The following is a 56,250-nucleotide window of genomic DNA, read 5'->3' as shown; positions in this document are numbered from 1 at the left end:
CCTGAACCCGGGGGCGATAATGCCGCCGATGAGCTCTTCCAAACTGCTGTTCGGCTTCCACGCCGTGACGGTGCGCCTGAAGACGGCGCCCCAGTCCATCACCGAGATCCACATCGACGCCACGCGGCGCGACGCCCGCATGCGCCAGTTCGTCGAGCGCGCCAAGGAGGCGGGCGCGAAGCTGATCGACAGCGACGACGAGCGCCTGTCCAAGCTCAGCGGCACGCACCGGCACCAGGGCGTGGTGGCGCGGGTGCAGGCGCTGGCGCAGCAGCACTCGCTGGACGACGTGCTGGACGAGGTGGAAGGCCCGCCGCTGCTGCTGGTGCTCGACGGCGTGACCGACCCGCACAACCTGGGCGCCTGCCTGCGCGTGGCCGACGGTGCCGGGGCGCACGCCGTGGTCGCCCCCAAGGACCATGCCGTGGGCCTGAACGCCACGGTCGCCAAGGTCGCCAGCGGCGCCGCCGAGACGGTGCCGTACCTGATGGTGACGAACCTGGCGCGCACGCTCAACGAGCTCAAGGAGCGCAACGTCTGGGTGGTCGGCACGGCCGAGGACGCCGAGAAGTCGCTCTATGACATGGACTTCAAGGGCCCGGTGGCCCTGGTGCTGGGCGCCGAAGGGCCCGGCATGCGTCAGCTCACGCGCAAGACCTGCGACGAGCTGGTGCGCATCCCGATGCAGGGGGCCGTTGAAAGCCTGAACGTGTCCGTGGCGGCGGCCGTGTGCCTGTACGAGGCGCGGCGCCAGCGCGGGGTGTGAGCCCACTTTTTGCCCACCAGTGAAGTTTCCCGTTCGTCCTGAGGTATCGAAGGATGAACGGCCCCGGCTGTGCGGCAAGCCGCAAGAGCTTCACGAATCCGAATGAGCCTCATGGACCCCACCACCGCCCGCGACATCGAGGACCTGCGCGAGCGGCTGCGCGCCGCCAGGAAGCTCTGTGTGCTCACCGGCGCGGGCATGTCGGCCGAGAGCGGCATTCCCACCTTCCGCGACGCGCAGACCGGCTACTGGTCGCACCTGGACCCGATGCAGCTGGCCAGCGAGGCCGGTTTCCGCGCCGATCCGCGGCTGGTGTGGGACTGGTACGCCGAGCGCCGCAAGGGTGTGCGCGAGGCGCTACCCAATGCCGGCCACCGGGCGCTGGCCGGCTACGCCCGCCGCCATCCGCGCCGGTTGACGCTGGTGACGCAGAACGTGGACGACCTGCACCAGCGCGCCGGCAACCGCGACACGCTGCGCCTGCACGGCGACCTCCTGCTGGACCGCTGGCTGGAGCGTTGCGCGCACCAGCCCGTGCTCACCGACACGGCCGGCGCCGTGCCGGGCCGTCCGCCGAAGTGCCCGTCCTGCGGCAACCTGGTGCGCCCGGGCGTGGTGTGGTTCGGCGAGATGCTGCCCGAGGGCGTGCTGCAAGCCGCCGAGCGCGCCGCCTTCGAGTGCGACGTGCTGCTGGTCATCGGCACCTCGGGCGCCGTCTGGCCCGCCGCCGGGCTGGCGCAGGTGGCGCGCGAGGCGGGCGGGCACGTGGCCATCCTCAATCCCCAGCCCAGCGCCATCGACGACCAGGCGCATTTGTGCCTGCGGGGGACGGCGGCGGGGGTGTTGCCTGGGGTGTTGGAGGGGGTTTGAGGGGAGGGTGGTTTGTCTCGAAAAATACCCTTGAATCACCGCGTTGATGTGCTGCTGAAATAGCAGTGTGCGCTATCAATCAGGCTGCTTCGAAATGGCCTGTGTCGCTGTGATGGCCGTTTAGGTGTTGAGGTTCAATGCCTTTGCATTTCGAGATTCAATGGCTGTCCGTTTTCCTTCAGGTAGCTTGTCGTATAAGCTTCGAATAGCTTTTGGCTGGGTGATAATTTGCTGGCACACCAAATTGACCAACTCACATAGTTGAATGGCAATATTTTGATCATCTCGAATATCTAAAGTCCCTGGGTGCACTGCTTCATTACCTATGACACGGACAATGTCTAGGGCCTGTTGCACTAAGGGGTCAAGGCCTTTGCCAACTAAACTGGCAATGTCTTCGTCTATGTTTTTGCCGCGCTCTCCCAAATGTGCGCATAGCTTCTGAACGGCAAGTCGAAGTAATGCTGCAGCTCCCCTAGGGGAGACATTGACGATGCTTCTGGCCTCCTCGTAGTCGCGAAGGATGTCTGTTGGTAAATCCACGTTGGGCTTAGGCCCCATTCTTGTCTCTGGGTACACCATTGACTTATGAACCCAAACTGCAATTTTTTTGCAGTTATAGCATTCGCTAATATTAAGATTTTCGACCGTATTCCGAACATTGTCCCACTTGCCAATGTCTTCAAAAAACGGAGAACCAGATAGTATTTTGTCGCACCATTCCAAGAGTTTGGGTTTTACTTCTTGAGGTATATCTGATGCCTCCAAAAAGTGCTTGCGCCTATCTTCGTCAGGTATGTTTGGGGTGCGAGCATCGTCATTGTTTTGTCTGGCGTACAAGTGAAACCAGTGCTGGCTCGTGTAGGCGCCACAATGCGGACATGCGAATGCCGTTGATTCCGTTGAGGGTGTGGAATTGGTGGTAATCACAGTGTTCTCTAAAGTGATTTTTAGACGCAGTGCATTGCTTGCTTAGCACTGTGGAATGCAAGTTCGCTTGATTAGTTGAATGGCTTGATTAATTCTGCTGAACCGGATAGACCAGTAATTGCCATTCGATTGGGCCATTAGCAGGATTGTGTTGGCGATGATTCTGAGGAGGCAGCGTGTGTCCGCCTGCAATTGCAATTTCATCTCCACAAGATGTGCAGCGATAGATCCCGGGGTAAGGAGCTTGCGTGCCAGGGGTATGCGTTGCGTCAAAGGCTCCGTGCTGCGACTGTGTGAGACGATTGCCATACTTGTATAAAGCCATTTAGAACTCTCCAGTGTTGATTGGCAGAAATGGCGTCGATTAGGTCTATCGACGTCAATTGCTCGATACGGCCCAATTTCTACGTCACTATCATCGCCGACCTACGTTTTCTCCGCAAGAAGCAGGTTCGCGGACCCATCTCGAATGTCAGGTCGCTGTATTAGGCCAACCGGGAGGCAGGCGGACGATCAATGCCGACAGCATGAGTAGCGGTTCCGACTCTGAATAATCGTGAGAAAATACACAAAGTTTGGAAATAAATTCCGCTGCCTACTTGTCATGTACGCTCACGTGTGAAGTATGCACGCTTTTTTAGAAGGACTGCGCCCGCAGCAGCATGGTCTGATTTTGAAGGCGCTCAACTCCATGTGCGAGGCTGCTAGCTTGCTTTGGCACGCTAAGCACTCGCGGTGTGGCCCGACTCTCAAATGCGCCGAACGCTGCAGCACAGTTAAGTTCGTAGCCTGTGCATCAAATTTATGCGGTCAAGCTCTGAATTTACTGGAATTATTGTTTGAAATAAAATCCACAATGCTGTTTTAAACACCAAAGATATCAAGAAAACCAATGTACCGCATCCACCGCCAAACCAATCGAATCACAGCCCTGAGCCAAGTCACTTTCTCGGAACTGGGCTTCACCGAACGCGCCCACCTGCAAGAATGGCTGGCAAACCAACCCGATGCACTGGGCGAGGAACTGTTGATCATCCAGAAGGAATTCGACGGCTTCGACGATACGAAGGAGCGCTTGGATTTGCTGGCCATAGACAAGTCCGGCGCCTTGGTCATCATCGAAAATAAGCTGGATGACTCGGGACGTAATGTCGTCTGGCAGTCCCTGAAGTACGCGGCGTATTGCTCGGCGCTTTCGAAAACGCAAGTTGCCGAAATCTTTCAACGCTATCTGGATAAGCTGGGTCCGGGGTGTGACGCCAAGTCCATAATTTGTGAATTTCTCGGCAAAGAGGAATTCGAAGAGGTCACTCTTAACCACGGCACGAATCAGCGTTTGATCATGGTGGCAGCCGAATTCCGCAAGGAAGTAACCTCCGCTGTGCTATGGCTGCTGAAACACAATGTCCTTGTTAAGTGCTTCAGGGCCAAGCCATACCAGGATGGCGCAGACTTATTTTTGACAATTGAGCAGCTTATTCCATTGCCCGAAGCTGAAGAGTTGATGATCGGTGTTTCAGAGAAGGAAGTGGAAGAGCAGGCAGTTGAGCGTGGCGAGTTCACGAGGCATCAGTTGCGGCTAGAATTTTGGCAAAAAACGCTTGAAGCCCTGGAACAGGCTGGTGTCAAACGTTATGCCAACGTCACTCCCGGGCACGACCATTGGTTGAATGCAGGTTCCGGTTTAAGTGGTGTGCATTACTCCATGATATTTACTCGCCACGAGGTTAGAGTAAGTTTTGAGTTGGCCCGCACAAGCAAGGAGGAAAATAAAGGTCTTTTTGATGTTCTTCAGGCTCGGGCGTCTGAATTAGATGGGGCTTACGGCGCCCCTTTGTCATGGCGGCGTATGGGGGACAAAAAAGCATCCATCATTGAAATTGCGCGGGAATTCGATGGGCATAACCGGGATAACTGGCCTGACATGATTGATTGGCTGGTGGAACAGGTTCAGCGAATGGTGCGAGTATTCGAGCCTGAGATTTCTAAGCTTAGGGCAAAAATCAGGGATTGTTATACGCTTTGACAGCGCGTGCGCATCCAAGTTCGCGCCGGCGGGCGGCCTGCATCCAGTTTGCAAACATTGGATTCATGTTTTTGCAGGAATGACGACGCTTTTTCTTCGGCCCGCCGCGCGGCTGGGGCCGTTCATCCTTCGATACCTCAGGACGAACGGAATAGGAGTGTTATGAATTTTCGAGCTTTGTGTGAATTGCAATAGGCTGCCTCAAATCAACCCCTTCAACCTCAACAACCCAAACACCGCCATCGTCGTCCCATCCTGAATCACGCCCTCCCGCAGCATTCTTTCAAATTCAGCCAGGGGAAAGGGTTTGCAGATCATGCCCATTTCCTCGGCGTCGAGCTGCTGGGCGTGCTGGGTCAATTCGGTGGCGAAGAAGACGTTGCAGCGCTGCGTGCACAGGCCGTAAGCGATGAACAGTGAGCCGACCTGCTGCATCCGGCCGGCTGATAAACCCGTTTCCTCGCGCAATTCGCCCCGCGCCACTTCCTCCGGCGATTTTCCGGGGTCGTCCTCCCAGGCGCCCTGCGGCAATTCCCAATAGCGCCCGCCGACGGGATAGCGGAATTGCTCGACCAGGTAAATCTGCCCGGCTTCGACGGCTGCGATCACGGCGAAGTCGGATCGTTCGACCACGCTGTAGATGCCGGGCGTGCCATCAGCCCGGAGGATGGCGTCCTCCCTCAGCCTGATCCAGCGGTTCTCGTACACGAGCCTGGAGCCGGTGCAGGTGATTTCCGGCGCACCGGCATGCGTATTTGATTCGGCCATGCCGCGTCCTCCCATCGTTGATTTATTGCCGCATGGGGTCCGTGCACCCCATGCGGTCATCCGGGCTGGTTATAGCAGCGCATCCAAGGAAATCGGCAAATCCCGAATTCTTTTGCCGGTGGCATGCCACACCGCGTTGGCAATCGCCCCCGCGACGCCAGTGATGCCGATTTCTCCAATCCCTTTCGCCCCCAGCGGCCCGATATGAGGATCGTCCTCGGGCACGACGATCAACTCGATGTCCGGCACGTCGGCATTCACCGGCACGTGGTATTCGGCCAGATTGGCATTGGCGATGCGGCCATAGCGCGGGTCGCGCAGCGAGTGCTCGTGCAGCGCCATCGACAGGCCCCAGACGATGCCGCCCAGCAACTGGCTGCGCCCGGCCTTGGCGCTGAGCAGCCGGCCCACCGCGTAGGCCGCCACGATGCGCGGCACATGGATCACGCCCAGCTCCGCATCCACGCGCACTTCGGCGAACACGGCGCCGAAGGAGTGCTTCGAAAACTTCTCCGCGTCCGGCCCCGGCGTGGCCTTGACCTTCACCTGCAGCTCGTCCTCGCGGTGGCGCGCCGCCACCGTCGCCAGCGCCTCGCCGCGGCCGGGCTCGTTGCGGTGCCACAGCCCGCCGTTTCGGCACTCGACCCGCTCGTGCGGCACGCCGTGCAGCGGCGAGTCCTCGTCCGCCACCACCACGTCGATGAGCCGCGTGCGAAGCTCCTCGCAAGCTGAAAACACCGCCGCGCCGGCGCTGGCCGCGGTCATGGAGCCGCCGGAAACGGGCGCCATGGGCAGCGCGCTGTCGCCGATGCGCAGCGCGATGCGCGAGGGCGGCAGGTCCAGCGCGTCGGCCGCCACCTGCGTCAGCAGCGTCCACGTGCCGGTGCCCAGGTCGTGTGTGCCGCATTCCACCCGCACGCGCCCGTCCGGCAACAGCGCAGCCGTGGCCTCGGCCGGCATGCGCTTGGCGGGGTAGGTGGCCGTCGCCATGCCCCAGCCGATGAGCGCGTCGCCGTCGCGCATCGCGCCCGGCCGCGAATCACGGCGCGACCAATTGAAAGCTTCCGCGCCGCGCGCGTAGCACTCGCGCAGCGACTTGCTGGAGTAGGGCAGGCCGCGCTCGGCGTCGAAGTCCGAGTGGTTGCGCAGCCGGAACTCCAGCGGGTCGATGCCGGCGGCGTGGGCCAGCTCGTCCATGGCCGACTCCAGCGCGAAGGTGCCCGTGGCCTCGCCCGGCGCACGCTGGAAGGTGGGCACGCCCACGTTCAGCGGCACCAGCCGGTGCGAGGTCGCGACGTTGTCGCAGGCATAGAGAAAGCGCGACACCAGCGCCGAGGGCTCGATCCAGTCCTCGATGCGCGCCGTCTCGGCATGCACGTGGTGCTCCAGCGCCGTGAGCCGGCCCTCAGTGTCCGCCGCCAGCTTGAATTTCTGCTCGGTGAAGGGCCGGTTCCCCACCGGCCCGAACATTTGCGTGCGCTCCACCGCCAGCCGCACCGGCCGCTTCACCTCGCGCGCTGCCATCGCCGCCAGCACGACGTGCGACCACGCCGAGCCCTTGCTGCCGAAGGCGCCGCCGACGAAGGGGTTCACCACGCGCACCTGCTCCGGGGACAGCCCCAAGCGCTGCGCCACGGTCTGCCGCACGCCGTGCACGTACTGCGTGGAGTCCCAGAGCGTGAGCCGGTCGCCGTCCCACTGCGCCAGCGTGGCGTGCGGCTCCAGCGGGTTGTGGTGCTGCAGCGGCGTGGTGTAGGTGGCCTCATGCCGGTGCGCCGCCGCGCTCCAGCCGCCGGCCGGGTCGCCGCGCTGGCTGTCGGGCTCCTGGCCTTGCGCCTCCTCGGGCGGGTGCGCCTCGGCCTTGGCCGCCTCGAAGTCCAGCACGGGCGTTTCCTCCTCGACCTCGACCTTGAGCAGCCGCGCCCCCTGGCGCGAGGCCTCCAGCGTCTCGGCCACCACGACGGCAATGGGCTGGCCGTCGTAATGCACGCGGTCGTCCTGCAGCAGCGACAGCGTGCGTCCGGCCGGCGGCTTGATGCCCGCCTGGCCGCCCTCGGGCAGGCGCGGGGCGTTGAGGTGCGTCATGACGTGCAGCACGCCGGGGTGCGCCAGGGCGGCGGCCGTGTCGATGCGCTTCACCCGGCCGGCGGCGATGCGGCTCTGCAGCATCGTGGCGTGGGTCAATCCGGGGGCGTAGAAGTCACCGGTGTAGCGGGCCAGGCCGCACACCTTCAGCGGGCCATCGACGCGGTTCAGGCCGGTGCCGAGCTTGCCGCTCTCGTCGCTGCCGGCCGGGGCGCCCAGGGTGGGAGAGGAGTTGTCCATGGCGATGTCCTGGTGGCGCGGCGCTCAATGCGCCGGGCTGTGCGCGGCCCGCGCGATGGCGCGCAGCGTGGCCCGGCGCGCCAGCTCGATCTTGAAATCGTTGTCCCCATGGCCCCGGGCGCCGGCCAGCAACAGGTTCACGGCCTCGGCCGCCGCGTCGCGATCCGGCACGCGGCCCACCAGGGCCTGCTCCGCCGCCTCCACGCGCCAGGGCTTGTGGGCCACGCCGCCCAGCGCCAGGCCGGCGCGCTCGACGCGGCCGTCGTCGTCCACCTCCAGCGCCACCGCCACCGACACCAGCGCGAAGGCGTAGCTGGCGCGGTCGCGCAGCTTCAGGTAGCAGCTGTGCGTGCCGGCGGTGGAGTGCGGCAGATCCACCGCCGTGATCAGCTCGTCCGGCGCGATCTCGCTGTCGCGCTCCGGCGTGTCGCCGGGCAGGCGGTGGAACTCGGACAGCGGCAGCACGCGCTCGCCGCGCTGGCTGCGCAACACCACCCGCGCGCGCAGGGCGGCCAGTGCCACGGCCATGTCCGACGGGTGCGTGGCGATGCAGTGCTCGCTCGTGCCCAGGATGGCGTGCTGGCGGTTGAAGCCATTGAGCGCGTCGCAGCCGCTGCCCGGCTCGCGCTTGTTGCAGTGCCTGAAACCGTCGTCGTAGAAGTAGTGGCAGCGGGTGCGCTGCAGCAGGTTGCCGCCGACGGTCGCCATGTTGCGCAGCTGCTGCGTGGCGCCGGCCAGCAGCGCGCGCGACAGCAGCGGGTAGCGCACGCGCACCTCGGGATGGTCGGCGGCGTCGCTGTTGCGCACGCCCGCGCCCAGGCGCAGGCCGCCGTCAGGCAGCTCCTCGATGGCGCTCCAGGGCAGCCGGCTCACGTCGATGAGCTTGCAGGGGCGGGCGATGCCGCCCTTCATCAGGTCCAGCAGGTTGGAGCCGCCGGCGATAGCCGCCACGCCGGGCTCGGCCATCAGTGCCAGGGCCTCGTCGAGCGAGCCGGCACGCTGGTAAGTGAAATTGTCCATGGCGCGCTCAGCCCCGGTCCGAATCGAGCACCTGCCGCACCGCGCGCACGATGTTCGGGTAGGCGCCGCAGCGGCACAGGTTGCCGCTCATGCGCTCGCGGATCTCGGCGTCGCTCAGCGGGCCCTCGACGCGGCACAGGCCCGGCGTGACGGCGCTGGCGCAGCCGGCCTTGGCTTCATCGAGCAGCGCCACCGCCGAGCAGATCTGGCCGGGGGTGCAGTAGCCGCATTGAAAAGCGTCCTGTTCGATGAAGGCGGCCTGCACCGGGTGCAGCGCCTCCGGCGTGCCCAGGCCCTCGACGGTGGTGACCTGCGAGCCCTCGCACATCACCGCCAGCGTCAGGCAGCTGTTGATGCGGCGGCCGTCCACCAGCACGGTGCAGGCGCCGCACTGGCCGCGGTCGCAGCCCTTCTTGGTGCCGGTCAGTTTCAGCTGCTCGCGCAGCGCGTCGAGCAGCGTGACGCGGGCTTCGACATCGAGGGTCTGGGGCTGGCCGTTGAGCTCGAAGCTGAGGCGGCAATGGGGAGATATGGCCTCGGCGGCGGGGGCCGCGGCCGGGGAAACGGGCTGGTCCATGGCGGGCGGTGCGCGGCGGCGCGCATAGGCATGAAGCGGTCGCGGACAGCGGCAAGGGCTGTTCCCGGCTCAGCGGTTACCCTGAGTCCCTTACTCGCCAGAAGCCGCGCGCCGGCTTCGCGGCATGTCTCTTCGGGCAGAAAAAACATGGACTCCTCCTCTGAACGCCAAGGCCCCGGCCTGACCACCAATCTCGTTCACGGCGACCGCGCCGTGGGCGTGGAGCACGGCGGCATTCGCAAGCCGATCCACACCTCGGTGCAGTACGGCTTCGAGCGCGTGGAGGACCTGATCGGCGTGTTCCAGGGCACGCTCAAGGGCGCCTTCAACTACGCGCGCCAGGGCACGCCCACCACCGCCGCGCTGGAGGCCAAGCTGACGCGGCTGGAGCAGGGCGTCGGCACCATCTGCTTCTCCACCGGCATGGCGGCGATCACGGCCGTGTTCTTCACGCTGCTGCGCGCCGGCGACCACCTGGTGTCCAGCAAGTTCGTGTTCGGCAACACCAACAGCCTGTTCGGCACGCTGCGCCGGCTCGGCGTGGAGGTGACGACGGTGGATGCCTGCTCGGCGGACTCGGTGCGCGCCGCGCTGCGCCCGAACACCCGCATGGTCTTCGTCGAGACCATCGCCAACCCGGGCACGCAGGTGCCGGACCTGGAGGCCCTCGGCGCCCTGTGCCGCGAGCAGCGGCTGCTCTACGTGGTGGACAACACCATCACCTCACCGGCGCTGTTCCGCCCGCGCAGCGTGGGCGCGGGCCTGGTGGTGCAGTCGCTGACCAAGACCATCGCCGGCCACGGCATCGCGCTGGGCGGCTCCGTCACCGACACCGGGCTGTTCGACTGGCGCGACTGCCCGGCCATCTTCGAGGGCTACCGCGGTGCCGACCCGGCACAGTGGGGCCTGACGCAGTTGCGCAAGAAGGGCCTGCGCGACATGGGCGCGGCGCTGTCCTCGGAGCAGGCGCACCAGATCGCCGCCGGCGCCGAGACGCTGGCGCTGCGCGTGCAGCGCAGCAGCGACACGGCGCTGCGCCTGGCGGGCTTCCTGGAGGCGCACCCGGCCGTGGCGCGCGTGCTCTATCCCGGGCTGGCCTCGCATCCGCAGCACGAGCGGGTGCGGTGCTGGTTCAAGGGCGGCTCCTGGCTGCTGTCCTTCGAGCTGCGCGACGCCGCGCAAACGCTGCCGGTGCTCAACCGGCTGCAACTGCCCATCAAGGCCACCGGGCTGGGCGACACGCGCACGCTGGTCATCCCGGTGGCGCCGACCATCTTCTGGGAGGCCGGCCCGGAGGTGCGCGCCGACATGGGCATCGGCGACAGCATGGTGCGCGTCTCGGTCGGCATCGAGGAGGCCGAGGACCTGATCGCCGACTTCGCCCAGGCGCTGCAAGGCTGAGCGGGGCCTGCCGGACGGCATGGGAATCGGTATGCCATCACGGCAACGTACCGGGGCCAACCCTTAGACTTCTGTGCATGCCCATCATTGACGTCACTCACCCCCTGGTGAAGCACAAGATCGGTCTGCTTCGCGAGGCCGGCATCTCCACCAAGAAATTCCGCGAGCTCACCCACGAGCTCGCCCGGCTGCTGGCCTACGAGGCCACCGCCGACTTCCCGCTGGAGAAGACCACCATCGACTGCTGGAGCGGCCCGGTGGAGGTGGACCAGATCGCCGGCCTGAAGGTCACCGTGGTGCCGATCCTGCGCGCGGGCCTGGGCATGCTCGACGGCGTGCTGGACATGGTGCCCAACGCCAAGATCAGCGTGGTGGGCCTGTCGCGCAACCACGAGACGCTGCAGCCCGAGCACTACTTCGAGAAGTTCGTCGGCCACCTGGACCAGCGCACCGCGCTGATCGTGGACCCGATGCTGGCCACCGCCGGCTCGATGATCGCCACCATCGACCTGCTCAAGTCGCGCGGCTGCAAGGACATCCGCGCGCTGGTGCTGGTGGCGGCGCCCGAGGGCATCGCCGCGCTGGAGGCCGCGCACCCGGAGGTGCGCTGCTGGACCGCCGCGGTGGACTCGCACCTCAACGAGCTGGGCTACATCATCCCGGGCCTGGGCGACGCGGGCGACAAGATCTTCGGCACCAAGGACGAGGAGACGCGCTGAGCCAGAGCGCGTCTGCACGGGAGCTGGAGGATGAAGAGGCGGCCTTCGGGCCGCCTCTTTTCATTGGGACGTCATCTGCCGCGCCGCTTGGCCCGCTTGGCCGGCGCAGCCGCCGCGACCAGGGCCGGCAGCGCCGGTGACACCGCAATGCCGGACAGCCGCTTCGCATTGGCCGTCACGCGCCGGTGCACCGGCTTCAGCCCGGCCGCGGTCACGCCGGGCATGGCGCGCAGCCAGGGCCCCGTGTCGAACCAGGCCTGCGGCTTCCACCACGCGCCCATCAGCACCAGCGTGGCCGCCTGTTGGGCCTGCCACATCTGGAACATCACCGCGACGGCCGATTCGCCCATCGCCTCCAGCTTCTCCGCGCCCATGCGCTGGAACTCCTGCTGGTCGCGCGCCGAGGGCGAATGTCCCGCCAGCGCCATGCGCGCCGTGCGGTGCGCGATCACCTGTGGCGCCGACAGGGCGATGTCCCACACCGTCTGCGCGTTGCGCCACCAGTGCGTCCAGGTCTGAACCGAATTCGGCATGCGAAGCCTCTTGTGTTGGAGTTGGATAAGCGGTGAAAGCAAGCGGTACGCCCGTGTGAAGGCGGCGCACACCGGGGTGCGGACCGTGCCTCAGGCCAGCCCCAGCGCGCCCGCGGCGGCGCCCACGGCCACCAGCCACAGCGGGTTGATGCGCGTGCGCCAGGCCACGATGGCGCTGCCGATGAACAGCGCCAGCGTCCCCCGGTGCGCCTGGGCGGGCTCGCCCAGCAGCCAGCCGGTGGACAGCAGCAACGCCACCGTCAGCGGCGCCAGGCCGCTGATGAAGGCGCGCACCTCGCGGCTGTCGCGCTGGCGGCTGCTCCAGTGCCCCAGCGCCAGCGTCAGCACGGAGGAGGGCAGCAGGATGCCGGCCATGGTCGCCGCCGCGCCGGCGGCGCCGCCGATCTGCCAGCCCAGCACCGCCACGAACAGCACGTTGGGCCCGGGCGCGGCCTGCGCCAGCGCGACGGCCTGGCTGAAATCGGCACTGCCCAGGTAGCCGTGCTCGCGCACCAGGTAGCGGTGCATCTCCGGCGCCGTGGCGATGGCGCCGCCGATGGACAGCAGCGACAGCATCATGAAATGCAGGATTAGCGCGGCCCAGTCGGCCCAGCCCAGCGCGGCGGTCGGGCTCACTGGTGCACCCTCGCGCTGCGCGCGGTCCCGCCGAGCGGGACGGAGCGCCCCCTTCGGAGCGGCCGTGCGGGGGCGCTCATCGCAGCCGCCACCAGGCCAGCAGCACCGAGGCCACGCCCACGCTGGCGATCACGGCCACCAGCGGCCAGTGCAAGCCCAGGATCAGCCCCAGCGACAGCGCCGCCGCGCCCAGCGCCAGCGGCAGGCCCAGCGGGCTCTTCTTCAGCGAGGGCAGCAGCTTCAGCCCCATGGCCAGCACCAGCCCGGCGGCGACGGCGGCCATGCCGCGCAGCGCGCCGGCCACCGGCGCCAGCGCGCTGAAGCGGCCGTAGAGCGCCACCATCACCAGCACGATCAGCGTGGGCACCAGCGTCAGCCCGGCCAGCGCCGCGGCGGCGCCGCGCAGGCCGAAATGGCGGTGTCCGAACATCAGCGCCAGGTTGACGATGTTGGGCCCGGGCAGCACCTGCGCCAGCGCCAGCAGCTCCAGGAACTCCGCGCGCGTGAGCCAGCCGCGGCGCTCCACCAGCTCGTGCTGCGCCACGGGCAGCACGCCGCCGAAGCCCTGCAGCGCCAGCCGGTTGAAGGCCAGCGCCAGCGCCCACGCGCTGTGCGGCGCGGCGGGCGCCGGTTGTTCGCTCAACGGATCACCTTGAGCGCGTCCGGATTGACGATGTTGGTCGGTTGCTTGCGCATGTAGGCCAGCACGTTGTCGAACGCGGCGCCGAAGTAGAGCTCGTAGCTGTCCTGCTCGACGTAGCCGATGTGCGGCGTGCACACCGCGTTCTCCAGCCGCAGCAGCGGGTGGCCCTGCAGGGTAGGTTCGGACTCGAACACGTCCACCGCCGCCATGCCCGGGTGGCCCTTGTTGAGCGCCGACACCAGCGCGTTCTCCTCCAGCAGCTCGGCGCGCGAGGTGTTGACGAAGAGGGCGGTGGACTTCATGCGCGAGAGGTCCCCCAGCGTCACGATGCCGCGCGTCTCGTCGTTGAGCCGCAGATGCAGGCTCAGCACGTCGCAGCGCTCGAAGAAGTCGCGCTTGCTCTGCGCGGCCAGGTGGCCGTCGGCCTGGGCCTTGGCCAGCGAGGCCTCGCGGCCCCACACCAGCACCTGCATGCCGAAGGCGCGCGCGTAGCCGGCCACGATCTGGCCGATCTTGCCGTAGCCCCAGATGCCCAGCGTCTTGCCGCGCAGCACCATGCCGACGCCGAAGTTCGGCGGCATGGAGGCGGCCTTGAGGCCCGACTGCTGCCAGGCGCCATGCTTGAGGTTGGCGATGTATTGCGGCAGCCGCCGCATCGCCGCCATGATCAGCGCCCAGGTCAGCTCCGCCGGCGCCACCGGCGAGCCCACGCCCTCGGCCACGGCGATGCCCAGCCGGGTGCAGGTCTCGATGTCGATGTGCGGGCCGACGCGGCCGGTCTGCGCAATCAGCCGCAGCTTGGGCAGCTTCTCCAGCAGCGCGCGCGGAAAGTGGGTGCGCTCGCGGATGAGCACCAGCACCTCCGCATCGCGCAGCCGCACCGACAGCTGCCCGATGCCCTTGACGGTGTTGGTGAACACCTTGGCGTTGAGGTGTTCGAGCTTGCTGGCGCAGTGCAGCTTGCGTACCGCGTCCTGGTAGTCGTCGAGGATGATGATGTTCATGCCAGCGCGGATTCTGCCTGCGCTGGTGGACCCGCCTCTTTGACGAAGGCCGGCGAGGCCTCAGGGACGCCGTGCGGCGGCGGCGTTCAGCCGCCGGCTGGGGAAGTGGCGGTCCAGCGTGGCCATGCGGCGCTGCGCTTCGAGCTGGCTGCTGTGCCGCGCCACCAGCCCGAACACGGCCGAGCGCAGGTGCCACAGCTCCTGCAGCCCCGGGCTGCGGCGCACGCGGGTGCGCAGCATCTCGGCCTCGTCGCCCGGCAGGCCGCGCAGCGCCTCCTCGAAGGCCTGGCGCGCGCCTTCCGACGCTCCCTCGCCGTCCGGACGCAGCCAGCGCGTGAGCTGGCGCCAGCGGCTGTCGGCGCCAAAGCTGCTCGACGGCGGGCAGACCGCAGTGCGGCAACGGGGGGTACGGCGGAAGAACTTCATGGCGCGGTACGAGGAATGCGCCGGATTGTCGAAGCGCATCCCGTGCGCCAAAGCCGTGAAATAAGCCACTTGACTGTCTTATTTCAAGCTGTAACGGTCCTCAATTTGTCCGGGCCCGTGTCGCCTTCGGGCTGAGGCCGCGTGGCGTGGCCCGGGAATCGTCCTTCGGTGCCTGCGGCCCGCACCGCCCGTTACACCTCTTCCCGACAAAAGCGGCCCCGGAGGGCCGCGTGCGGGATGTGGGCGGGGACAGCCCGGGGCTTACATCAGCGCCGTGTTGCGGATCAGGCCCACGGCCACGCCTTCGAGCGCGAAGTCAGTGCTGCCCGGGGCGATGCGGATGGGCTGGAACTCGGGGTTCTCGGGCAGCAGCTCGATGCCGGCGCGCGTGCGCTGGAAGCGCTTGACCGTCACTTCGTCGCCCAGGCGCGCCACCACGATCTGGCCGTTGCGCGCGTCGTCGGCTCGCTGCACCGCCAGCAGGTCGCCGTCGAGGATGCCCGCGTCGCGCATGCTCATGCCGCGCACGCGCAGCAGGTAGTCGGGCTTGACAGGGAAGAGCGCGGGGCTGACCTGGTAATGCTGGTCGATGTGCTCCTGCGCCAGGATCGGGCTGCCGGCAGCAACGCGGCCCACCAGCGGCAGCGACAGCGCCGCGGCGGCCAGCAGGGCCGGCGGCGCCATGGTGTCGTCGGCGCGCGCGGCGCGCAGCGCGCGCAGCGTGTCAGACTTGAGCCGGATGCCGCGCGAGGTGCCGCCCACCAGCTCGATCGCGCCCTTGCGGGCCAGCGCCTGCAGGTGCTCCTCGGCCGCGTTGGCGGAACGGAAGCCCAACTGCGCCGCGATCTCGGCGCGCGTCGGCGGGGCGCCGGTGCGCTCGATGGCCTCCTGTACCAAGTCGAACACCTGCTGCTGACGGGGCGTGAGGTTCATGTTCATGGGCGTGCTGGAGGCGGTGCCGCGAGAGGTGCTGCGGCGGGAGGGAGTGCTGCCAGGCGCGTTGCTGGCCGGCGGGGTGCCGCGGGCAGCGCGGCCGGCGGCGGCGCGGGGCCCGGAGCGGGGACGTTCGGCGGAATCCATACCTGTATTTTCATCCATGGAGTGAAGGCATGCAAAGCCGATTCGTCGTGCTCGGCACGGGCGGGACCATCGCGGGCACCGCGGCGGACACGGGCGACCACCTGGGCTACCGCGCCGCGCAGCTCGGCATCGAGTCATTGATCGCGGGCGTGCCCGCGCTGCGGGGCTTCCCGGTCGAGGCCGAGCAGCTGGCGCAGATCGACAGCAAGGACGCCACGCACGCGCTGTGGCAGGCACTGGCTCAGCGCGTGAGCCAGCACCTGGCGCGGCCGGAGGTGGCGGGCGTGATCGTCACGCACGGCACGGACACGCTGGAGGAAAGCGCGTACTTCCTGCACCGCGTGCTGGCGCCGCGCGACAAGCCGGTGGTGATCACCGGCGCCATGCGCCCGGCCACGGCGCTGATGCCCGACGGGCCGCAGAACCTGGTGGACGCCTTCACCCTGGCCGCCGTGCCCGGCGCGCGCGGCGTGCTGGCCGTCATGGGCGGCAGCGTCCACGCCGCCGACACGCTGCGCAAGCAGCACAGCTACCGGCTCGACACGCTGGCCTCCGGCGACGCCGGGCCGCTGGGCTTCGTCGAGGCCGGCCGGCTGCGCCAGCTGCGGCCCTGGCCCGAGGGCGATGCGCTGGGGCTGGCGGCGGTCGCCGCGCCGGTGGATGCGTGGCCGCGCGTGGACATCGTGCAGTCGCACGGCGGCGGCGACGGCCGCGTCGTGCGCGCGCTGCTGGCCGCCGGCATGGACGGCCTGGTGGTCGCCGCCACCGGCAACGGCACGCTGCACGAGGCGCTGGCCGCGGCGCTGGACGAGGCCGCGGCGCAGGGCGTGGCGGTGCTGGTGGCCAGCCGCTGCGCGCAGGGCGGCGTGATCGAGCAGCCGGGCCAGCGCTTCGACAGCGCCGGGCTGCTCACGCCGGCGGCGGCGCGCATCGAGCTGATGTTGAGGTTGCTGACCAAGGTGTCTTGAGCTGCCGGCCGCAAGCCGGGCCGCCACTTTCCCCTCGCCACGCAGAGGGGCAGGGGTGAGGGCCCGACGTGGGCTGGAGGAGGCGGTGTCCAAGTGGTTGCACCCTCACCCCAGCCCCTCTCCCGCGCAAGCGGGCGAGGGGAATGCGGCGCCTTGGTGTGCGCGAGGCGCCACGTGGAGCCGCCATGAAAAACGGCGCCCCGCAGGCGCCGTTCATCGGTTGTTGGTGCGCTCGGGCCTCGGCGGCCCGCGTGGCTCACACCACCGTCAGCTTCACGTCCACGTTGTTGCGCGTGGCGTTGGAATACGGGCAGACCTCGTGGGCCTCGGCCACCAGCTTCTCGGCGGCGGCGCGGTCCATGCCGGGCAGGGAGATCTTCATGTCCACCTGGATGCCGAAGGCGCCGGCCTTGTTGGCGTGCGGGCCGATGGCCACGTCCGAGGTGATGGACAGGTCGGCGGGCAACTGCAGCTGCTGACGCCCGGCCACCGCCTTCATGGCCCCGATGAAGCAGGCCGAGTAACCGGCGGCAAAGAGCTGCTCCGGGTTCGTGCCCTGGCCGCTGTCGCCGCCCAGTTCCTTGGGGGTGGACAACTGCACTTCCAGGCGGCCGTCGTTGGACTTGGCGCTGCCGGTGCGGCCGCCCGTGGCGGTGGCGGTGGCGGTGTAGAGGGCTTTGTCGATGGCCATGGGTTCCTTCTCCGTGGTGTTGCGGGGTCCGCAGTGTGGATACAGCCGCCCGCCACCAGAAAAGGCCCGGGAAACGTCCCTGCCGCGTTCAAGGGCATGCCGCTTGCCGACGCGCTGCCATGGACTTCCGGCTAGCCCTTCGATGACGACTGCCTCCACACTTCCCGCGGCGCTGCGCCGCTCCCTGCGCCGCACTTTCGGACTGCGCGAATTGCGCGAAGGCCAGCAGGCCGTGATCGAGCGCGTGCTCGCCGGCCAGGACACGCTGGCGCTCATGCCCACCGGCGCGGGCAAGTCGCTGTGCTACCAGCTCCCGGCGCTGCACCTCAAGGGCAGCACGGTGGTGGTGTCGCCGCTGATCGCGCTGATGCAGGACCAGGCCTCCAAGCTGGAGGAGGCCGGGGTCGAGGCCGCGCAGCTCAACAGCGCGCGCCCGGCCTCGGAGCAGAAGGACTCGATGGCGCGCATCGCCGAGGCGCGCAGCGACATCGTCTTCACCACGCCCGAGCGGCTGGCCGACGTCGAGTTCCTGGAGACGCTGCGCCACGCCGGCGTGGCGCTGCTGGTGGTGGACGAGGCGCACTGCATCTCGCAGTGGGGCCACGACTTCCGCCCCGCCTTCCTGGGCATCGGCGCCGCGCTGCGCAGCCTGGGCGACCCGCCGGTGCTGGCGCTCACCGCCACGGCCACCGAGCAGGTCATCGCCGACATCCGCCAGCACCTGGGCCGTCCCCAGCTGGAGACCGTTGACACCGGCATCTACCGCCCGAACCTGCGGCTGCAGGTGGCCGTGTGCGACAGCGAGAAGCACAAGTACGAGACGCTGCAGCGCGCCCTGGGCAAGAGCACCGGGCCGGGCATTGTCTACACCGCCACCGTCAAGACCTGTGACGAGCTCTACCAGCGCCTGGGCGCCGCGGGCGAGTCCGTGACGCGCTACCACGGCAAGCTGCGCACCGCCGAGCGCCACGCCAACCAGGAGCGCTTCATGAGCGGGCAGGCGCGGGTGATGATCGCCACCAACGCCTTCGGCATGGGCATCGACAAGGCCGACCTGCGCTTCGTGCTGCACTACCAGCTCCCGGGCAGCCTGCTGGCCTACTACCAGGAGGCCGGCCGCGCCGGGCGCGACGGCGAGGCCGCCGACTGCGCGCTGCTCTACCACCGCCCGGACCGCCAGGTGCAGCAGTTCTTCCTGGCGCGCAGCCGTCCCGACGCGGACGAGTTGCGCCAGGTGCTGGACGCGCTGAGCGAGGCGCCGCTGTCGGTGGCGGCGCTGCTGCAGCGGATGCCGGGCTACACGCGGCACCGCGTCATGCACGTGCTCACGCTGCTGCGCGACGCCGGCATGGTGCGCGCCAACCGCTCGCGCGCCTGGACGCTGCTGCCCGGGGCGGAGAAGCTCGACATCGCCCCGCTGGTGGCCGACTACGCGGCCCGCGCCGAGCACGAGCACGAGGCGCTGGAGCGCATGGTGTTCTACGCGCAGACGGGGCTGTGCCGCTGGCGCGTGCTGCTGGAGTACTTCGACCAGGAGCCGCCCTTCGAGGGTGAGCACTGCGGCCATTGCGACAACTGCCTGAACCGGGCACAGGCGCAGGAGGCGGCGCAGCGCGCCGCAGCCGAACCCCCGGCCCGCGACGAGGCGGCCAACGAGCCGGTGACGCCGCTGCGCGAGCAGCCGCGCCCGCAGGCCGTGGCGCCGGGCCCGGACCCCGCGCCCCCGGCCACGCCGGTGAGCCTGCGCAAGCCGGCGCGGGTGCCGGTGGCCGCGCCCGCGCCGGCCTTCCATCCCGGCGACATGGTGCGCGTGCCGCGCTACGGCAGCGGCCGCGTGGCCTCGGCCAGCGCCGAGGAGGTGTCGATCCAGTTCCCCGACGGGCGCACGCGCAGCTTCGTGACGCAGTACGTGCAGCGCGACGACGCGCCCAGCGCGGCGGCGGGCTGAGCCGGGGCTGCGTGGCGGGGCGCGCGCCTGACGGCCGCCCCCGCCAGTTCCTTCCGGGAAACTCCGTTGCGCGCCGCATTTTCGGCATGCGCGTCGATGCAAGAGGCGCATGGCCTGGTGAGCGCGACGCCCGGCGCGATCAGCGCACGGTATTTGGCTGGAATATGGCATCCGCGCGCTCGCCGAGCTGCCTGAATGCCATGAAGGCCTGGGCCTCGGCGGCCGGCAGGCGCATCGGCTCGCGCGCATATTGGCGGTCGCCGGCATCCCGGCAGCCGGACGTGCGGGCGGCTCCCTGGGTCATCGGCAAGTGCAAAGATATTCCCATGCCGCGGCCCAGGCCCGGTGCGGGCGGCTTTTGCGCAGGCGCCGCCTTTCCCGGTGCGCTCGGCGATTTCCTGAGGCGCAAGCTCTCGACATCACGCGGCAGCACGATGTCCAGGTAATGCGCCGGCAGGGATTCCAGGGTGCGGCTCAAATCCCGGCGCAATCCGTCCTCGGGGTGCGTGGCCAGTTCGGCCAGCAATTTCCCGTTGGCCGCGTCGTGGCGCCGGACCAGGCGCGACAGCCGTCGGCAGACAGCCGCAGGCATTCAGGGCGCACCATGTGGTCGTGAGCCAGCCCGGCAGCGTCGCCGCGCCGGGCGGTGAAGGCGCGACATGTTCCTGAGGTGGAGCATGAATTCTTCCGGTTTCAAAACCGGGAAGGGCTTCGCAAGGCAAGAGGCGGCCGGAAAGCCATAGGATTTGCACATGGCCGAAATTTTTCTATTCTTGTCCTGAAAATAGTTGACCTTGCCTTGGGTCAATTTAATCGCTGTGTTCTCGGTCCTGCTTAATCTCCGGATCATGCTTTTGGCGGCGCGCATTGCGCAGGCCGCATGACGACGCCCACGGTCCATATCGGCGGCTCCTGAGAATTCTTGAAGCGCCCTGGGTATAACTCCTGGTCCATGGCCCCGCCAAACCGCTGTTTTGAATACTTGAATTGAAAAAGCCGGGTTTCGGTCCGCCATACTCGGGTAATGGCTCCCGTCACGGGCCCTACCATCTTTCTCACATGCCTGCTCAATAACACAACAAGGGTGAGGGCCTGGAGCATGGCGTCACGAAGGCCTGAGCCGCGGGAGAAAATTCATGGGTTATTTCATCGGGGGCACCAGCGGTGCCGACACGCTCCTGGGCAGCGAGGGCGACGACAACCTCTCTGGCGGCCTGGGCGATGACCTGCTGCTGGGCGGCGCGGGCAACGACTATCTCAACGGCGGCGAGGGCGCCGACACGATGGTCGGCGGCGCCGGCAACGATTCCTACACGGTGGACAACGTGGGCGACGTGGTGGACGAGACCGCGCCGGGCTCCGACGGCGTGGACCGGGTGTACGCCAGCATCAGCTACACGCTCACCGCCGGGGTGGAGAACCTGACGCTCAACGGCACGGCCAACCTCAACGGCACGGGCAATGAACTGGACAACGGGATCACCGGCAATGCCGGCGACAACCTGCTCGACGGCGGCGCGGGCAATGACCTGCTCAACGGCGGCGACGGCAACGACACACTCCTGGGCGGTCAGGGCGACGACCGGCTGTACGGCCGCAACGGCGACGACCTGCTCGACGGCGGCGACGGCGTTGACGTGATCAGCGGCGACGCCGGCAACGACACCCTGGACGGCGGCGCGGGCGGCGACACCCTGTTCGGCGACGCGGGCAACGACCTGCTGCTGGGTGGCGCGGGCAACGACGCGCTCATTGGCGGCGAGGGCGTCGACACGCTGGCCGGCGGTGCCGGCAACGACACCTACGACGTGGACAACGCCGCCGACGTGATCGACGAGACCGCGCCCGGCTCCGACGGCATCGACCTCGTGCGCGCGACCGCCGCCAGCTACACGCTGAGCGCCGGGGTGGAGAACCTGGCGTTCATGGGCACCGCCGATTCCTTCGGCACGGGCAACGAGCTCAACAACGTGATCCAGGGCAACGCCGGCACCAACTTCCTCAGCGGCGGGCTGGGCGACGACAAGCTCTACGGCTACGACGGCAGCGACAACCTCGACGGCGGCGAAGGCAACGACAGCCTCGACGGCGGCAACGGCGACGACTACCTGCAGGCCGGCGACGGCAACGACACGCTGCAGGGCGGCAATGGCAACAACACCCTGTTCGGCGGCGCGGGCAACGACAAGCTGGTCACCGCTGCCGGCAGCGACCTGCTCGACGGCGGCGAGGGTGCCGACACCATGACCGGCGGCGCCGGCGACGACACCTACGTGGTGGACAACGCGGGCGACGTGGTCGATGAAGCCTCGGCCGGCTCCGGCGGCGTGGACAAGGTGTACGCCGGCATCAGCTACACGCTCACCGCCGGCGTGGAAAACCTGGCGCTGGACGGCACGGCCAATCTCAACGGCACGGGCAACGAGCTGGACAACGGGATCTCCGGCAATGCCGGCGACAACGTGCTCGACGGCGGCCTGGGCAACGACGTGGTCAACGGCGGCGACGGCAACGACACCGTCCTCGGCGGCCAGGGCGACGACGTGCTCTACGGCCGCAACGGCAACGACCTGCTCGACGGCGGCGACGGCGCCGACGTGCTCAATGCCGATGCCGGCAACGACGCCCTGGACGGCGGCGCGGGCAATGACGGCCTGTATGGCGGCGCGGGCAACGACATGCTGCGCGGCGGCGCGGGCAACGACTGGCTCGACGGCGGCGAGGGCATCGACACGCTGGCCGGCGGCGCGGGCAACGACATCTACGAGGTGGACAACGCCGCCGACGTGGTGGATGAGGCTGCGCCCGGCTCCGACGGCATCGACCTGGTGCGGGTGAACGCCGGCAGCTACACGCTGGGCGCCGGGGTGGAAAACCTGGCGCTCATGGGCTCGACCGCCCAGGACGGCACGGGCAACGAGCTGAACAACGTCATGCAGGGCAACGCCTACGCCAACCGGCTCAGCGGCGGCGCGGGCGACGACGCGCTCTATGGCTATGACGGCAATGACCTGCTCAACGGCGGCGACGGCAACGACAGCCTCAACGGCGGCACGGGCGACGACCGGTTGTATGCCGGCAACGGCAACGACCAGCTCTCCGGCGGCGACGGCAACGACGTGATGAGCGGCGAAGCGGGCAACGACGTCCTGGACGGCGGCGTGGGCAGCGACAGCCTGTTTGCCGATGCGGGCAACGACCTGCTGCTGGGTGGGGACGGCAACGATTGGCTCTACGGCGGCACGGGCGCCGACACGATGGCCGGTGGCGCCGGCAACGACGTCTACGAGGTGGACAACGTGGGCGATGTGGTGGACGAGAGCGCACCCGGCTCCGGCGGCAACGACACCGTGCTGGTCAGCCTGGGCAGCTACACGCTGGACAGCACGCTGGAAAACCTGCAGTTCCAGGGCACGATGGACGCCAACGGCACGGGCAACGATCTCGACAACGGGGTCCGGGGCAACGCCGGCGTCAACGTGCTCGACGGCGGTGCGGGCAATGACTGGGTCTACGGCTACGAGGGCAACGACGTGCTGCTGGGCGGCGACGGTGCCGACTGGCTGACCGGCGGCGTCGGCGCGGACGTGCTCACCGGCGGCGCCGGGGCCGACACCTTCATGTACTACGGGGCCAACGAGCTGGGCGTGGGCGCCGAAGGCGACGTCATCACCGACTTCGTGCAGGGCCAGGACCGCATCTACCTGGTGCAGATCGATGCCGACGAGACCGTGGCCGGCAACCAGGCTTTCGTCCTGGTGGACAGCAACAACTTCGGCAGCGCGGCGGGCCAGGCCAGCTACAGCGACGGCATCCTGTCGCTGAACCTGGACGGTGACGCCGAGGCCGAGGCGCAGATCCAGCTGCTGGGCGCCCCGGCGTCGCTGGTGGCGGGCGTGGACCTCATCCTCTAAGCGCGCTGCGCCAGACAGGGGCGGGCCGCGCCGGGCGCGGGCCCGCCTTTTTCGTTGGGCTCAGCTGCCGGTCTTGCCCAGCTCCCAGCCGGCCTCGGGCCGCAGTCCGGTCTTGCGCTCGCTGGGGTCGGTGCCGATGAAGCGGTAGATCAGCGCGCCCAGCACGCCGCCCACCAGCGGGCCGATCCAGAACAGCCACAGCTGCTGCAGCGCCCAGCCGCCGACGAAGAGCGCCACGCCGGTGCTGCGCGCCGGGTTCACCGAGGTGTTGGTGACCGGGATGCTGATGAGGTGGATCAGCGTCAGGCAGAAGCCGATGGCGATGGGCGCGAAGCCCGCGGGCGCGCGCTTGTCGGTGGCGCCCATGATCACCAGCAGGAACATCATGGTCAGCACCACCTCGGTGACGGCCGCCGTCATCAGCGAGTAGCCGCCGGGCGAGTGCGCGGCGTAGCCGTTGGAGGCCAGGCCGCCGGAAAGCTCGAAGCCGGGCTTGCCGCTGGCGATGAGGTAGATGACCGCGCCGGCCAGGATCGCGCCCAGCACCTGGGCCGCGATGTAGGAGGGCAGTTCCTTGGCCGGGAAGCGCCCGCCGGCCCACAGCCCCACCGACACGGCCGGATTGAGATGGCAGCCCGAGATGTGGCCGATGGCATAGGCCATGGTCAGCACCGTCAGGCCGAAGGCCAGCGACACGCCCAGCAGCCCGATGCCCAGGTGTGGAAATGCTGCGGCGATGACCGCGCTGCCGCAGCCGCCCAATACCAGCCAGAAGGTCCCGATGAATTCCGCGAGGTATTTGTTCATGTGCTTGCTCCATGGCCGCGTGGCATCGGGCAGGCACGGCGAACGGCCCGGACGATGGGCGCGAGGAAAGTGCCGGGTTGGCGTGCGGAAAATAGTTCTGACCTCAGAGGCTGTCAGGAGGATTTACGGCTGATTTCCTTGCTTGCGTTCCGAAATACTCTTAACCAAGCACTCAATTGCACGAGGAAGTCCGGATTGAATGAGGTCAAAATGGAGTCATGGGGTAATGCCTTTATCGGCCGTGATCCGTGGAACACATCGCTGCCGGCTATGGGTATATATTGGGGTTTTGGGTGTATCTGCGCCTGTATCTGTACTTGTGTTCCATTGGTGTGTCTGCGCCTGTGTCTGTGGTTGCAGCTGTGTCCAGTGGTGTGTCCGGGCCTGTGCCCGTGGACGAATCAGGGTGACGCACGTGTCTGCGTGGTGTGTTTGGCGGCTGTGTTCGTGTTCGGGCGCCGTGCGCGCGGGTGTGTCTGGGGTGGGTGTGGCGAGTGCGCGGATACATCTGCCTGCCCCGGCATGCCTTGGGCATCGCGCCGTTGTCGGGTTTCCAGTCGACCGTGATTAGGAAAACACGGTCCTGCCTGCGGTGCCTGAAAATCTGGTCGGGGTGCGGCCGCCTGACCAGCTAAAGGTTTTTTGAGTCGAAGTCGGAGTTGTCTGGAATATAAGTATGGCGTGGCCGGATATTCCCGAGTGAGCATGAATATGCTTTTGAGATGGAGCATGGGAATTCCTCCGGTGGCAAAGCCGGTAGCGGCTTCGCGGGCTGAGTGGAGGATAGGGAAATTCGCGGAACAGAAAGAATTTAGCGGTTCGCGCGGGACATCGGGCCTATACCGACAACCCTGAACTCATTGCTGCCGGATTGTTCATGGGCGTGCGCCCGCCTCTTTGCGGTAGTCGCCATGCCGGTATTCGGCTGTGATGGGGCGTCCTGGCCTAAGAACCGCGGGGTCAGGCTCAGCCCCGTAAATCACCCCGCCAACTGCTCCAACTGCTCCCCCAGCTCCAGCCACTTCATTTCCAGCTCCTCAATTTCTTCCTCCAGCGCCTTCAGCCGCCTTCCGACATCGGCGCGCTGTTGGGGAGAGAGGTCGGCCGCGCCCAGTGAAGCCAAGGCGGCGTCGCGCTCCTCGGAGGCCTTGGCGAGGCGGGTTTCCACCTTCTTCAGCTCGCTCTTGATCGGCTTGGCCTGCTCGTTGAGCTTCTGCCGCTGCGCCGCCGCGGCCTTGCGCTCTTCCTTGCGGTTCACCGGTGACTCGCCGGCCGCCGCAGTCTCGGCCGCCACCTTCGCCGCCGCCGCATCCTTCAGCGCCTTGGCCGCCTCCTTGGCCTGCTCCAGCAGCCAGCGCTGGTAATCGTCCAGGTCGCCGTCGAAGGGCTCCACGCCGCCGCGGCTCACCAGCCAGAACTCGTCGCAGACCTCGCGCAGCAGGGCCCGGTCGTGGCTGACCAGCATCACCGTGCCTTCGAACTCGTTGAGCGCCATCGACAGCGCCTCGCGCGTCGTCAGGTCCAGGTGGTTCGTCGGTTCGTCCAGCAGCAGCAGGTTGGGGCGCTGCCACACCAGGCTGGCCAGCACCAGCCGCGCCTTCTCGCCGCCGCTGAGCGTGCCCACCGCCTGCGCCGCCATCTCGCCGCCAAAGCGGAACTGGCCCAGGAAGTCGCGCAGCTCCTGCTCGCGCGCCTGTGGGCTCACCACCTTGGCCAGCCGGATCATGTGCGACAGCGGCGTGTCCTCCGCGTGCAGCAGGTCCATCTCCTGCTGCGCGAAGTAGCCGATGCTCAGGCCCTTGCCCTCGGTCAGCGTGCCGGCCACCGGCGCCAGCTCGCGCGCGATGGTCTTCACCAGCGTGGACTTGCCCTGGCCGTTGGCGCCGAGGATGCCGATGCGCTGCCCCGCCAGCACCGTGCGGTTGACGTTGCGCACGATGGTGATGGGCCCGTGCTCGCCCGGGTAGCCGCAGTGCAGCTCGCGCAGGCTCAGCATCGGGTTGGGCAGGCTCACGGGCTCGCGGAACTGGAAGGAGAAATCGCTGGCGGTGAGCACCGGCGCCAGCTTCTCCATGCGGTCCAGCGCCTTGACGCGGCTTTGCGCCTGCTTGGCCTTGGTGGCCTTGGCCTTGAAGCGGTCGATGAAGCGCTGCAGCTGCGCGATCTTGTCCTGCTGCCGCTCGTAGGCCGAGGCCTGCTGGCTCAGCCGCTCGGCGCGCATGGACTCGAAGGCGGTGTAGTTGCCGCCGTAGCGGGTGAGCTGCGCGTCCTCCAGGTGCAGCGTGACGCCGGTGATGGCGTCCAGGAACTCGCGGTCGTGGCTGATGACCAGCAGCGTGCCCTTGAAGCGCTGCAGCCAGCCTTCCAGCCACACCAGCGCATCCAGGTCCAGGTGGTTCGTGGGCTCGTCCAGCAGCAGCAGGTCGGCCGGGCACATCAGCGCCCGCGCCAATTGCAGGCGCATGCGCCAGCCGCCGGAAAAGCTGTTCACCGGGGCGTCGAGCTGCTGCAGGTTGAAGCCGAGGCCCAGCAGCAGGGCCTGGGCGCGCGAGCGGGCGTCGAAGGCGCCGGCTTCCTCCAGCTTCACGTGCGCCTCGCCGATGGCATGGCCGTCGTTGGAGGCTTCCGCCGCGGCCAGGGCCTCGCGCGCCTCCACCAGCGGGAGGTCGCCATCGAGCACGAAGTCGGTGGCGGGCTGCTCCGTCTCCGGCATGGCCTGCGCCACCTCGCCCAGGCGCCAGGTCGGCGGCATCTCGAAGTCGCCGGCGTCGGCATGCAGGCGCCCGGCCATCAGCGAGAACAGGCTGGACTTGCCCGCGCCGTTGCGCCCGACCAGGCCGGCCTTCTCGCCGGGGTTGAGCACGACGTTGGCGCCCTCCAGCACCACCTTGGCGCCGCGGCGCAGCGTGACGTTGCGCAGCGTGATCACGGCTTCACCTCCACCAGCTCGGTGAGCATTTCGCGCGTGAGCAGCAGCACCTGGTCGTCGCCGGCGCTGGTGGGTAGCCAGGCCGGGCCCAGGTGCGGGAAGGCGTCCTCGAAATGCTGGCGCTCATGGCCGATCTCCAGCACCAGCACGCCGTGCTCGGTGAGGTGCGCCGGCGCGTCGCGCAGCAGCGCACGCACGAAGTCCATGCCGTCCGCACCGCCGGCCAGGGCCAGCTCGGGCTCGGCCCGGTACTCCGGCGGCAGCGCGGCCATGGACTCGGAGTTGACGTAAGGCGGGTTGCAGAGGATGAGGTCGTAGGCGCCGTCGGCCGCCTGCAGCCCGTCGCCCTGGCGCAGCCGGATGCGCTCCCGCAGCTCGTGCTTTTCGACGTTGATGCGCGCCACCTCCAGCGCCTCGGCGCTGAGGTCGGCGGCGTCCACCTCGACCTCGGGCCAGGCGAGGGCGGCCAGCACCGCCAGGCTGCCGTTGCCGGTGCACAGGTCGAGCACGCGGCGCGTGTCGGCGCTGAGCCAGGCGTCGAGCGTGCCGTCGGCCAGCGGCTCGGCGATGAGCGAGCGCGGCACGATGGCGCGCTCGTCCACGTAGAAGGGCACGCCCTGCAGCCAGGCTTCCTTGGTGAGGTAGGCGGCCGGCTTGCGCGTGGCGATGCGCTCGTCCACCAGCGCGTCCACGGCGGCGATGTCCTCGGCCGTCAGCTCGCGCTCGGCCACGCCGTCGAGGTCGTCCAGCGGCAGGCCGAGCTTCCACAGCACCAGCCAGGCGGCCTCGTCGAAGGCGTTGGTGGTGCCGTGGCCGAAGCTCAGGCCGGCGTCTTCCATGCGCTGGGCGCAGCGCTCCAGCAGGGCGATGAGTTTCATGGGGTCGTTCGCTTTCCCCGTTCGCCCTGAGCCTGTCGAAGGGCCTGCGGCTTGGCCATGCGACAGGGCTTCGACAAGCTCAGCCCGAACGGAAGACAGGGGTCAGGGGTTTACCAGCAGCCGCTCCAGCGTCCGCCGGTAAATGTTCTTCAGCACCTCGACGCTGGCGGCGTCCACGTGCTCGTCGATCTTGTGGATGGTGGCGTTCACCGGGCCGAACTCCACCACCTGCGGGCAGATGCGGGCGATGAAGCGGCCGTCCGAGGTGCCGCCCGTGGTGGAGAGCTCGGTGGCAACGCCGGTCTCGTCGGCGATGGCCCCGGCCAGCGCACCGCACAGCGGGCCCTCGCGCGTCAGGAAGGGGTGGCCGCTCAGCGCCCAGCTCAGCTCGTACTCCAGGCCATGGCGCTCCAGCAGGCTGGTGACGCGCTGCTTCAGCCCTTCGGCCGTGCTCTCGGTGCTGAAGCGGAAGTTGAAGTCCACCACCGCCTCGCCCGGGATGACGTTGCCCGCGCCGGTGCCGGCATGCAGGTTGGAAATCTGGAAGCTCGTCGGCGGGAAGTGCTCGTTGCCGCGGTCCCACTCCATGGCGACCAGCTCGGCCAGCGCGGGCGCGAGCTGGTGCAGCGGGTTGCGCGCGAGCTGCGGGTAGGCGATGTGGCCCTGCACGCCGATGACGCGCAGCTTGCCCGAGAGCGAGCCGCGGCGGCCGTTCTTGATCATGTCGCCCAGCTTCTGCACCGAGGTGGGCTCGCCGACGATGCAGGCGTCCAGCCGCTCGCCGCGCTGCTGCAGCAGCTCCACCAGGCGCACGGTGCCGTCGAGGCCCGGGCCTTCCTCGTCGCTGGTGATCAGGAAGGCGATGGAGCCGGCGTGCTCCGGCTGCGCCGCCACGAACTCCTCCACGGCCACCACCATGGCGGCGATGGAGGTCTTCATGTCCGCGGCGCCGCGGCCATAGAGCTTGCCGTTGCGGTGCGAGGGCACGAAGGGGTCGGAAGTCCACTGCGCCAGCGGCCCCGGCGGCACTACGTCGGTGTGGCCGGCGAAGCCGAAGGCCACGCCCGGCGTCTTGCCGCGGCGGATGGCCCAGAGGTTGGCGACGCGGAAGTCCTCGGGGCCGTGCTGCAGCAGCTCGCATTCGAAGCCCAGGGCTTCGAGGCGCTGGGCCAGCAGGGCCTGGCAACCGGCGTCTTCGGGCGTGACGGAGCGGCGCGCGATCAGCGCCTCGGCGAGTTCAAGCGTGGTGGTCATGTGGGGGCCGAGGGGCCGGCTGTAGGGGAGTCCTGGACGTTCATCGGTCCCCGGCCACTCAGCAACCCGTTCGCCCTGAGCCTGTCGAAGGGCAGGCGCTCGAAAAGGGCTTCGACAAGCCTGTCCTGAGCTGGCCGAAGGGCTCAGCCCGAACGGAATAGCGGGGTTCGGGAACCGACTGAAATGCATTTGAGGCCTCCTGCCGGCCAGTTGCCCAGGCGCCAAGCCAAGGCAGGAGGCACCAGGCGCTGATCAGGCGCGCAGCAGCTCGTTGATGCTGGTCTTGGCGCGGGTCTGCGCGTCCACCTTCTTCACGATCACGGCGCAGTACAGGCTGTACTTGCCGTCGGCGCTGGGCAGGTTGCCGCTGACCACCACCGAGCCCGCGGGCACGCGGCCGTACGTCACCTCGCCGGTGGCGCGGTCGTAGATCTTGGTGCTCTGGCCGATGTACACGCCCATGCTGATCACGGAGTTCTCCTCCACGATCACGCCTTCCACGACCTCGGAACGGGCGCCGATGAAGCAGTTGTCCTCGATGATGGTCGGGTTCGCCTGCAGCGGCTCCAGCACGCCGCCGATGCCCACGCCGCCGGACAGGTGCACGTTCTTGCCGATCTGCGCGCAGGAGCCGACCGTGGCCCAGGTGTCCACCATCGTGCCCTCGTCGACGTAGGCGCCGATGTTCACGTAGGAGGGCATCAGCACGGCGCCGCGGCCGATGAAGCTGCCGCGGCGGGCGACGGCCGGCGGCACCACGCGCACGCCGCTGGCGCGCATCTCTTCGTCCGGGGCGGTGGCGAACTTGGTGTCCACCTTGTCGTAGAAGCCCAGGTCACCGGCGCGGATGATCTGGTTGTCCTTGAGGCGGAAGCTCAGCAGCACCGCCTTCTTGATCCACTGGTGCACCGTCCACTGGCCCACGCCCTCGCGCGTGGCCACGCGCAGGCGGCCGGCGTTGAGGTCGGCAATCACCGTCTCCACGGCCTCGCGCACCTCGGCCGGGGCGTTGGCGGGCGAGAGGTTGGCGCGGTCGTCCCACGCGGCGTCGATGACGGCTTGCAGTTGCTGGCTCATGGCGGTCCTTCTTGATGAATGGTGTTCGGGGAGTCCGGCGGACTCGGGTTCGGTGCTCGGGGCTCGGCGGCTCGGCTCAGGCGGCGTAGGCCCGGGTGAAGGCGACGATGCGCTGGGCGGCTTCGAGGCATTCCTCGACGCCGGCCACCAGCGCCATGCGGATGCGCCCGCGGCCCGGGTTGAGGCCGTGCGCATCGCGGGCGAGCAGGCTGCCCGGCAGCACCGCGACATTGTATTGAGCGAGCAACTCCAGGCTGAACCGGATGTCGTCCCCGCCCGGCACGCCGGCCCACAGGTAGAAGCTGGCGTCGGGCAACCTCACGTCCAGCACCTCGGCCAGCAGCGGCGTCACCAGCTCGAACTTCTTGCGGTAGAGCGCGCGGTTCTCGATGACGTGCGCCTCGTCGTTCCAGGCCGCGATGCTCGCCGCCTGCACCACGCCGCTCATGGCGCTGCCGTGGTAAGTCCGGTACAGCAGGAAGTCCTTGAGGATCGACGCATCACCGGCCACGAAGCCCGAGCGCATGCCGGGCACGTTGGAGCGCTTGGACAGGCTGGTCAGCACGATCAGGCGCCTGAAGTCGTCGCGGCCCAGCGCCTTGGCCGCCTGCAGCGCGCCCAGCGGCGGCTCGTCGCGGAAGTAGATCTCCGAGTAGCACTCGTCGCTGGCGATGACGAAGCCATGCCGGTCGCTCAGCTCGAACAGCATCTTCCACTCTTCCAGCGGCGCGACGGCGCCGGTGGGGTTGCCGGGCGAGCAGACGTAGAGCAGTTGCGTGCGCGACCAGGTCGCTTCGTCGATGGCGCTCCAGTCCGGCGCGAAGTTGCGTGCCGGGTCGCTGTTGGCGAACACCACGTCGGCGCCGGCCAACAGGGCCGCGCCCTCGTAGATTTGGTAGAACGGGTTGGGGCAGACCACCGTCGCGCCCACGCGCGTCGGGTCGATCACGGTCTGCGCCAGCGCGAACAGCGCCTCGCGCGAGCCGTTGACCGGCAGCACCTGCGTGGCAGGGTTCAGCGTGACGTCATATCGCCGCTTGATCCAGCCCGCGCAAGCCTCGCGCAGGGCTGGGCTGCCGGCGGTGGGCGGGTAGCCGGAGAGCTCGTGCAGGTTGCCCATGAGCGCCTGCTCCACCAGCGCCGGCGTGGCGTGCTTGGGCTCGCCGATGCCCAGGCTGATCGGGCGCAGGCCCTGGTTCGGGACGATGTCCTTGGTGAGCGCGCGCAGCCGCTCGAAGGGATAGGGATTGAGGCGTTTGAGCAGCGGGTTCATGGCGGTGCGGAAGCGGCGCGTGGTCGGGCGCCCGGGATGTCAAAGCGTCAGAGATTGCCGGCGCAGTTGGGCGCGCCGCAGCGGCAGCGCAGCCGGCCCTCGTGGTGCGTCTCGCCGTAGCTCACGGTGATCTCCTCGCCCGGCGCGATGGTGCGCAGGGCGTAGAACTCGACGCGGCCCTGGCGGATGCACAGCCGCGCGTTGGGCGAGCAGGAGTGGTTGGTGAAGCGCATCGGGTCGGTGGAGCGGTGGAAGTCGATGGCCTTCTTCTCCGACACCTCCACGATCATCACGCGCTCGTAGCGCGTGGCGCGGATGCGCGCGGCCTCGACGCTGATCGACTCGCCGCGGATCTCGCCGATCTTCACGCGCGGCGGGATCGGCTCCTTGGCGAACACACCATGGCCGTCGATCAGGCTGCGCTGCACCAGCACGTCGAACTTCTGGTACGGGGGCCGCACGACGGGCGGAGGAGCAATGTCGGAAGTGGAAGACATCAGAAGTCTTTCACCGTTCGCGCTGAGCTTTCCCCCCGTTCGCCCTGAGCTTGTCGAAGGGCCTGCGTCCCAGCCGGGCTGCAGGGCTTCGACAGGCTCAGCCCGAACGGGTATGGGCTCAGCCCGAACGGAATGGGGTTAGAGCAGTCCGCGCTCTTCGGCGTGGCTGGGCAGGTCCACGCGCGGCTGCGGCTTCCAGCCGCGCTTGCGGTGCTCGACCACGACGTTGGTGTAGATGCCGCCGCGCACGTACCACTTGGCGGTGATGCGCACGAAGCGCGGTTTACAAGCCTTCACGATGTCGTCGAGGATGGTGTTGGTCACCTTCTCGTGGAACGCGCCTTCGTTGCGGTAGCTCCAGAAGTACATCTTCAGGCTCTTGAGCTCCACGCACAGCTCGTCCGCGATCATGTCGATGGTGAAGTGCGCGAAGTCGGGCTGGCCGGTGAGCGGGCAGTGGCAGGTGAACTCGGGCACCTGGAACTGGATCACGTAGTCGCGCTGCGGGGCCGGATTGGGGAACACGTGCAGCTCCTTGCTCGGGGCGCTGGGCGGGTTCGGCGGCATGGGGCGCTGGCGGCTGGCGGGCAGCTTCTGGGCCACGGATTTCTTGCCGGCGGCGGCGGTGCTTTTCTTGGCGGCGGGCTTGGCGGCAGGGGTCGCCGCGGTCTTGCTGGGCATGGGAACTGACGGAACTTTGTTGGGGCCTGGCGGCGAGGGGCGCGATGGTATCATCCGGCCCGCTTCCGCCTGGCGCGCCCGCGCTAATTTCCCTTAGGAATCAACTACTTGGCTTGCGCCGGATACGGTCCGGCGAGGCCTTGGCGCTGCATGCGGCTCAACCAGATCAAGCTTTCCGGTTTCAAATCCTTCGCCGAACCCACCACCTTCCAGCTGCCCGGGCAGCTCGTGGGCGTGGTCGGCCCCAACGGCTGCGGCAAGTCCAACATCATGGACGCGGTGCGCTGGGTGCTGGGCGAGTCCAAGGCCAGCGAGCTGCGTGGCGAGTCCATGCAGGACGTGATCTTCAACGGCTCGGGCAACCGCAAGCCCGCCAGCCGCGCCAGCGTGGAGCTGGTCTTCGACAACAGCACCGGCCGCGCCGGCGGGCCCTGGAGCCGCTACGGCGAGATCGCCGTCAAGCGCGTGCTCACCCGCGACGGCACCAGCAGCTACTACATCAACAACCAGCCCGTGCGCCGGCGCGACGTGCAGGACGTGTTCCTGGGCACCGGCCTCGGTCCGCGCGCCTACGCCATCATCGGCCAGGGCACCATCAGCCGGATCATCGAGAGCAAGCCCGAGGAGCTGCGCCTGTTCCTCGAAGAGGCCGCCGGCGTCTCGAAGTACAAGGAGCGCCGCCGCGAGACCGAGCTGCGGCTGCGCGACACGCGCGAGAACCTGCTGCGCGTCGAGGACATCCTGCGCGAGCTCACCGGCAACCTCGCCAAGCTGGAGAAGCAGGCCGAGGTCGCGCAGCGCTACAAGCACCTGCAGGAGCAGGGCACGCTCAAGCTGCACCAGCTGTGGTTCCTGAAGCACCGCGATGCCAGCGTCGAGGAGGCGCGCGTGAAGGCCGCCATCGCCGAGGCGCAGGCCGTGCTGGCGCAGCGGCTGGAGGAGCTGGCGCAGGTCGAGGCCGAGCTGGAGGAGGTCAAGGGCGCCCACTTCGCCGCCAGCGACGCGCTGCACGCGGAGCAGGGCAAGCTCTCCGAGGCGGCGCTGGAGGTGAGCCGGCTGGAGGAGCGCATCCGCTACGTGGCGGAAGGGCGCGACCGCGCCCAGGCGCGCCTGGCCGAGCTGAAGGCGCAGGACGCGCAATGGGCCCAGCGCCGCGAGCAGGCCGCCGAGGAGCTGGAGCTGATCGCCGAGAAGATCGCCGCCGCCGAGGAGCAGGCCGAGGTGCTGGCGGCGCAGTCCGAGGAGCAGGCTGAGCGGCTGCCCGAAGCCGAGGAAGCACACCGCCAGGCCGTGGCCCGCGTCACCTCGCAGCACCAGCGCGTGATGCAGGTGCAGCAGCAACTGCAGGTGCTGGCCGCCGACGGCCGCCACGTCGAGGACCAGCAGCGCCAGCTCAACACCCGGCGCGAGCGCCTGAGCGGCGAGAGCAAGGCGCTGCAGGTGCCCGATGCCGAGCACCTGGCCGAGCTGCAGCACCAGAGCGAGGAGGCCGCCGCCGCGCAGGCCCAGGCCGAGGAGCAGTTGCACACCTTGAGCGAAGAGCTGCCGCAGCTCGACGCGGCGCGGCGCCAGGCGCAGGAAACGCTCAATGCCGAGACCGCGCGCCAGGCGCAGGTCACGGCCCGGCTGCAGGCGCTGCGCGCGCTGCAGGAGAAGGTCCAGACCGAAGGAAAACTGAAGCCCTGGCTGGCCAAGCATGGGCTCGAAGGCCTGCAAGGGCTGTGGAAGCGGCTGCACATCGAGCCGGGCTGGGAGACGGCGCTGGAATCGGCGCTGCGCGAGCGGCTGTCGGCGCTGCCCGTGGGGCGGCTGGACACCGTGCGCGCCTTCGAGCGCGACGCCCCGCCCGCGAAGCTGGCCTTCTATCACGCGCCCGATGCGGCGATCGCCAGCACGCACCGCACGCTGCCGCGCCTGGCCGACCTGCTCAAGCTGGACGACAAGGGCCTGCAGGCGCTGCTGGGCGACTGGCTGGAAGGCATCTACACCGCGCCGGACCTGGCCGCGGCGCTGGCGGGCCGCGAGTCGCTGACGCATGGCGAGTGGATCGTCACGCCCGCCGGGCATGCCGTGTCGCAGTTCGCGGTGAGCTTCTACGCGCCCGACAGCGAGCAGGCCGGCCTGCTGCAGCGGGCGCAGGAGATCGAGCAGCTGCAGGCGCGCCAGGTCGAGCAGGCGCGCGTGGTGGAGGAGGCGCAGGCCGCGCTGCGCCGCGCCGAAAGCGCCTATGGCGAGGCCGCGCAGCAGCTCGGCGCCCTGCGCCGCGCCGCCGCCGAGGCGCAGACGCAGGCGCACAAGCTGCACGTCGAGTGGTTCAAGCTGCACCAGCAGGCACAGGCCGCGGCCGGACGCCGGGCCCAGCTGCAGGACGAGGTGCAGGAGATCGACGCCCAGCTCGAAGCGCTGGCCGCGCGCCGCGCCGAGGACGAAGCCAAGTTCGAGGAACTGGACCTGCAGCTGGCGCAGGTGCAGGAGGACGAGGCCACTGCGCAGGAGGCCGCGCTGGCGGCCGAGCGCAAGGTGGCGCAGGCGCGCGAGCAGTTGCGCGCGCTGGAGCGCCGCGCGCAGGAGGCGCAGTTCGAAACCCGCTCCCTGGGCGCGCGCCGCGGCGAGCTGCAGCGCGCGCTGGAGACGGCCGCGCGCCAGCTGCAGGACAACGCGCAGGCGGCCTCGCAGGTCGTCACCGACCTCGCCGCGCTGGACGACGCCGCCGCGCAGGAAGGCCTGACGCAGGCCCTGGCGCTGCGCCGCGAGCGCGAGGCGGCACTGGCCGCGCAGCGCCGCGGCTACGACGAGTTGAGCCTGCGCCTGCGCCAGACCGACGAGCGCCGGCTGATGGTGGAGCGCGGCCTGCAGCCGCTGCGCGAGCAGATCACGCGGCTGCAGCTGGAGCAGCAGGCCGCCACGCTGGGCGGCGCGCAGTACCTGGAGCAGCTGACGAACGCCCAGGCGGACCTGGCCGCCATCGAGCAGTCGATCCAGGCCGGACAAGTCAAGCTCTGGGGCCTGCAGGGCGAGATCGACCGCATCCAGCGCGAGATCACCGGCCTGGGCGCGGTCAACCTGGCCGCGCTGGAGGAGCTGGGCGCGGCGCGCGAGCGCAAGGGCTTCCTGGACACCCAGTACGCCGACCTGCAGGACGCCATCAACACGCTGGAGGACGCGATCCGCAAGATCGACCTGGAGACGCGCGAGCTGCTCACCAGCACCTTCGACCGCGTCAACGAAGGTTTCGGCAGCATGTTCCCCAGCCTGTTCGGCGGCGGGCAGGCCAGGCTGGTCATGACGGGCTCGGAGATCCTGGACGCCGGCGTGCAGGTGATGGCGCAACCGCCGGGCAAGAAGAACAGCACCATCCACCTGCTCTCCGGCGGGGAGAAGGCGCTCACCGCCATCGCGCTGGTGTTCGCCATCTTCCAGCTCAACCCGGCGCCGTTCTGCCTGCTCGACGAGGTCGATGCGCCGCTGGACGATGCCAACACCGAGCGCTATGCGCGCCTGGTGACGAAGATGAGCCAGGCCACGCAGTTCCTGTTCATCAGCCACAACAAGATCGCGATGGAGATGGCGCAGCAACTGGTGGGCGTGACCATGCAGGAGCAGGGCGTCTCGCGCATCGTCGCCGTCGATATGGAAGCCGCGCTCGGCATGGCCGAATCCGCCTGAGAACTCACAAGGACCCCCACTGATGCCTTCGATGAGCCTGACCCTCGCCCTCTCCATCCTGGCCGGCCTGGTGCTGCTGGCGCTGGTCGTGCAGAGCCTGTGGAGCGCGCGCAAGTCCGAGCCGCGCCGCGCCGAGCCCACTCCGGCCGCGCCGGCCGCGCCGCGCATGGAGCCGCCGCTGGGCGGCGACCTGGCGCCCACGCCCGCGCCCATGCCCATGGACTCGGCCGAGCTGGTCGATGCGCGCCGGGGCGGCGACCCCGCGCTGGCGGCGGCCGGCGCCGCGGTGGGCCTGGCCGGCGAGGCCGTCGCGCCCGGCGTGGAGCCCGTGATGGGCGCCGCGGTGGCGGAGACGGCGCCGGTCGCGGTGCAGGCCGAGGCCGCCGCGCCCGCCCCGGCGCAGGCGCCCGTGCCGGCGGTGCGGCGTGGGCCGCGCATCGACGCGCTGATCGACGTCATCGCCAACCTCACGCTGGACACGCGCGTCAGCGGCGACCTGGTGCTGGCGCACCTGCCGGCCACGCGGCGCGCGGGCACGAAGCCCTTCCTGGTCGAGGGCCTGAACGCCGCCACGGCCGAGTGGGAGCCGCCGCAGCCCGGGCAGCAGTACCGCCAGCTCCAGGCCGGCGTGCAGCTGGCCAACCGCCATGGCGCGCTCAACGAGATCGAGTACTCCGAGTTCGTGCAGAAGCTGCAGCCCTTTGCCGACAGCGTGGGCGCGGCGGTGGAGATGCCGGACATGCTGGAGGCGGTGGCGCGCGCCAAGGAGCTGGACCACTTCGCCAACCAGCATGACGCGCAGCTGGCGGTGCAGCTGGTGGCGCGCAAGGCGCCGTGGTCGGTGTCGTACCTGCAGCAGGCCACGCTCAAGCATGGCTTCGTGCCGGGCTCGCTGCCGGGGCGCCTGGTGCTGCCGGGCGCCGAGGAGGGCGCGCCGCCGGTGCTAGTGCTGGCCTTCGACCCGCAGGCCGCGCTGGCGGAGAACCCCAACGCCGTGAGCGTGAAGCTGGTGAGCCTGAGCCTGGACGTGCCGCAGACGCCCGAAGCCGAGGACCCCTTCGGCACCTGGCTGCGCGCCATGTCGGCGCTGGCCGCCGAGCTGGAAGCCGACCTGGTGGACGAGGCCGGCCGCCGCGTGGTGCCCGAGGCCTTCGAGCCGATCAAGAGCGAGCTGGAAGGGCTGTACCGGCAGCTCGAAGGCCGCGACCTGGCGGCGGGGTCGGCGGCGGCGCGCAGGTTGTTCAGCTGAGGCGTGGAGTCCAAGGGCCGCGCTTTGCAAGGCAGGGCGCCAGCCCACCAAGTTGTCATCCCGGCGAATGCCGGGATGACGGCATTTGCTCTACGGCCTGCAACACGGCGCACGCTGCAAGCGGTCCGACGGCAAAAAAAGCAAAACAAAACGGCTTCCCCCAGGAAGCCGTTTCTCCTTGAAGGCGCCGGCCCTCCCGGGCCCGCGCCATCCTCACACGCCGCTCAGCGGATGAACTTGTCCCCCTGGCGCAGCAGCGTCGCGCTGCTGCCGGCGCGGGCGATGCCCGCGGCTTCAGCACGGCCGGCACCCGGAGGCGTCGGGTCCTTGGCGAAGCGCAGCGTCGTGGCCGCCACCGAGTGCAGGTTCACGTTGAAGGCGTAGGCGTTGACGTTGCGGAAGGTGTCGCAGGCCTGGTGGTAGCAGGGGTCGTAGGCCTGGCCCGCGGTGCCGCCCCACAGCCCCGCTTCCTCCTCGGTCTTGATCCCCTCGGCGCCGGTGAACAGGCCGCCGGAGGGGATGCCCGCGGCGATGAAGGGGCCGTAGTCGGAGCGCCCGTCGAAGTCGGTGCCCCGGAACGCGATGCCGCGGCGTTCGTAGAAGCCCTCGAAGGCCTTCTCGATCTCGGCCGAGCCTTCGGGCCCCGGGCCGGCGCCCACGTTGTCGGAGTTGTCGCCGTCGTAGATGAAGAAGCCGTGGTTGGGCGAGCCGATCATGTCGAAGTTCAGGTACAGCGCGATGCGGTCGCGCCGCCAGGGCTCCAGCGTGGTGACGTAGTAGGTGGCGCCCACCAGCCCCGACTCCTCGCCGCCCCACAGCGCGAAACGCAGCTTGTTGCGCGTGTGCACCTTGCCCAGCTGCTTGGCGGTTTCGAGGATCGCGGCCACGCCCGAGCCGTTGTCGTTGATGCCCGGGCCCTCGGGCACGGAGTCCAGGTGCGCGCCCACCATGACCACCTGGTCCGGATCGCCCTTCCTGGACTCGGCGATGACGTTGCTGGTGGAGACGTTCTCCATCTTCGTCTCGGCCTTGATGCGCATGCGCAGCCCGGACAGCCCGGCCAGCGTGTTGCCTTCTTCCTGCGTCACGGAGGTCACGGGGATGCGGCCGCGGAAGTCCGCGCCCAGCGTGCCGTTGATCTCGCCCTCGATGTTGTTGGCGATGATCACGCCCACCGCGCCGGCGGCCTGGGCGTTGGTGGCCTTCAGCGCGAAGGTGCAGTTGCCGCGGCCGACCAGCGCGATGTGGCCGCGCGGGAAGCCGTTGAAGTCCGAGGCCTCGCAGCCCGGGGTGTCGTCGGTGGGCTGGAAGGGCAGCGCCGTGACCGCCGCCGTCACCTCGCCGCTGGGCGAGTAGGCCAGGATGTTGTTGGGCACGTCGCGCGCGTTCGGAGCCACGACCTGCAGCACCGTGTCGCTGACCTCCTCGAAGGTGCGGAACTGGAAGTACTGGCGCCGCACGTCGTAGCCGGCGTCGCGGAACACCTTGACCGCGTAGCGGGCCGAGGCGTCGAAGCCCGGCGTGCCCGAGGCGCGCGTGCCGTTGTTGGCGTTGGCGATGTCCTGCAGCGCCTGCTGGTGCTTGCGCACCTCGCTGTAGGTCACGCACTCCATCAGCTTCGGGATGGTGTCGTTGGTGCGGTTGGGCCGGGTGCACTTGTCCGGCAGCGCCGCTTCGGGGTTCACCGTCACGATCGCGTCGGACTCGACCGCCGCCACGGCGGCGGCCTGCTCGGTGGCCGCCGCGGCCGCCACCTCGGTGGACGCCGCGTCCCCGCCACCGCCGCCGCAACCGGCGAGCATCCCCGCCGCCAGGGCCACCGGCCACCAGCCGGGGAATCGGGCCAGGCTGGTCCGCTGCGCATGCTCCATGGACTTCATCCGGTACTCCTCGTGGTTTGCGCCCGGCCCGATGAGGCCGGCGCGTTGCCGCCCCGGCCGGGATACGGCCGGGCGTGGAGGGGCGGCAAACGTCTTGCCTCGGCCCGGGGCGCATCCCCGGATCGCAGGGGCGGCTTGCCTACACTCCCGCCATGTCCATGACCGCTTCCGAATCTCCCTCCGGCACGGCCGCTGATCAGGCCGTGCCTGACGGGGCCGCCACCCGCGCCGCCGAGCTGCGCGCGCTGCTGCACCACCACGCCTACCGGTATTACGTGCTGGATGCGCCCGAAATTCCCGATGCCGACTACGACGCGCTGTTCCGGGAGCTGCAGGCGCTGGAAGACGCGCACCCCACGCTGCGCACGCCCGACTCGCCCACCCAGCGCGTGCTGGGCCGCGTGCTGCCGGGCTTCGTGCCGGTGCGGCACCAGGTGCCGATGCTCAGCATCCGCACCGAGACCGACACCACGGCCGAGGGCGCGCGCGCCTTCGACGCCCGCGTGCGCCGCGAGCTGGGTTTAACGGAGGCGGATGCGGCCATCGAGTACGTCGCCGAGCTGAAATTCGACGGCCTGGCCATCAACCTGCGCTACGAAAACGGCGTGCTGGTGCAGGCCGCCACGCGTGGCGACGGCGAGACCGGCGAGGACGTCACCCAGAACATCCGCACCATCGGCCAGATTCCGCTGCGCCTCAACGGCGAGGCGCCGCCGGTGCTGGAGGTGCGCGGCGAGGTCTACATGCGCCGCGACGCGTTCAACAGCCTCAATGAGCGCCAGCGCGAGGCCGGCGAGAAGACCTTCGTGAACCCGCGCAACGCCGCCGCCGGCGCGGTGCGGCAGCTGGACCCGGCCATCGCGGCCAAGCGCCCCTTGAGCTTCTTCGCCTACGGCTGGGGCCAGGTCGAGGGCTGGGACGCGATGCCAGCGACCCAGGCCGGCGTGCTGGACGCCTTTGAAAGCTTCGGCCTGCCGGTGAGCCGTGAGCGCACGCTGGCGCAGGGCGCTGACGGGCTGATCGAGTTCCACGCCCGCATCGCCGCGGCGCGCGATGCGCTGCCCTTCGACATCGACGGCGTGGTCTACAAGGTCAACGAGCTGGCGCTGCAGCAGCGCCTGGGTTTCGTGACGCGCGAGCCGCGCTGGGCCGTGGCCCACAAGTACCCGGCGCAGGAGCAGGTGACGACGCTGCGCGACATCGACGTGCAGGTGGGCCGCACCGGAAAACTGACGCCGGTGGCGCGGCTGGAGCCGGTGTTCGTGGGCGGCACCACGGTGACCAACGCCACGCTGCACAACGAGGACGAGATCCGGCGCAAGGACGTGCGCATCGGCGACCGCGTCATCGTGCGCCGCGCGGGCGACGTGATCCCGGAGATCGTGGGCGTGGTGCCGGCGGCCTCGCTGGACGCGGCGCGGCTGGAAGGCGCCAGCAGCGAGGAGATCGCGGATGCCGCGCTGGACGTGCTGGAGCGCCAGCCCGACCCGGCCGCGGCGGCCGAGGGCGTGGCCGTGGAGGCCGAGCCCGCCGTCAACCCGAACGACTACCCCGGCCGCGGCGAGCCCTTCGATCTCTACAAGCGCCTGGGCGGCCACTGCCCGGCCTGCGGCAGCGACATCACGCGCGAGGAAGGCGAGGTGGACTGGCGCTGCTCGGGCGGCCTGTTCTGCCCGGCGCAGCGCAAGCAGGCGGTGCTGCACTTTGCCGGCCGGCGCGCCATGGATATCGAAGGTTTGGGTGACCGCCTGGTGGAGCAGCTGGTGGGCGAGGGCGACACGCCGCCGCTGGTGCGCACGCTGCCCGACCTCTACAAGCTCGGCTTCACCTCGCTGGTGGTGCTGGAGCGCATGGCCGACAAGAGCGCGCAGAACCTGCTGGACGCGCTGGAGAAGAGCAAGCAGACGACGCTGGCGCGCTTCATCTTCGGCCTGGGCATCCGCCACATCGGCGAGCGCACGGCGCGGGACCTGGCGGCGTATTTCGGCTCCATCGACCGTCTTGTCAAAGCCAGCGAGGAAGAGCTGCTGCAGGTGCACGACGTGGGCCCGGTGGTGGCGCACAGCATCCGCACCTTCTTCGACCAGAAGCACAACGTGGAGGTGGTGGAGCAGCTGCGCGCCTCGGGCGTCACCTGGGACGAGCACGAGGGCCACCAGGCCGCGCCGCCGGGGCCGCTGGCGGGCAAGACGGTGGTGGTCACGGGCACGCTGCCCACGCTGACGCGCGACGAGGCCGAGGCGCTGATCGAGGCCGCCGGCGGCAAGGCGGGCAAGTCGGTGTCGAAGAAGACGGCCTACGTGGTGGCCGGCGCGGAAGCCGGCTCCAAGCTGGACAAGGCGAAGGCGCTGGACATCCCGGTGCTGGACGAGGACGGCCTGCGGGCCCTGGTGGCCGGCAACGGCGAGGAGTGAAAGATGGCGGTGCGCGAGCTGTTGAAGATGGGCGACGCGCGCCTGCTGCGCGTGGCGCAGCCGGTGCGCGAATTCGGTACGACCGAACTGCAGGCCCTGCTGGAGGACATGCAGGACACCATGCAGGCGGCAGGAGGCGTGGGCCTGGCCGCGCCGCAGATCGGCGTGGACCTGCAACTGGTGCTGTTCGGCTTCGAGCGCAGCGAACGCTACCCCGATGCGCCGCCGGTGCCGCGCACCGTCCTTTGCAATCCGGTGATCGAGCCTTTGTCCGAGGACGAGGAGGAGGGCTGGGAAGGGTGTTTATCGGTGCCGGGGCTGCGCGGGCTGGTGCCGCGTTTCAGATCTATCCGCTACCGGGGGTTTGATCTGGACGGCAATTTGATTGAGCGTGAAGCCGAGGGTTTCCATGCGCGCGTGGTGCAGCACGAGTGCGACCACCTCATCGGCCGGCTTTATCCGACGCGGATGCGGGATTTGAGGAGGTTGGGGTTTGCGGAGGTTTTGTTTCCGACGCTAAACCAAGCTGAGGATTGAGTTGTGCAGGCTCATCTGAAGGAAATTGAAAATGCTTGGAACCACCACTTCGGCAGTTGAGGTCACTCATATCTCCAGGCATGGTTTCTGGGTGCTGCTGGGCGACGAGGAGCTTCTGCTGCCGTTTGAGAAATTCCCTTGGTTCAAGCAGGCCACGGTGGAACAGATTCTTGACGTTGAGCGTCCCACGGCCAACCACCTTTACTGGCCCAGCCTTGATGTCGATCTGGCGGTCGATTCGATCCGCCGGCCGGAGCAGTTTCCACTGGTGGCGTGCAATTGATTGATGTGTTCGGCGGTGTATTCGGTCAGTCCTGTGCCTGAATAGGGGCTGCAATACCGCCATCCAGAAAAACAAGAGTGTCGGTTTTCCGGCGTCGTGGCTCGCAGCCGGCTTGGGGGCCGCCTGGATTCCCGCCTGCGCGGGAATGACGACGTAGAAGTCGTGGCGTTTGAGCCTGCGCGCCGCTGAAAACTCTTATTTCCTGGTCCATACCACCTGTCGCTTCTTCCCACCCGCTTTACCTCCCCTTCACGTTGTAACGGTCTGCCGCCCCGCGTCGGCGCCGCCGCATGCCGCGGCGTTACAACCGCATGGAGGCTGCCGCCGCGGCGGCCCAGGGAGACGACATGAGGTTCCTCGATTTCCAGCGCGGCCTGCGGCTGCTCCTGGCCGCGGCGGTGCTGCTGGCCGGCGGGGCGGCCTGGGCCGATCCACCCGGGCGCGTCGGGCGGCTGGCGCAGGCCACCGGCACGGTCTGGATCTACGACCAGGAGCAGGCCGAGTGGACCGCGGTATCGGTGAACCGGCCCGTCACCGGCGGCGACCGGCTCGCCACCGATCGCGGCGCGCGCGCCGACGTGCAGATCGGCTCGGCCTCGCTGCGCCTGGACGGCGCCACCGAGCTGGTGGTGGATCGCCTCGACGACGAGCGCGTCAGCCTGCGCCTGGAGCAGGGCGGCGCCGCGCTGCGGCTGCGCACGGCCGAGAGCGTCGACGACTTCGAGCTGCTGGCCGGCGACGCGCGCTTCCAGCTCATGCGCACCGGCCACTACCGCGTCGATGTGCGCGACAACGTCACCACCGCCCAGGTCTGGAGCGGCGAGATGCGCTTCCAGGCCACCGACAGCGCGCTGACCCTGCAGCCGGGCACGCGCTACAGCTTCTGGCGCCAGGACGATCGCACCCACTACGACATGGCCACGACCTCCGGCGAGGACGATTTCGGAATGTGGGTGCTGGCGCAGGACCGGCAGCAGGACCAGGCGCTGTCCACCCGCTACGTCTCGCCCGAGATGACCGGCGCGCTGGACCTGGACCGCAACGGGCGCTGGGACCAGCATCCGGAGTACGGCGCGGTGTGGTTCCCCACCGTCGTGATCGCGAACTGGGCACCCTACCGCTACGGGCACTGGGCCTGGGTGTCGCCCTGGGGCTGGAGCTGGGTGGACGACGCGCCCTGGGGCTTCGCGCCCTTCCACTACGGGCGCTGGACCTCCTGGCGCGGGCGCTGGTGCTGGGTGCCGGGGCGCTACGTGGCGCGCCCGGTGTACGCGCCGGCGCTGGTGGGCTGGATCGGGGGCAGCCATTTCAACGTCGGCGTGGTGGCCGGCCGGCGTCCGCCGCCGCCGCTCATCGGCTGGGTGCCGCTGGCGCCGCGCGACCCCTTCGTGCCGCGCTTCAACGCCACGCCGCGCTACATCCGCAACGTCAACGCCGGCCATGCGCCCTGGCAGCCGCCGCCCGGCGCGCCGCCGGCCTGGACCAACCGCAACATCCCCGGCGCCGTGACCGTGGTGCCCACCGACACGCTGCAGCGGCGCGTGCGCGTCGCCGACCGCCTGGTGCCGCGCGTCGAGCCGCGCTGGAACGTCGCGCTGCCCACGCAGCAGCCGGTGCTGCCGCGCCCGGACCGGCCCGAGCGCCCGGAGCGCCCCGATCCGCCCAACCCGCACGGCCACGGCCCGGCCGGTCCGGGCGGGCTGGTGCCACCGCCGCCTTCCGGAGGGCGGCCGTCCCTGCCGCAGACCATTCCGCCCGGGACCGGTGCGGCCATGCCGCAGCCCGGCGGCGCACGGCCGCTGCCCGACCAGCCCGGCCGGGGCCGCCCACCCCAGCCGGGTGCGGTGACGCCGCAGCCGGGCGGACTCACGCCGCCAGGACCGGACCCGACACCCGACCAGCCGGGCCGCGGCCGTCCACCCCAGCCGCCCGGGGTGGTGACGCCTCCGCCGGGCGGGCTGCCCCCGGGCGCGGTCACGCTGCCCGGCGGCGCGAGGCCACCCCAACCCGGCACGGTGGCACCGACGCCGGACGGCAGGCCGCGTCCGCCCGGCTCGGCCGGCCCGGAACCCGGTGTGGGCCGGCCGCCGCAGCCCGGCACCGTGACCACGCTGCCCGGCGGCGCGGTGCCGCCGCCACCCGGCGTGGTGACGACGCGGCCCGGAGCCGTTGGAGCGGTTCCCCCGCCGCCCGGCACCGTGACGACCCGGCCCGGCGCAGTGGCGCCGCAGCCTCCCGGCCGGGGTGGGATCGAACCGGGCGGCTTGAATCCTCCGCCCCGCATGCCGGATCGGCCGGCGCCGGGCGCGGTCCGGCCGGTGCCGGACGGGCAGGGCGGCACCGGACACGACCGGCCGCCGTCGCAGCGCACCCCGGGCGGGCTGCCGGGCGGGGACAACGCCCGGCCGGCCATGCCGACCATTCCGGGCGAACGCATCCCGCCGGCCCCGCCGCTGCAGCGCGGGCCGGGTGACCGGGCGGGCGATTCGGTGCCCGGCGCGCCGCCGCGAACCGGACGCGACCAGATCCCGCCGGCGCAGCGCGTGCCGGGCGGAGCGCAAGGCTGGGACAACGCCCGGCCGGCCATGCCGACCATCCCGGGCGACCGCGTGCCGCCATCGCCGCCGCTGCAGCGCGCTCCCGGCTACCAGGCCGGCGATGCGCCGGGCGCGCCGCCGCGTATTGACCGGGACCAGATCCCGCCGGCGCAGCGCGTCCCGGGCGGGCCGCCGGTCGGGGACCACGCGCGGCCGGCGATGCCGACCATCTCGGGTGACCGCGTTCCGCCGGAGCCGCCGCGCGTGCGGCAGCAGGCCCCGGTGGTGCCGCCGGCCGTCGCGGCGCCGCCGCCGGTGCAGCCGCGGCCGTCGATCCAGCCGGTGCAACCGGTGATGCCGCCGGCCATCCAGGCCCCGATGCAGCCGCGGGCGCCCGTGCATGTCGCGCCGCCGCCGGCGATGCCGCCCGGTGGCGCCGGTCCCGTGGTGGGAGGCCGCCCCGGACCGGGCGCGGGCGGTGAAGGTCGGCCGGGCGGCGGGCCGGGTGGGGGAGAAGGGGGTGGAGGCGGGCGCTTCGGTGGTGGCCCGCGGGAGCGGCAATGAGGCGGGCTTGAAACGCCGGCCTCCGCTGCATTACTTCAGCAACGGCCTGAGCACCGGCCAGACGTTGTCCAGCATCAGCGGCTGGGCCTCCTCGCGCGGGTGGATGCGGTCGGCCTGGAACAGCGCGGCGGAGTCGGCCACGTCGGCGACGTTGCGCAGGAAGAAGGGCACCAGCGCGGCGTCGTGCGCCTTGGCCACCCGGGCATAGACCTGGGCGAAGTCCTCGGCGTAGCGGCGGCCGTAGTTGGGCGGCAGCTGCATGCCCGCCAGCACCACCTTGGCGCCGGCGGCGCGGGCCGCGCGCGTCATCTCGGCCAAGTTGGCCTCGGTGGCCGCCACCGGCTGGCCGCGCAGCGCGTCGTTGGCGCCAAGCTCCAGGATCACGTGCGTGGGCTGGTGCTGCTTGAGCAGCGCGGGCAGCCGGCTGCGCCCGCCGGCGGTGGTGTCGCCGCTGATGCTGGCATTGACCACGCGGGCATCGATGCGCTCGCGCTCCAGCCGCTGCTGCAGCAGCGCCACCCAGCCGCTGCCGCGCTTGAGCCCGTACTCGGCCGAGAGGCTGTCGCCCACGACCAGGACCACGGCCGGTGCCTTCGCAACCGCTGGCCGTGCCAGCCAGGGGGCCAGGGCCAGCAGGCTACATTGCATGAGCCAGCGGCGCCGGCCGCGGCCCAGCCGCTTGTCATCCACATCCGTTGTCATGAAGCCACCGATCATCGAGGTCCAGCACATCAGCAAGCGCGTGAGCGACGCCACGGGCGAGCTGACGATTCTCCACGACATCGATTTCCGCCTTCAGCCGCGGGAGTCCGCCGCCATCGTCGGCGCCTCGGGCTCGGGCAAGAGCACGCTGCTGTCCATCATCGCCGGGCTGGACACGCCCACGCAGGGCACAGTGAAGCTCGGCGGCGAGGACCTGTTCGCGCTGGACGAGGATGCGCGCGCGGCGGTGCGCGCGCGGCAGCTGGGCTTCGTGTTCCAGAACTTCCAGCTGCTGTCCAACCTCACGGCGCTGGAGAACGTGATGCTGCCGCTGGAACTGCTGGGCCGCGACGACGCGCGCGAGCAGGCCACGGCCATGCTGGAGCGCGTGGGGCTGGCGCAGCGCCTGGGCCACTACCCGCGCGTGCTCTCCGGTGGCGAGCAGCAGCGCGTGGCGCTGGCGCGCGCCTTCGTGCTGCGCCCGGCGCTGCTGCTGGCCGACGAGCCCACCGGCAGCCTGGACCACGCCACCGGCGAGACGGTGATGGAGCTGATGTTCGAGCTCAACCACGAGGCCGGCACCACGCTGCTGCTGGTCACGCACGACGCGCAGGTGGCCTCGCGCTGCCAGCGCCAGCTGGAGATCCAGGCGGGAAGGCTGGTGAGCTGAGGTATTGCGGGCCCATGAAAAAGGCGCCCCGCGGGGCGCCTTCTGCTTGGTTGCTCGCGCAGCGGGTTATTGCTGCGAGAACTTGAAGTCCGTCTTGGCCTTGGCGCGCAGCTCTTCCTGGTAGGCCTGCAGCTTCATCTGCGACAGGCGCTGCTGGATCTGCGGCTTGACCTCCTCGAAGGCCGGGAAGCTGGCCTCGCGGGTGTCGTCCAGGCGGATGATGTGGTAACCAAACTGCGTCTTCACCGGCGTCTCGGTGATCTCGCCCTTCTTGAGCTTGGCCATGGCCTGGCCGAACTCGGGGACGTAGGCGTCGGGCTTGGCGAAGTCCAGGTCGCCGCCGTTCTCGGCCGAGCCCGGGTCCTTGGAGTTCTTCTTGGCCAGGTCCTCGAACTTGGCGCCGGCCTTGAGCTGGCTGATGATCGCCTTGGCCTCGTCCTCCTTCTCCACCAGGATGTGGCGGGCGCGGTACTCGGTGCCGCTGGACTGGGCCTTGAACTTGTCGTACTCGGCCTTGGCCTCGGCGTCGGTGACGGGGTTCTTCTTCTGGAAGTCGGCGAACAGCTCGCGGATCAGCACGGTCTGGCGGGCGAGCTCCATCTGGTTGCGGAACTCGGGCGTGGCGTTGATGCCGCGCTTCTCGGCCTCCTGCATGAAGATCTCGCGCAGCACCACCTCTTCCTTGACCTTCTGCTCCAGGTCCGGCGTGCGCTGCTGCTGGCCGCCGCGCAGCGCCTGCTGCATGAGCGTGTCCACGCGCGCCTTGGGCACCGCCTTGCCGTTGACGATGGCAACGTTTTGCGCCTGCACCGCCAGCGGGCTGAGCAGGGCCAGCGACGCGGACAGCAGCGCCACGCGCAGCGCGGAGGTCTTGAGCTTCATGGGGATACCTTTCAGGGAGCGGGCCGGTCTTTTGTCCGATGCCGGCCGCAAAGAGTTTTCAGTTGGCTTCGTCGGGGCTGCGCGCCTGGATGGCCAGGGCATGGATGCCCGCGGGCATGAGCGAGGCGAGGGCATGATACACAAGGCGATGCCGCGCCACGCCGCGCAGTCCGGCGAAGCGTTCGCTGGTGATTCGCACCGTGAAATGGCTGCCTTCGCCGGCGCCGGCATGGCCGATGTGCTGGTGGCTGTCGTCGATGACTTGCAGCTGTTGCGGGGCCAGCGCCTCACGCAGCGCGGCTTCGATGTCCTGGGCGGTGACGGCCATGGGTCATTGGGCTCCGGTGCGCGACTTGTCCTTGGTGGCGGACTCGTCGGGCAGGTAACGGCTGAGGTAGAGGCCCTGGGCCAGCGTGAACAGCAGCATCAGCCCGATGCCGCCGAAGAGCTTGAAGTTGACCCAGGTGTCGGTGGAGAAGCTGTAGGCCACCCAGAGGTTGAGCAGGCCCATCACGCCGAAGAAGCCCACCCACGCGCCGTTGAGGCGCTGCCACACGGCGTCGGGCAATTGCAGTTGCTCGCCCAACAACAGCCGCAGCAGGTTCTTGCGGAACAGCAGCTGCGACAGCCACAGGCTCATGCCCATCACCCAGTACAGCACGCTGGGCTTCCACTTGATGAAGGTCTCGCTGTGGAACCAGATGGTGGCCCCGCCCAGCACCACCACCAGCGCCAGGCTCACCCACAGCATCACGTCCACCTTGCGCCCGCGCGCCACGATCCACGCCACCTGCGCCAGCGTGGCCAGGATCACCACCACCGTGGCCAGCAGCACCGGCGCCTCCTGCGGGCCGACGTTGCCGCCCAGCACCAGGAAGCCGAAATGCTCGGTGGCGAAATCCGCGGCCTGCTGCGAATTGGCGCCGGCGTACTTGAAGGTGCCGAAGAACAGCAGGATCGGCAGGAAGTCCAGCAGCAGCTTCATGCTTGGTCGTCTTTGCGCGGCTCGAAATCGATGGCGGCGGAGTTGATGCAGTAGCGCTCGCCGGTGGGTGCCGGGCCGTCGGGGAAGACATGGCCCAGGTGCGTGCCGCAGCGCTTGCAGCGCACCTCCACGCGCACCATGCCGTGGCTGCGGTCCTCCACGCGCTCGACGACCTCGCCCTCGATCGGCTCGAAGTAGCTGGGCCAGCCGCAGCCGGCGTCGAACTTGGTGCGGGCATCGAACAGCGGCGCGCCGCAGCCCACGCAGCGGTAGATGCCGTCGTCGAAGTGGTCCCAGTACTTGCCGCTGAAGGGGCGCTCGGTGGCGGCGTGGCGCGCCACCTGGTACTGCATCGGGTCGAGCTGGGCGCGCCATTCGGCGTCGCTGCGCTGCACCGGGTAGCGCGGATCGTCGTGCGGGTGCGGGTTGTGCTTCATGGGGGGACAGGATACTTCGATCTGTAACGTCCCCCGGCGGGCAGCCGGCGGACACCGCGTGCGCCGGCCGCGCCGCGCCGCGGCAGCCCGCAGCCGCGGCCCGCGCCGCGCCATTGCCCGGATTGCCGCCGCAGCCTTGCCGGAGGGCCGTCGGCGACCCAGTGTAGTGATGGCCCAACGCATGCCCGGCATCAGGGCTTAACCGGCTGCAACAGCTTGCGGCCGGCCGGGAAGATGGCCCGGGTTCGCCCCGAGGAGACACCACCATGACCGCCCCCCTGTACGGCCGCATGATGCAGATGCCGCTGCTGATCTCGTCCCTGATCACGCACGCGGCGCGCCATGCCGGCGATACCGAGATCGTCACGCGCCGCGTGGAAGGCCCGCTGCACCGCAGCAGCTGGTCCCAGGTCGAGCAGCGCGCGCGGCGCTTCGCCCAGGCCCTGCAGCGCCTGGGCTGCGAGAGCGGCGACCGCGTCGCCACGCTGGCCTGGAACACCGACCGGCACCTGGAGATCTACTACGCCACCTCCGGCTCGCAGCTGGTGTGCCACACCATCAACCCGCGCCTGTTCCCGCAGCAGATCGCCTGGATCGCCAACGACGCGGCCGACAAGGTGCTCTGTTTCGATCTGAACCTGCTGCCGCTGGTCGAGCAGCTCGCGCCGCAGCTGGGCACGGTGCGGCACTTCGTGCTCATGACGGATCGCGCCCACATGCCGGCGCAGAGCGCGGTGCCCAACCTGCTGTGCTACGAGGAGCTGCTCGCGGCCGAGGACGGGCGCTACGCCTGGCCCAGCTTCGACGAGCAGTGCGCCTCCAGCCTCTGCTACAGCTCGGGCACCACCGGCAACCCCAAGGGCGCGCTCTACAGCCACCGCTCCACCGTGCTGCACGCCTACGCCGCGGCGCTGCCCGACGCCATGGCCGCCAGCGCCTGCGACGTCATCCTGCCCGCCGTGCCCATGTTCCACGTCAACGCCTGGGGCCTGCCCTACACGGCGGCGCTGGTGGGCTGCAAGCTGGTGCTGCCCGGCCCCAAGCTCGACGGCGCCTCGCTCTACGAGCTGTTCGAGGGCGAGAAGGTGACCTTCAGCGCCGGCGTGCCCACGCTGTGGCTGGGCCTGATGGAGCATGTGCGCAGCCGGGGCCTGGAGTTCTCCACCTTCCGCCGCACTGTCATCGGCGGCTCGGCCTGCCCGCCGGCGCTGATGCGCGCGCTGGAGGAGTACGGCGTGCATGTCATCCACGCCTGGGGCATGACGGAGATGTCGCCGCTGGGCACGCTCGCGCGGCTGCAGCCCAAGCACGCGACGCTGCCGGCGGCCGAGCGGCACCGGCTGCTGGAGAAGCAGGGCAAGGCCATCTACGGCGTGGACATCGACGTCATCAACGACGCCCACGAGGTGCTGCCCTGGGACAGCCAGCAGGCCGGGCACCTGGTGGCGCGCGGTCCCTGGGTGATCGAGCGCTACTGGAACGAGGACAGCTCGCCGCTGGTGGAGGTAAAGGACCACGGCGCGTGGTTCCCCACCGGCGACGTGGCGACCATGGACGCCGACGGCTTCATGCAGATCACCGACCGCAGCAAGGACGTGGTCAAGAGCGGCGGCGAGTGGATCAGCTCCATCGAGCTGGAGAACATCGCCATGGCGCATCCGGCGGTGAAGGAGGCGGCGGTGATCGCCGCCACGCACCCGGTGTGGGACGAGCGCCCGCTGCTGCTGGCGCAGCTGAAGCCCGGCGCCAGCGTCACGCGCGAGGAGCTGCTGAGCTTCTTCAAGGGCCGCATCGCCCATTGGCAGACGCCCGACGACGTGGTGTTCGTGGACGAGCTGCCGCACACCGCCACGGGCAAGCTCAGCAAGCTGACGCTGCGGGGCAAGTACAAGGACTGGCTGATCCAGCAGCGCGGCTGAGGCGCCGGGGCAGGGCCGGCGCGCAGGGTGTTGTCCAATGCCGGCCCATGAAGAAAGACGCCCCCTCCGCCGCGCCCGACAGCGCCGCCGCGACGCGCAGCCCGCTGCCGTTCCCCATCCACATCCCCTTCGTCGAGGAGCTCGGCCTGGAGCTGCATGCCTTCGGCGGCGGGGAGGCCGAGATCCAGGTCGATCTGGCCACCGCGCACCTCAATTCCTTCGCCGTTGCCCATGGCGGCGTGGTGATGACGCTGCTGGACGTGGCCATGGCGCATGCCGCGCGCAGCGTCAACGTCACGCCCGGCACCGACCCGCGCGAGGCCGCGGGCACGCCGGGCGTGGTCACCATCGAGATGAAGACCAGCTTCATGCGCCCGGGCCAGGGCCGGCTGCGCGCCGCGGCGCAGGTGCTGCACCGCACCGCCACCATGGCCTTCTGCGAGGGCTCGGTGTTCGACGCGCAAGGCCAGCGCTGCGCCCACGCCACGGCCACTTTCAAATACATGCGGCAGTTGCCGGCCGGGCGGCAGCTCAAGAACCTGCGCGGACCGGCGCCGGACGACGCGGACGCAGCGCCTTCGGTCACGGGCTGAGCCCCGCGCGCCGGCGCAGCGGCGCCGGGTCCGAAGCCTGCTGGCGCTCCCGGGCTGAGGTCCAGGAAGGAGACAGCCATGACGACGCACGCCACCCACGAGGTCTTCAACCAGAGCAGCGAGCTCACCGGTGTGGACCTGTTCGCCGGACACCGGCCGCTGCAGGAGGCGCTGCGCACCCTGGCGCCGGACCTGGACCTCGCCCCGCTGCATGCCCTGGGCCGCGCGCTGGGCAGCGCGGAGCTGCAGGCCCAGGCCCGGCTCGCCAACCGCTATCCGCCGCGGCTGCGCCCCTACGACCGCGGCGGGCGGCGCATCGACGAGGTCGAGTTCCATCCCGCCTACCACGCGCTGATGCAGTGCGCCGCCACGCACGGGCTGCAAGCCGCGCCCTGGGCCCGGCCGCCGGGCGCGCACATCGCGCGCGCTGCCGGCTTCCTGCTGTTCAACGGCGTGGAGGCGGGCGTGATGTGCCCGATCTCCATGAGCTACGCCGCCACGCCGGCGCTGCGCGCCAACGCCGCGCTGTACGCCGCCTGGGGTCCGGGCCTGTCCGCCCCGGCCTACGACCCGCGCCCGCTGCCCGGGCCGCAAAAGGCGGGGCTGACCATGGGCATGGGCATGACCGAGAAGCAGGGCGGCTCCGACCTGCGCGCCATCACCAGCCGCGCCGAGTTCGACCAGGACACCGACTGGGGCCGCTGCTTCCGGCTCACCGGCCACAAGTGGTTCTTCTCCGCGCCGATGAGCGACGCGCACCTGGTGCTGGCCAGGACCGCCGCCGGGCCGAGCGGCTTCTTCGTGCCGCGCCTGCTGCCCGACGGCAGCCGCAACGCCCTGCAGATCCAGCGCCTGAAGGACAAGCTGGGCAACCACGCCAACGCCAGCGCCGAGGTGGAGTTCGACGGCGCCTTGGGCTGGCTCGTGGGCGAGGAGGGCCGCGGCATCGCCCAGATCCTGGAGATGGGCACGCTCACCCGCCTGGACTGCGCGCTGGGCAGCGCCGGGCTGATGCGCCAGGCACTGGCGCTGGCGCTGCACCACTGCACGCAGCGCAGCGCTTTCGGCCGGCCGCTGATCGAGCAGCCGCTGATGCGCAGCGTGCTGGCCGACCTGGCGCTGGAGGTGGAGGGCGCCACGGCGCTGGCGATGCGCCTGGCCTGCGCGGTGGACGTGAGCGAGCACCCGGGCGGCGGCGCCGCGCGCGAGGCGCTGCTGCGCCGGCTGCTCACGCCGATCGCGAAGTTCTGGGTCTGCAAGCGCGGCAGCCACTTCGCGCAGGAGGCCATGGAGTGCCTGGGCGGCAACGGCTACGTCGAGGACGAGGGCCATGGCCCGATGGCGCGGCTGTACCGCGAGATGCCGCTGAACTCGATCTGGGAAGGCGCCGGCAACGTCATGGCGCTGGACCTGCTGCGCGCGCTGCGCGGCGAGGCCGTCATCGAGGTGCTGCAGCAGGAGCTGGCGGTGCTGCACGGCGCGCACCCGGGCGCCGAGCGGCTGGCCGCCACGCTGAGCTACCGCCTGGCCGTGCCGGAGGAGGCCCAGGCGCGGCGGCTGGCCCGCGACGTCGCGCTGCTGCTGCAGGCGGCGCTGCTGCGGCGGCAGGCTCCGGAAGGCGTGTTCGCCGCCTTCTGCGCCGCCCGCATCGACGCCGGCGCCGACCTGTTCGGCGCGCTGCCGCCGGGGTGCGACGTGGATTTGTTGTTGGAGCGGGCGATGCCGTGAGGAGAAGACCTTGTATTGTTTCCTCCCAGTCAACTTCAAACTCACTCAAGGCTATTCAGTAACTCCACTATTGAGTCCCGATTGACAATCCACTGTCTGTTGGCCTGACGCTCTCTGCCCATGTCCCGGCCGCGCTGCCGGCTCCTCCATGCCGCCGGCCGGCGCCTCGGACCCCCGTGGCACACTGCGCCGCCTCATGAGTACCCCCCCTGATTCCGCGGTCGCCGTGGTCGGCGCCGGTCCGGCCGGCCTGATGGCGGCCGAGCGCCTGGCCCAAGCCGGGCTGCGCGTCGAGGTCTTCGATGCCATGCCTTCCGTCGGCCGCAAGTTCCTGCTCGCCGGCAAGGGCGGGATGAACCTGACCCATTCCGAGCCCTTCGAGCGCTTCGTCGGCCGCTACGGCGCGCGGCGCGCGGCCATCGAGCCGATGCTGCGCCGCTTCGACGCCGACGCGCTGCGGCGCTGGGCCGCCGGGCTGGGCATAGCCACCTTCGTCGGCAGCTCCGGCCGCGTCTTCCCGACCGACATGAAGGCCGCGCCGCTGCTGCGCGCCTGGCTGCAGCGGTTGCGCGCCCTGGGCGTCGTGTTCCACATGCGCCACCGCTGGGTGGGTTGGGCGGACGAGGCGGCGGCGCCGGGCTCCGGCGCGCTGCCGCCGCCGCTGCTGTTCGAGACGCCCCAGGGGCGCAGCACCGTGCAGGCCCGCGCCGTGGTGCTGGCGCTGGGCGGCGCGAGCTGGCCGCGGCTGGGCTCGGACGGCGCCTGGGTGCCGCTGCTGGCGCAGCGCGGCGTGGACGTCGCGCCGCTGCAGCCGGCCAACTGCGGCTTCGACGTGGGCCGCATCGGGCCCGATGGCACGGTGCAGGAGGGCTGGAGCGAGTTCCTGCGCAGCCGCTTCGCCGGCACGCCGCTCAAGACCGTGGTGCTGCGCTTCGAGGACGGCGCGCGGCGCTTCGAGCAGCGCGGCGAGTTCGTGCTCACCGAGAGCGGTGTGGAGGGCAGCCTGGTCTACGCCGCCTCCTCGGTGCTGCGCGAGGCCCTCCATCAACAAGGCCGGGCCGTGCCGACGCTGGACCTGCTGCCGGACCGCGACGCGGCGTTTGTGGCGGCCGAGGTGGCACGCCCGCGCGGGGCGCGCTCGCTGTCCACGCATCTGAAAAGCCGGCTGAACCTGGACGGCGCCAAGGCCGCGCTGCTGCACGAGCTGCTGCCCAAGGCGCTGTTTGCGCCGGGTGCGGACCCGGCGCCGCTGGCGGCGGCGATCAAGGCGCTGCCGCTGCCGCTGATCCGGCCGCGGCCCATCGCCGAGGCGATCAGCAGCGCCGGCGGTGTGCGCTTCGAGGCGCTGGAGGAGCGTTCCAAGGCGCTGCGCGCGCTGCCTGGCGTGTGGTGCGCCGGCGAGATGCTGGACTGGGAAGCGCCCACCGGCGGCTACCTGCTCACCGCCTGCTTCGCCAGCGGCTGTGCGGCGGCGGAGGGCGTGATCCACGCCCTCCAGCCTGCCAGCTGAACGCTGGCGGCCGGACTCAGCTCGGCGTCGCCGTCGAGGTCCGGGCCGTGGCCGAGGTCGGCACGGTGCGCTGGTTGTAGCGGCGCTTGCCCGGCTTGGTGGCCTTCTCGCGGCCCTTGAGCGTCGCGGCGGCGGTGCGGCCCTCGTAGGGCGCGGGCTCGGCCATCAGGTAGGCCACCGACACCCGGGTGCGCTCCGGCGTCAGCACGGCCGGCACCACGGGGATGGCCAGCGCCACCATGGCCATGGCGCGGGCCAGCGCCTGCTGCGGGCGCAGGGCCAGCAGCGAGGCCAGGGGCGGCAGGCTGAAGCCCTGTGGCGCCGGCCGGCGCACCACCACCGGCGCCAGCGGCGCGGGCCGGGCGGGGCGCGGCGCGAAGCGGGCCGGGGTGTCCGCCAGCTGCAGCTCGTCCGGTGTCAGCCACACGCCGCGGCGGCGCAGCCAGGCGCCGACCTCGGGGCGGCTGGTCCACACCGCCAGCGGCACGGCCAGCAGCAGCGGCAACCACACCGGCGCCAGCGTCGGCACCTCGGCCAGCCAGGCCACGGCGGCGGCCGGCACGGCCCAGGGGCCGAAGCGGCGCAGCGCGTCACGCCAGCGCAGCGCCACCGCGTCGCGCGAGGGCGACTTCCAGTCCAGCTTCAGCCCGGTGAGCGCGCCCACCACGAACACCGTGTGCGCCAGCATGCGCAACGGCGCCTGCAGCGCCGACAGCAGCGCCTCCAGCAGCGAGCCGATGACCAGCCGCGCCACGCCGCCGTAGGCCGCGGCCTGGCCGCGCCGGATCACCAGCGCCACGCCCAGCGCGCGCGGCGCGGCCAGCATCGCCAGCGTCAGCGCCCACAGCAGCGGCGCGCCGGCAAAGACATGGCCGGCGCCGTCGTCCGCACTGAACACGCCCAGCACCATGAACAGCAGCCACAGCGGCGAGGCCACATACGAGAGGGCCCCGCTGAAGAACATGGCACGGTGCACCGGCGCGAAGCCGGGCTCGGCCACCAGCCACACGTTCTGCAGGTTGCCCTGGCACCAGCGGCGGTCGCGCTGCAGTT

The 56,250-nt window shown here is 69.8% G+C and carries 47 protein-coding genes and 1 pseudogene (1 of these 48 only partly in view); 19 read left to right on the top strand and 29 right to left on the bottom strand.

The window, feature by feature from the left end:
* The first annotated feature begins 28 nt into the window (after positions 1-28).
* Together rlmB and HHL10_RS05910 are read left to right on the top strand one after the other, a co-directional pair.
* On the top strand, positions 29-766 hold the full coding sequence (gene rlmB, locus HHL10_RS05915; protein WP_169159425.1) for a 23S rRNA (guanosine(2251)-2'-O)-methyltransferase RlmB: 738 nt from the start codon (positions 29-31) through the stop codon (positions 764-766).
* A gap of 102 nt (positions 767-868) precedes the next feature.
* Positions 869-1,636, top strand: a complete 768-nt coding sequence (locus HHL10_RS05910; RefSeq protein WP_169159424.1) for an SIR2 family NAD-dependent protein deacylase — start codon at positions 869-871, stop codon at positions 1,634-1,636.
* 120 nt (positions 1,637-1,756) lie between these two features.
* Here HHL10_RS05910 and HHL10_RS05905 read toward each other — a convergent pair whose 3' ends face one another.
* The gene (locus tag HHL10_RS05905; protein WP_205832927.1) at positions 1,757-2,476 is read right to left on the bottom strand and encodes a DUF4145 domain-containing protein; all 720 of its coding nucleotides are present in this window, start codon (positions 2,474-2,476) and stop codon (positions 1,757-1,759) included.
* Positions 2,477-3,458: 982 nt separating this feature from the next.
* On the opposite strand from HHL10_RS05905, the gene HHL10_RS05900 reads away from it, so the two are divergent.
* The gene (locus tag HHL10_RS05900; protein WP_169159422.1) at positions 3,459-4,592 is read left to right on the top strand and encodes a DUF4268 domain-containing protein; all 1,134 of its coding nucleotides are present in this window, start codon (positions 3,459-3,461) and stop codon (positions 4,590-4,592) included.
* A 201-nt stretch (positions 4,593-4,793) separates the two neighbouring features.
* Here the strand turns inward: HHL10_RS05900 and HHL10_RS05895 are convergent, their stop codons facing one another.
* The 4 genes from HHL10_RS05895 to HHL10_RS05880 all read right to left on the bottom strand — a co-directional run bounded on the left by HHL10_RS05895 (position 4,794) and on the right by HHL10_RS05880 (position 9,282).
* Complete coding sequence (locus HHL10_RS05895) at positions 4,794-5,360, bottom strand: NUDIX domain-containing protein (protein ID WP_169159421.1); 567 nt, start codon at positions 5,358-5,360, stop codon at positions 4,794-4,796.
* Between the two features lie 69 nt (positions 5,361-5,429).
* Positions 5,430-7,685 carry a xanthine dehydrogenase family protein molybdopterin-binding subunit gene (locus tag HHL10_RS05890; RefSeq protein WP_169159420.1) on the bottom strand — a complete coding sequence of 752 codons (2,256 nt, stop codon included), beginning with the start codon at positions 7,683-7,685 and terminating at the stop codon, positions 5,430-5,432.
* 24 nt (positions 7,686-7,709) lie between these two features.
* Positions 7,710-8,705, bottom strand: a complete 996-nt coding sequence (locus HHL10_RS05885) for an FAD binding domain-containing protein (RefSeq protein WP_169159419.1) — start codon at positions 8,703-8,705, stop codon at positions 7,710-7,712.
* 7 nt (positions 8,706-8,712) lie between these two features.
* Positions 8,713-9,282, bottom strand: coding sequence for a 2Fe-2S iron-sulfur cluster-binding protein (locus HHL10_RS05880; protein WP_169159418.1), 570 nt, complete (start codon positions 9,280-9,282; stop codon positions 8,713-8,715).
* 147 nt (positions 9,283-9,429) lie between these two features.
* Here HHL10_RS05880 and HHL10_RS05875 point away from each other — a divergent pair, with 147 nt between their 5' ends.
* Positions 9,430-10,683, top strand: coding sequence for a cystathionine gamma-synthase family protein (locus HHL10_RS05875; RefSeq protein ID WP_169159417.1), 1,254 nt, complete (start codon positions 9,430-9,432; stop codon positions 10,681-10,683).
* A 77-nt stretch (positions 10,684-10,760) separates the two neighbouring features.
* Positions 10,761-11,402, top strand: coding sequence for a uracil phosphoribosyltransferase (gene upp / locus HHL10_RS05870; RefSeq protein ID WP_169159416.1), 642 nt, complete (start codon positions 10,761-10,763; stop codon positions 11,400-11,402).
* Positions 11,403-11,473: 71 nt separating this feature from the next.
* On the opposite strand, the gene HHL10_RS05865 is transcribed toward upp, so the two are convergent.
* From HHL10_RS05865 to lexA, 6 genes are all read right to left on the bottom strand, one after another.
* Entirely contained in the window at positions 11,474-11,935 is a 462-nt protein-coding gene (locus HHL10_RS05865) for a polyhydroxyalkanoate granule-associated phasin (RefSeq protein ID WP_205832926.1), read from the bottom strand.
* Between the two features lie 90 nt (positions 11,936-12,025).
* Complete coding sequence (locus tag HHL10_RS05860) at positions 12,026-12,571, bottom strand: chromate transporter (protein WP_310734538.1); 546 nt, start codon at positions 12,569-12,571, stop codon at positions 12,026-12,028.
* A 76-nt stretch (positions 12,572-12,647) separates the two neighbouring features.
* Positions 12,648-13,214 carry a chromate transporter gene (locus tag HHL10_RS05855; RefSeq protein ID WP_169159415.1) on the bottom strand — a complete coding sequence of 189 codons (567 nt, stop codon included), beginning with the start codon at positions 13,212-13,214 and terminating at the stop codon, positions 12,648-12,650.
* Positions 13,211-14,218, bottom strand: coding sequence for a D-2-hydroxyacid dehydrogenase family protein (locus tag HHL10_RS05850; RefSeq protein WP_169159414.1), 1,008 nt, complete (start codon positions 14,216-14,218; stop codon positions 13,211-13,213). Before HHL10_RS05850 ends, HHL10_RS05855 begins: the two co-directional genes overlap by 4 nt.
* 60 nt (positions 14,219-14,278) lie before the next feature.
* Positions 14,279-14,683: a hypothetical protein gene (locus tag HHL10_RS05845; protein WP_169159413.1), complete on the bottom strand. Its 405-nt coding sequence runs from the start codon at positions 14,681-14,683 to the stop codon at positions 14,279-14,281.
* Between the two features lie 222 nt (positions 14,684-14,905).
* Positions 14,906-15,583, bottom strand: a complete 678-nt coding sequence (lexA, locus tag HHL10_RS05840) for a transcriptional repressor LexA (protein WP_169159412.1) — start codon at positions 15,581-15,583, stop codon at positions 14,906-14,908.
* Positions 15,584-15,753: 170 nt separating this feature from the next.
* Between lexA and HHL10_RS05835 the strand changes: the two genes are divergently transcribed.
* Complete coding sequence (locus HHL10_RS05835; RefSeq protein ID WP_169159411.1) at positions 15,754-16,692, top strand: asparaginase; 939 nt, start codon at positions 15,754-15,756, stop codon at positions 16,690-16,692.
* Between the two features lie 256 nt (positions 16,693-16,948).
* Here HHL10_RS05835 and HHL10_RS05830 read toward each other — a convergent pair whose 3' ends face one another.
* Positions 16,949-17,383: an organic hydroperoxide resistance protein gene (locus HHL10_RS05830; protein ID WP_169159410.1), complete on the bottom strand. Its 435-nt coding sequence runs from the start codon at positions 17,381-17,383 to the stop codon at positions 16,949-16,951.
* Positions 17,384-17,525: 142 nt separating this feature from the next.
* Here HHL10_RS05830 and HHL10_RS05825 point away from each other — a divergent pair, with 142 nt between their 5' ends.
* Positions 17,526-19,331 carry a RecQ family ATP-dependent DNA helicase gene (locus tag HHL10_RS05825; RefSeq protein WP_169159409.1) on the top strand — a complete coding sequence of 602 codons (1,806 nt, stop codon included), beginning with the start codon at positions 17,526-17,528 and terminating at the stop codon, positions 19,329-19,331.
* Between the two features lie 44 nt (positions 19,332-19,375).
* Here the strand turns inward: HHL10_RS05825 and HHL10_RS31315 are convergent.
* Positions 19,376-19,471, bottom strand: a pseudogene (locus HHL10_RS31315) (carboxymuconolactone decarboxylase family protein); the annotation flags it as partial.
* Entirely contained in the window at positions 19,471-19,923 is a 453-nt protein-coding gene (locus HHL10_RS05820) for a hypothetical protein (RefSeq protein ID WP_169159408.1), read from the bottom strand. The gene HHL10_RS05820 and the pseudogene HHL10_RS31315, both read right to left, overlap by 1 nt.
* 544 nt (positions 19,924-20,467) lie before the next feature.
* Between HHL10_RS05820 and HHL10_RS31120 the strand changes: the two genes are divergently transcribed.
* Positions 20,468-23,245, top strand: coding sequence for a calcium-binding protein (locus HHL10_RS31120; RefSeq protein WP_169159407.1), 2,778 nt, complete (start codon positions 20,468-20,470; stop codon positions 23,243-23,245).
* A 60-nt stretch (positions 23,246-23,305) separates the two neighbouring features.
* On the opposite strand, the gene aqpZ is transcribed toward HHL10_RS31120, so the two are convergent.
* The 8 genes from aqpZ to queF form a co-directional block, all read right to left on the bottom strand.
* Positions 23,306-24,052, bottom strand: a complete 747-nt coding sequence (gene aqpZ / locus HHL10_RS05810; RefSeq protein WP_169159406.1) for an aquaporin Z — start codon at positions 24,050-24,052, stop codon at positions 23,306-23,308.
* 979 nt (positions 24,053-25,031) lie between these two features.
* A complete protein-coding gene (locus HHL10_RS05805; protein ID WP_169159405.1) occupies positions 25,032-26,981 on the bottom strand; it encodes an ABC-F family ATP-binding cassette domain-containing protein in 1,950 nt (649 codons plus the stop codon).
* Positions 26,978-27,859 (bottom strand): 50S ribosomal protein L3 N(5)-glutamine methyltransferase, encoded by an 882-nt coding sequence (prmB, locus tag HHL10_RS05800; RefSeq protein ID WP_169159404.1) that lies wholly within the window; start codon positions 27,857-27,859, stop codon positions 26,978-26,980. Before prmB ends, HHL10_RS05805 begins: the two co-directional genes overlap by 4 nt.
* A 102-nt stretch (positions 27,860-27,961) precedes the next feature.
* Positions 27,962-29,113, bottom strand: coding sequence for a succinyl-diaminopimelate desuccinylase (gene dapE, locus HHL10_RS05795; RefSeq protein ID WP_169159403.1), 1,152 nt, complete (start codon positions 29,111-29,113; stop codon positions 27,962-27,964).
* A 252-nt stretch (positions 29,114-29,365) separates the two neighbouring features.
* Positions 29,366-30,190 (bottom strand): 2,3,4,5-tetrahydropyridine-2,6-dicarboxylate N-succinyltransferase, encoded by an 825-nt coding sequence (gene dapD, locus HHL10_RS05790; RefSeq protein WP_169159402.1) that lies wholly within the window; start codon positions 30,188-30,190, stop codon positions 29,366-29,368.
* Between the two features lie 76 nt (positions 30,191-30,266).
* Positions 30,267-31,463, bottom strand: coding sequence for a succinyldiaminopimelate transaminase (dapC, locus tag HHL10_RS05785; protein WP_169159401.1), 1,197 nt, complete (start codon positions 31,461-31,463; stop codon positions 30,267-30,269).
* A 47-nt stretch (positions 31,464-31,510) separates the two neighbouring features.
* Entirely contained in the window at positions 31,511-31,960 is a 450-nt protein-coding gene (locus HHL10_RS05780; RefSeq protein WP_169159400.1) for an SET domain-containing protein, read from the bottom strand.
* 138 nt (positions 31,961-32,098) lie between these two features.
* Positions 32,099-32,527 (bottom strand): preQ(1) synthase, encoded by a 429-nt coding sequence (gene queF / locus HHL10_RS05775; RefSeq protein ID WP_169159645.1) that lies wholly within the window; start codon positions 32,525-32,527, stop codon positions 32,099-32,101.
* A gap of 264 nt (positions 32,528-32,791) precedes the next feature.
* Here queF and smc point away from each other — a divergent pair, with 264 nt between their 5' ends.
* A complete protein-coding gene (gene smc, locus HHL10_RS05770; RefSeq protein WP_169159399.1) occupies positions 32,792-36,307 on the top strand; it encodes a chromosome segregation protein SMC in 3,516 nt (1,171 codons plus the stop codon).
* A 31-nt stretch (positions 36,308-36,338) separates the two neighbouring features.
* On the top strand, positions 36,339-37,556 hold the full coding sequence (locus HHL10_RS05765; protein WP_169159398.1) for a cell division protein FtsZ: 1,218 nt from the start codon (positions 36,339-36,341) through the stop codon (positions 37,554-37,556).
* A gap of 224 nt (positions 37,557-37,780) precedes the next feature.
* Here HHL10_RS05765 and HHL10_RS05760 read toward each other — a convergent pair whose 3' ends face one another.
* On the bottom strand, positions 37,781-39,436 hold the full coding sequence (locus HHL10_RS05760; RefSeq protein ID WP_169159397.1) for a M28 family metallopeptidase: 1,656 nt from the start codon (positions 39,434-39,436) through the stop codon (positions 37,781-37,783).
* A gap of 158 nt (positions 39,437-39,594) precedes the next feature.
* Between HHL10_RS05760 and ligA the strand changes: the two genes are divergently transcribed.
* The 4 genes from ligA to HHL10_RS31115 all read left to right on the top strand — a co-directional run bounded on the left by ligA (position 39,595) and on the right by HHL10_RS31115 (position 45,771).
* Entirely contained in the window at positions 39,595-41,850 is a 2,256-nt protein-coding gene (gene ligA, locus HHL10_RS05755) for an NAD-dependent DNA ligase LigA (RefSeq protein ID WP_169159396.1), read from the top strand.
* A gap of 3 nt (positions 41,851-41,853) precedes the next feature.
* Positions 41,854-42,387: a peptide deformylase gene (gene def, locus HHL10_RS05750; protein WP_169159395.1), complete on the top strand. Its 534-nt coding sequence runs from the start codon at positions 41,854-41,856 to the stop codon at positions 42,385-42,387.
* Positions 42,388-42,418: 31 nt separating this feature from the next.
* Complete coding sequence (locus tag HHL10_RS05745) at positions 42,419-42,670, top strand: DUF2442 domain-containing protein (protein WP_169159394.1); 252 nt, start codon at positions 42,419-42,421, stop codon at positions 42,668-42,670.
* Between the two features lie 347 nt (positions 42,671-43,017).
* The gene (locus HHL10_RS31115) at positions 43,018-45,771 is read left to right on the top strand and encodes a DUF6600 domain-containing protein (protein ID WP_169159341.1); all 2,754 of its coding nucleotides are present in this window, start codon (positions 43,018-43,020) and stop codon (positions 45,769-45,771) included.
* A 30-nt stretch (positions 45,772-45,801) separates the two neighbouring features.
* On the opposite strand, the gene HHL10_RS05735 is transcribed toward HHL10_RS31115, so the two are convergent.
* Entirely contained in the window at positions 45,802-46,419 is a 618-nt protein-coding gene (locus HHL10_RS05735) for an arylesterase (RefSeq protein ID WP_169159644.1), read from the bottom strand.
* A 52-nt stretch (positions 46,420-46,471) separates the two neighbouring features.
* Here HHL10_RS05735 and HHL10_RS05730 point away from each other — a divergent pair, with 52 nt between their 5' ends.
* The gene (locus tag HHL10_RS05730) at positions 46,472-47,143 is read left to right on the top strand and encodes an ABC transporter ATP-binding protein (protein ID WP_169159393.1); all 672 of its coding nucleotides are present in this window, start codon (positions 46,472-46,474) and stop codon (positions 47,141-47,143) included.
* A gap of 66 nt (positions 47,144-47,209) precedes the next feature.
* Here HHL10_RS05730 and HHL10_RS05725 read toward each other — a convergent pair whose 3' ends face one another.
* From HHL10_RS05725 to msrB, 4 genes are read right to left on the bottom strand one after another with little or no spacing between them, the layout of a single operon-like run.
* Entirely contained in the window at positions 47,210-48,025 is an 816-nt protein-coding gene (locus tag HHL10_RS05725; RefSeq protein WP_169159392.1) for a peptidylprolyl isomerase, read from the bottom strand.
* Positions 48,026-48,083: 58 nt separating this feature from the next.
* On the bottom strand, positions 48,084-48,353 hold the full coding sequence (locus HHL10_RS05720; protein ID WP_169159391.1) for a BolA family protein: 270 nt from the start codon (positions 48,351-48,353) through the stop codon (positions 48,084-48,086).
* 3 nt (positions 48,354-48,356) lie between these two features.
* Positions 48,357-49,010: a septation protein A gene (locus HHL10_RS05715; protein WP_169159390.1), complete on the bottom strand. Its 654-nt coding sequence runs from the start codon at positions 49,008-49,010 to the stop codon at positions 48,357-48,359.
* The gene (gene msrB / locus HHL10_RS05710; RefSeq protein ID WP_169159389.1) at positions 49,007-49,447 is read right to left on the bottom strand and encodes a peptide-methionine (R)-S-oxide reductase MsrB; all 441 of its coding nucleotides are present in this window, start codon (positions 49,445-49,447) and stop codon (positions 49,007-49,009) included. Before msrB ends, HHL10_RS05715 begins: the two co-directional genes overlap by 4 nt.
* A 266-nt stretch (positions 49,448-49,713) precedes the next feature.
* Here msrB and HHL10_RS05705 point away from each other — a divergent pair, with 266 nt between their 5' ends.
* The 4 genes from HHL10_RS05705 to HHL10_RS05690 all read left to right on the top strand — a co-directional run bounded on the left by HHL10_RS05705 (position 49,714) and on the right by HHL10_RS05690 (position 55,197).
* Positions 49,714-51,366 (top strand): 3-(methylthio)propionyl-CoA ligase, encoded by a 1,653-nt coding sequence (locus tag HHL10_RS05705; RefSeq protein WP_169159388.1) that lies wholly within the window; start codon positions 49,714-49,716, stop codon positions 51,364-51,366.
* Positions 51,367-51,413: 47 nt separating this feature from the next.
* Entirely contained in the window at positions 51,414-51,959 is a 546-nt protein-coding gene (locus HHL10_RS05700; RefSeq protein ID WP_169159387.1) for a PaaI family thioesterase, read from the top strand.
* 78 nt (positions 51,960-52,037) lie between these two features.
* Positions 52,038-53,687, top strand: a complete 1,650-nt coding sequence (locus tag HHL10_RS05695; RefSeq protein WP_169159386.1) for an isovaleryl-CoA dehydrogenase — start codon at positions 52,038-52,040, stop codon at positions 53,685-53,687.
* A gap of 196 nt (positions 53,688-53,883) precedes the next feature.
* Positions 53,884-55,197, top strand: coding sequence for a BaiN/RdsA family NAD(P)/FAD-dependent oxidoreductase (locus HHL10_RS05690; protein WP_169159385.1), 1,314 nt, complete (start codon positions 53,884-53,886; stop codon positions 55,195-55,197).
* Positions 55,198-55,213: 16 nt separating this feature from the next.
* Here the strand turns inward: HHL10_RS05690 and mdoH are convergent, their stop codons facing one another.
* Positions 55,214-56,250 carry the 3' portion of a glucans biosynthesis glucosyltransferase MdoH gene (gene mdoH / locus HHL10_RS05685; RefSeq protein WP_205832925.1) on the bottom strand. 1,108 nt of this gene lie beyond the right edge of the window, so only the last 1,037 of its 2,145 coding nucleotides appear in the window; the start codon falls outside the window, past its right edge — the gene reads right to left on this strand; its stop codon occupies positions 55,214-55,216.

This window comes from Azohydromonas caseinilytica (assembly GCF_012927045.1).
GTDB lineage: Bacteria > Pseudomonadota > Gammaproteobacteria > Burkholderiales > Burkholderiaceae_C > Azohydromonas > Azohydromonas caseinilytica.
The sequence above is the reverse complement of the archived record's forward strand: the minus strand, read 5'-3'. Positions and strand labels throughout refer to the sequence as shown.

What these genes read in the sequence shown, in the direction of transcription:
- HHL10_RS05900 (WP_169159422.1), top strand. Translation starts at nt 3,459, where the DNA reads ATGTACCGCATCCACCGCCAAACCAATCGAATCACAGCCCTGAGCCAA.
- HHL10_RS05725 (WP_169159392.1), bottom strand. Translation starts at nt 48,025, where the DNA reads ATGAAGCTCAAGACCTCCGCGCTGCGCGTGGCGCTGCTGTCCGCGTCG.
- HHL10_RS05745 (WP_169159394.1), top strand. Translation starts at nt 42,419, where the DNA reads ATGCTTGGAACCACCACTTCGGCAGTTGAGGTCACTCATATCTCCAGG.
- HHL10_RS05910 (WP_169159424.1), top strand. Translation starts at nt 869, where the DNA reads ATGAGCCTCATGGACCCCACCACCGCCCGCGACATCGAGGACCTGCGC.
- dapC (WP_169159401.1), bottom strand. Translation starts at nt 31,463, where the DNA reads ATGAACCCGCTGCTCAAACGCCTCAATCCCTATCCCTTCGAGCGGCTG.
- HHL10_RS05875 (WP_169159417.1), top strand. Translation starts at nt 9,430, where the DNA reads ATGGACTCCTCCTCTGAACGCCAAGGCCCCGGCCTGACCACCAATCTC.
- queF (WP_169159645.1), bottom strand. Translation starts at nt 32,527, where the DNA reads ATGCCGCCGAACCCGCCCAGCGCCCCGAGCAAGGAGCTGCACGTGTTC.
- HHL10_RS05895 (WP_169159421.1), bottom strand. Translation starts at nt 5,360, where the DNA reads ATGGCCGAATCAAATACGCATGCCGGTGCGCCGGAAATCACCTGCACC.
- smc (WP_169159399.1), top strand. Translation starts at nt 32,792, where the DNA reads ATGCGGCTCAACCAGATCAAGCTTTCCGGTTTCAAATCCTTCGCCGAA.
- ligA (WP_169159396.1), top strand. Translation starts at nt 39,595, where the DNA reads ATGACCGCTTCCGAATCTCCCTCCGGCACGGCCGCTGATCAGGCCGTG.
- HHL10_RS05730 (WP_169159393.1), top strand. Translation starts at nt 46,472, where the DNA reads ATGAAGCCACCGATCATCGAGGTCCAGCACATCAGCAAGCGCGTGAGC.
- HHL10_RS05700 (WP_169159387.1), top strand. Translation starts at nt 51,414, where the DNA reads ATGAAGAAAGACGCCCCCTCCGCCGCGCCCGACAGCGCCGCCGCGACG.
- dapE (WP_169159403.1), bottom strand. Translation starts at nt 29,113, where the DNA reads ATGACCACCACGCTTGAACTCGCCGAGGCGCTGATCGCGCGCCGCTCC.
- HHL10_RS05695 (WP_169159386.1), top strand. Translation starts at nt 52,038, where the DNA reads ATGACGACGCACGCCACCCACGAGGTCTTCAACCAGAGCAGCGAGCTC.
- dapD (WP_169159402.1), bottom strand. Translation starts at nt 30,190, where the DNA reads ATGAGCCAGCAACTGCAAGCCGTCATCGACGCCGCGTGGGACGACCGC.
- prmB (WP_169159404.1), bottom strand. Translation starts at nt 27,859, where the DNA reads ATGAAACTCATCGCCCTGCTGGAGCGCTGCGCCCAGCGCATGGAAGAC.
- upp (WP_169159416.1), top strand. Translation starts at nt 10,761, where the DNA reads ATGCCCATCATTGACGTCACTCACCCCCTGGTGAAGCACAAGATCGGT.
- aqpZ (WP_169159406.1), bottom strand. Translation starts at nt 24,052, where the DNA reads ATGAACAAATACCTCGCGGAATTCATCGGGACCTTCTGGCTGGTATTG.
- lexA (WP_169159412.1), bottom strand. Translation starts at nt 15,583, where the DNA reads ATGAACATGAACCTCACGCCCCGTCAGCAGCAGGTGTTCGACTTGGTA.
- HHL10_RS05885 (WP_169159419.1), bottom strand. Translation starts at nt 8,705, where the DNA reads ATGGACAATTTCACTTACCAGCGTGCCGGCTCGCTCGACGAGGCCCTG.
- HHL10_RS05850 (WP_169159414.1), bottom strand. Translation starts at nt 14,218, where the DNA reads ATGAACATCATCATCCTCGACGACTACCAGGACGCGGTACGCAAGCTG.
- HHL10_RS05760 (WP_169159397.1), bottom strand. Translation starts at nt 39,436, where the DNA reads ATGAAGTCCATGGAGCATGCGCAGCGGACCAGCCTGGCCCGATTCCCC.
- HHL10_RS31115 (WP_169159341.1), top strand. Translation starts at nt 43,018, where the DNA reads ATGAGGTTCCTCGATTTCCAGCGCGGCCTGCGGCTGCTCCTGGCCGCG.
- HHL10_RS05690 (WP_169159385.1), top strand. Translation starts at nt 53,884, where the DNA reads ATGAGTACCCCCCCTGATTCCGCGGTCGCCGTGGTCGGCGCCGGTCCG.
- msrB (WP_169159389.1), bottom strand. Translation starts at nt 49,447, where the DNA reads ATGAAGCACAACCCGCACCCGCACGACGATCCGCGCTACCCGGTGCAG.
- HHL10_RS05830 (WP_169159410.1), bottom strand. Translation starts at nt 17,383, where the DNA reads ATGGCCATCGACAAAGCCCTCTACACCGCCACCGCCACCGCCACGGGC.
- HHL10_RS05715 (WP_169159390.1), bottom strand. Translation starts at nt 49,010, where the DNA reads ATGAAGCTGCTGCTGGACTTCCTGCCGATCCTGCTGTTCTTCGGCACC.
- HHL10_RS05890 (WP_169159420.1), bottom strand. Translation starts at nt 7,685, where the DNA reads ATGGACAACTCCTCTCCCACCCTGGGCGCCCCGGCCGGCAGCGACGAG.
- HHL10_RS05845 (WP_169159413.1), bottom strand. Translation starts at nt 14,683, where the DNA reads ATGCGCTTCGACAATCCGGCGCATTCCTCGTACCGCGCCATGAAGTTC.
- rlmB (WP_169159425.1), top strand. Translation starts at nt 29, where the DNA reads ATGAGCTCTTCCAAACTGCTGTTCGGCTTCCACGCCGTGACGGTGCGC.
- HHL10_RS05825 (WP_169159409.1), top strand. Translation starts at nt 17,526, where the DNA reads ATGACGACTGCCTCCACACTTCCCGCGGCGCTGCGCCGCTCCCTGCGC.
- HHL10_RS05865 (WP_205832926.1), bottom strand. Translation starts at nt 11,935, where the DNA reads ATGCCGAATTCGGTTCAGACCTGGACGCACTGGTGGCGCAACGCGCAG.
- HHL10_RS31120 (WP_169159407.1), top strand. Translation starts at nt 20,468, where the DNA reads ATGGGTTATTTCATCGGGGGCACCAGCGGTGCCGACACGCTCCTGGGC.
- HHL10_RS05705 (WP_169159388.1), top strand. Translation starts at nt 49,714, where the DNA reads ATGACCGCCCCCCTGTACGGCCGCATGATGCAGATGCCGCTGCTGATC.
- HHL10_RS05880 (WP_169159418.1), bottom strand. Translation starts at nt 9,282, where the DNA reads ATGGACCAGCCCGTTTCCCCGGCCGCGGCCCCCGCCGCCGAGGCCATA.
- HHL10_RS05765 (WP_169159398.1), top strand. Translation starts at nt 36,339, where the DNA reads ATGAGCCTGACCCTCGCCCTCTCCATCCTGGCCGGCCTGGTGCTGCTG.
- HHL10_RS05735 (WP_169159644.1), bottom strand. Translation starts at nt 46,419, where the DNA reads ATGCAATGTAGCCTGCTGGCCCTGGCCCCCTGGCTGGCACGGCCAGCG.
- HHL10_RS05820 (WP_169159408.1), bottom strand. Translation starts at nt 19,923, where the DNA reads ATGCCTGCGGCTGTCTGCCGACGGCTGTCGCGCCTGGTCCGGCGCCAC.
- HHL10_RS05835 (WP_169159411.1), top strand. Translation starts at nt 15,754, where the DNA reads ATGCAAAGCCGATTCGTCGTGCTCGGCACGGGCGGGACCATCGCGGGC.
- HHL10_RS05780 (WP_169159400.1), bottom strand. Translation starts at nt 31,960, where the DNA reads ATGTCTTCCACTTCCGACATTGCTCCTCCGCCCGTCGTGCGGCCCCCG.
- HHL10_RS05720 (WP_169159391.1), bottom strand. Translation starts at nt 48,353, where the DNA reads ATGGCCGTCACCGCCCAGGACATCGAAGCCGCGCTGCGTGAGGCGCTG.
- def (WP_169159395.1), top strand. Translation starts at nt 41,854, where the DNA reads ATGGCGGTGCGCGAGCTGTTGAAGATGGGCGACGCGCGCCTGCTGCGC.